48 protein-coding genes and 4 pseudogenes (1 of these 52 running past the window's edge) are annotated in these 57,671 nt (G+C 36.9%); 36 read left to right on the top strand and 16 right to left on the bottom strand.

Annotated elements, in window-relative coordinates; translation table 11 throughout:
- Positions 1–232: the beginning of a UDP-N-acetylmuramoyl-tripeptide--D-alanyl-D-alanine ligase gene (locus BDR01S_RS15085; RefSeq protein ID WP_066254223.1), read on the bottom strand. Its footprint begins 911 nt before the window's first position; only the first 232 of its 1,143 coding nucleotides appear in the window; the start codon lies at positions 230–232; its stop codon lies beyond the left edge, outside the window.
- 53 nt (positions 233–285) lie between these two features.
- Here BDR01S_RS15085 and BDR01S_RS15080 point away from each other — a divergent pair, with 53 nt between their 5' ends.
- Positions 286–657 carry a cupin domain-containing protein gene (locus BDR01S_RS15080; RefSeq protein WP_235846579.1) on the top strand — a complete coding sequence of 124 codons (372 nt, stop codon included), beginning with the start codon at positions 286–288 and terminating at the stop codon, positions 655–657.
- A gap of 251 nt (positions 658–908) precedes the next feature.
- On the opposite strand, the gene BDR01S_RS15075 is transcribed toward BDR01S_RS15080, so the two are convergent.
- Positions 909–1,781 carry a LysR family transcriptional regulator gene (locus BDR01S_RS15075; RefSeq protein ID WP_066254227.1) on the bottom strand — a complete coding sequence of 291 codons (873 nt, stop codon included), beginning with the start codon at positions 1,779–1,781 and terminating at the stop codon, positions 909–911.
- A 111-nt stretch (positions 1,782–1,892) separates the two neighbouring features.
- On the opposite strand from BDR01S_RS15075, the gene BDR01S_RS15070 reads away from it, so the two are divergent.
- The 4 genes and pseudogenes from BDR01S_RS15070 to BDR01S_RS26685 all read left to right on the top strand — a co-directional run.
- Complete coding sequence (locus BDR01S_RS15070) at positions 1,893–3,107, top strand: MFS transporter (protein ID WP_066254229.1); 1,215 nt, start codon at positions 1,893–1,895, stop codon at positions 3,105–3,107.
- A gap of 36 nt (positions 3,108–3,143) precedes the next feature.
- The gene (locus BDR01S_RS15065) at positions 3,144–3,569 is read left to right on the top strand and encodes a universal stress protein (protein ID WP_066254232.1); all 426 of its coding nucleotides are present in this window, start codon (positions 3,144–3,146) and stop codon (positions 3,567–3,569) included.
- Positions 3,570–3,666: 97 nt separating this feature from the next.
- Positions 3,667–4,563 carry an aldose 1-epimerase family protein gene (locus BDR01S_RS15060; RefSeq protein WP_235846578.1) on the top strand — a complete coding sequence of 299 codons (897 nt, stop codon included), beginning with the start codon at positions 3,667–3,669 and terminating at the stop codon, positions 4,561–4,563.
- Positions 4,564–4,670: 107 nt separating this feature from the next.
- Positions 4,671–4,769: pseudogene (locus tag BDR01S_RS26685) on the top strand (multicopper oxidase domain-containing protein); the annotation flags it as partial.
- Here BDR01S_RS26685 and BDR01S_RS15055 read toward each other — a convergent pair.
- Positions 4,764–5,822, bottom strand: coding sequence for a YeiH family protein (locus BDR01S_RS15055; RefSeq protein ID WP_235846577.1), 1,059 nt, complete (start codon positions 5,820–5,822; stop codon positions 4,764–4,766). The pseudogene BDR01S_RS26685 and the gene BDR01S_RS15055 sit on opposite strands and share 6 nt — an antisense overlap.
- 139 nt (positions 5,823–5,961) lie before the next feature.
- Here BDR01S_RS15055 and BDR01S_RS15050 point away from each other — a divergent pair, with 139 nt between their 5' ends.
- The 6 genes and pseudogenes from BDR01S_RS15050 to BDR01S_RS26285 all read left to right on the top strand — a co-directional run.
- Positions 5,962–6,855, top strand: coding sequence for a LysR family transcriptional regulator (locus tag BDR01S_RS15050; RefSeq protein ID WP_066254237.1), 894 nt, complete (start codon positions 5,962–5,964; stop codon positions 6,853–6,855).
- 393 nt (positions 6,856–7,248) lie between these two features.
- Entirely contained in the window at positions 7,249–9,990 is a 2,742-nt protein-coding gene (locus tag BDR01S_RS15045; protein ID WP_066254240.1) for an ATP-binding protein, read from the top strand.
- A gap of 54 nt (positions 9,991–10,044) precedes the next feature.
- On the top strand, positions 10,045–10,854 hold the full coding sequence (locus BDR01S_RS15040) for a CheR family methyltransferase (RefSeq protein WP_268874684.1): 810 nt from the start codon (positions 10,045–10,047) through the stop codon (positions 10,852–10,854).
- Positions 10,796–12,859 carry a PAS domain S-box protein gene (locus tag BDR01S_RS15035; RefSeq protein ID WP_066363225.1) on the top strand — a complete coding sequence of 688 codons (2,064 nt, stop codon included), beginning with the start codon at positions 10,796–10,798 and terminating at the stop codon, positions 12,857–12,859. The genes BDR01S_RS15040 and BDR01S_RS15035 overlap by 59 nt, the downstream gene beginning before the upstream one ends.
- A 37-nt stretch (positions 12,860–12,896) precedes the next feature.
- Complete coding sequence (locus BDR01S_RS15030) at positions 12,897–13,838, top strand: sugar ABC transporter substrate-binding protein (protein WP_066254246.1); 942 nt, start codon at positions 12,897–12,899, stop codon at positions 13,836–13,838.
- A gap of 146 nt (positions 13,839–13,984) precedes the next feature.
- Positions 13,985–14,080, top strand: a pseudogene (locus BDR01S_RS26285) (aldo/keto reductase); the annotation flags it as partial.
- 180 nt (positions 14,081–14,260) lie between these two features.
- On the opposite strand, the gene BDR01S_RS26745 reads toward BDR01S_RS26285, so the two are convergent.
- Positions 14,261–14,452: a hypothetical protein gene (locus BDR01S_RS26745; protein WP_157406182.1), complete on the bottom strand. Its 192-nt coding sequence runs from the start codon at positions 14,450–14,452 to the stop codon at positions 14,261–14,263.
- 636 nt (positions 14,453–15,088) lie between these two features.
- Here BDR01S_RS26745 and BDR01S_RS15025 point away from each other — a divergent pair.
- The 6 genes from BDR01S_RS15025 to BDR01S_RS15000 all read left to right on the top strand — a co-directional run bounded on the left by BDR01S_RS15025 (position 15,089) and on the right by BDR01S_RS15000 (position 23,165).
- Positions 15,089–15,691, top strand: a complete 603-nt coding sequence (locus BDR01S_RS15025; RefSeq protein ID WP_066254249.1) for a TetR/AcrR family transcriptional regulator — start codon at positions 15,089–15,091, stop codon at positions 15,689–15,691.
- Between the two features lie 393 nt (positions 15,692–16,084).
- Positions 16,085–16,975 carry a nitrilase-related carbon-nitrogen hydrolase gene (locus BDR01S_RS15020; protein ID WP_066254251.1) on the top strand — a complete coding sequence of 297 codons (891 nt, stop codon included), beginning with the start codon at positions 16,085–16,087 and terminating at the stop codon, positions 16,973–16,975.
- A gap of 121 nt (positions 16,976–17,096) precedes the next feature.
- Positions 17,097–18,479, top strand: a complete 1,383-nt coding sequence (gene hydA, locus BDR01S_RS15015; protein WP_066254253.1) for a dihydropyrimidinase — start codon at positions 17,097–17,099, stop codon at positions 18,477–18,479.
- Between the two features lie 263 nt (positions 18,480–18,742).
- Positions 18,743–20,242: an NCS1 family nucleobase:cation symporter-1 gene (locus BDR01S_RS15010; protein ID WP_066254255.1), complete on the top strand. Its 1,500-nt coding sequence runs from the start codon at positions 18,743–18,745 to the stop codon at positions 20,240–20,242.
- Between the two features lie 70 nt (positions 20,243–20,312).
- Complete coding sequence (locus tag BDR01S_RS15005; RefSeq protein WP_066254258.1) at positions 20,313–21,554, top strand: Zn-dependent hydrolase; 1,242 nt, start codon at positions 20,313–20,315, stop codon at positions 21,552–21,554.
- 264 nt (positions 21,555–21,818) lie between these two features.
- A complete protein-coding gene (locus BDR01S_RS15000; protein ID WP_066254262.1) occupies positions 21,819–23,165 on the top strand; it encodes an aspartate aminotransferase family protein in 1,347 nt (448 codons plus the stop codon).
- 264 nt (positions 23,166–23,429) lie between these two features.
- On the opposite strand, the gene BDR01S_RS26675 is transcribed toward BDR01S_RS15000, so the two are convergent.
- Both BDR01S_RS26675 and BDR01S_RS25795 read right to left on the bottom strand, forming a co-directional pair.
- Positions 23,430–23,483 carry a hypothetical protein gene (locus BDR01S_RS26675; RefSeq protein ID WP_082797442.1) on the bottom strand — a complete coding sequence of 18 codons (54 nt, stop codon included), beginning with the start codon at positions 23,481–23,483 and terminating at the stop codon, positions 23,430–23,432.
- Entirely contained in the window at positions 23,480–23,689 is a 210-nt protein-coding gene (locus BDR01S_RS25795; RefSeq protein ID WP_169801444.1) for a hypothetical protein, read from the bottom strand. Before BDR01S_RS25795 ends, BDR01S_RS26675 begins: the two co-directional genes overlap by 4 nt.
- 294 nt (positions 23,690–23,983) lie before the next feature.
- Between BDR01S_RS25795 and BDR01S_RS14990 the strand changes: the two are divergent.
- From BDR01S_RS14990 to BDR01S_RS14980, 3 genes and pseudogenes are all read left to right on the top strand, one after another.
- Positions 23,984–25,016, top strand: a pseudogene (locus tag BDR01S_RS14990) (DnaD domain protein).
- Positions 25,013–26,275, top strand: a pseudogene (locus BDR01S_RS14985) (replicative DNA helicase). The pseudogenes BDR01S_RS14990 and BDR01S_RS14985 overlap by 4 nt, the downstream one beginning before the upstream one ends.
- Before the next feature lie 60 nt (positions 26,276–26,335).
- The gene (locus BDR01S_RS14980; protein ID WP_066254268.1) at positions 26,336–26,653 is read left to right on the top strand and encodes a hypothetical protein; all 318 of its coding nucleotides are present in this window, start codon (positions 26,336–26,338) and stop codon (positions 26,651–26,653) included.
- Positions 26,654–26,774: 121 nt separating this feature from the next.
- Here the strand turns inward: BDR01S_RS14980 and BDR01S_RS14975 are convergent, their stop codons facing one another.
- Positions 26,775–28,520: a DUF262 domain-containing protein gene (locus BDR01S_RS14975; protein ID WP_066254270.1), complete on the bottom strand. Its 1,746-nt coding sequence runs from the start codon at positions 28,518–28,520 to the stop codon at positions 26,775–26,777.
- Positions 28,521–29,243: 723 nt separating this feature from the next.
- Here BDR01S_RS14975 and BDR01S_RS14970 point away from each other — a divergent pair.
- The 5 genes from BDR01S_RS14970 to BDR01S_RS14950 all read left to right on the top strand — a co-directional run bounded on the left by BDR01S_RS14970 (position 29,244) and on the right by BDR01S_RS14950 (position 35,859).
- Positions 29,244–29,570, top strand: a complete 327-nt coding sequence (locus tag BDR01S_RS14970) for a nucleoside triphosphate pyrophosphohydrolase (RefSeq protein WP_066254274.1) — start codon at positions 29,244–29,246, stop codon at positions 29,568–29,570.
- Entirely contained in the window at positions 29,563–31,992 is a 2,430-nt protein-coding gene (locus BDR01S_RS14965; protein WP_066254276.1) for a DEAD/DEAH box helicase family protein, read from the top strand. Before BDR01S_RS14970 ends, BDR01S_RS14965 begins: the two co-directional genes overlap by 8 nt.
- A 343-nt stretch (positions 31,993–32,335) precedes the next feature.
- Positions 32,336–34,252: a hypothetical protein gene (locus BDR01S_RS14960; RefSeq protein ID WP_066254279.1), complete on the top strand. Its 1,917-nt coding sequence runs from the start codon at positions 32,336–32,338 to the stop codon at positions 34,250–34,252.
- A 1-nt stretch (position 34,253) separates the two neighbouring features.
- Positions 34,254–35,105, top strand: coding sequence for a hypothetical protein (locus BDR01S_RS14955; protein ID WP_066254282.1), 852 nt, complete (start codon positions 34,254–34,256; stop codon positions 35,103–35,105).
- Positions 35,095–35,859: a hypothetical protein gene (locus BDR01S_RS14950; RefSeq protein ID WP_066254285.1), complete on the top strand. Its 765-nt coding sequence runs from the start codon at positions 35,095–35,097 to the stop codon at positions 35,857–35,859. The genes BDR01S_RS14955 and BDR01S_RS14950 overlap by 11 nt, the downstream gene beginning before the upstream one ends.
- A gap of 666 nt (positions 35,860–36,525) precedes the next feature.
- On the opposite strand, the gene BDR01S_RS14945 is transcribed toward BDR01S_RS14950, so the two are convergent.
- Together BDR01S_RS14945 and BDR01S_RS14940 are read right to left on the bottom strand one after the other, a co-directional pair.
- A complete protein-coding gene (locus BDR01S_RS14945) occupies positions 36,526–37,062 on the bottom strand; it encodes a LysM peptidoglycan-binding domain-containing protein (protein ID WP_066363221.1) in 537 nt (178 codons plus the stop codon).
- A gap of 9 nt (positions 37,063–37,071) precedes the next feature.
- Complete coding sequence (locus BDR01S_RS14940) at positions 37,072–38,370, bottom strand: FlgD immunoglobulin-like domain containing protein (protein WP_066254290.1); 1,299 nt, start codon at positions 38,368–38,370, stop codon at positions 37,072–37,074.
- Positions 38,371–38,703: 333 nt separating this feature from the next.
- On the opposite strand from BDR01S_RS14940, the gene BDR01S_RS14935 reads away from it, so the two are divergent.
- Positions 38,704–39,945: a multidrug effflux MFS transporter gene (locus BDR01S_RS14935; RefSeq protein ID WP_066259987.1), complete on the top strand. Its 1,242-nt coding sequence runs from the start codon at positions 38,704–38,706 to the stop codon at positions 39,943–39,945.
- A gap of 691 nt (positions 39,946–40,636) precedes the next feature.
- On the opposite strand, the gene BDR01S_RS14930 is transcribed toward BDR01S_RS14935, so the two are convergent.
- The gene (locus BDR01S_RS14930; protein WP_066254293.1) at positions 40,637–41,533 is read right to left on the bottom strand and encodes an RCC1 domain-containing protein; all 897 of its coding nucleotides are present in this window, start codon (positions 41,531–41,533) and stop codon (positions 40,637–40,639) included.
- A 611-nt stretch (positions 41,534–42,144) separates the two neighbouring features.
- On the opposite strand from BDR01S_RS14930, the gene BDR01S_RS14925 reads away from it, so the two are divergent.
- The 5 genes from BDR01S_RS14925 to BDR01S_RS26280 all read left to right on the top strand — a co-directional run bounded on the left by BDR01S_RS14925 (position 42,145) and on the right by BDR01S_RS26280 (position 45,397).
- Positions 42,145–42,594, top strand: coding sequence for a hypothetical protein (locus tag BDR01S_RS14925; protein ID WP_066254296.1), 450 nt, complete (start codon positions 42,145–42,147; stop codon positions 42,592–42,594).
- Positions 42,595–42,872: 278 nt separating this feature from the next.
- Positions 42,873–43,046 (top strand): hypothetical protein, encoded by a 174-nt coding sequence (locus BDR01S_RS25375; protein ID WP_157406181.1) that lies wholly within the window; start codon positions 42,873–42,875, stop codon positions 43,044–43,046.
- A gap of 26 nt (positions 43,047–43,072) precedes the next feature.
- Positions 43,073–43,525: a DMT family transporter gene (locus BDR01S_RS14920; RefSeq protein ID WP_235846576.1), complete on the top strand. Its 453-nt coding sequence runs from the start codon at positions 43,073–43,075 to the stop codon at positions 43,523–43,525.
- Between the two features lie 280 nt (positions 43,526–43,805).
- The gene (locus tag BDR01S_RS14915) at positions 43,806–44,915 is read left to right on the top strand and encodes an FtsZ/tubulin family protein (protein WP_066254297.1); all 1,110 of its coding nucleotides are present in this window, start codon (positions 43,806–43,808) and stop codon (positions 44,913–44,915) included.
- Positions 44,916–45,304: 389 nt separating this feature from the next.
- Entirely contained in the window at positions 45,305–45,397 is a 93-nt protein-coding gene (locus tag BDR01S_RS26280; protein ID WP_235846575.1) for a putative holin-like toxin, read from the top strand.
- A 5-nt stretch (positions 45,398–45,402) separates the two neighbouring features.
- On the opposite strand, the gene BDR01S_RS26510 is transcribed toward BDR01S_RS26280, so the two are convergent.
- The 4 genes from BDR01S_RS26510 to BDR01S_RS14900 form a co-directional block, all read right to left on the bottom strand.
- Positions 45,403–45,531, bottom strand: a complete 129-nt coding sequence (locus BDR01S_RS26510; protein ID WP_268874683.1) for a hypothetical protein — start codon at positions 45,529–45,531, stop codon at positions 45,403–45,405.
- 288 nt (positions 45,532–45,819) lie between these two features.
- Positions 45,820–46,620: a CPBP family intramembrane glutamic endopeptidase gene (locus BDR01S_RS14910; RefSeq protein WP_066254299.1), complete on the bottom strand. Its 801-nt coding sequence runs from the start codon at positions 46,618–46,620 to the stop codon at positions 45,820–45,822.
- Between the two features lie 62 nt (positions 46,621–46,682).
- Complete coding sequence (locus BDR01S_RS14905; protein ID WP_066254303.1) at positions 46,683–47,825, bottom strand: winged helix-turn-helix domain-containing protein; 1,143 nt, start codon at positions 47,823–47,825, stop codon at positions 46,683–46,685.
- 564 nt (positions 47,826–48,389) lie between these two features.
- A complete protein-coding gene (locus tag BDR01S_RS14900; protein ID WP_066254305.1) occupies positions 48,390–50,429 on the bottom strand; it encodes a sigma-54 interaction domain-containing protein in 2,040 nt (679 codons plus the stop codon).
- Positions 50,430–50,606: 177 nt separating this feature from the next.
- On the opposite strand from BDR01S_RS14900, the gene BDR01S_RS14895 reads away from it, so the two are divergent.
- The 3 genes from BDR01S_RS14895 to BDR01S_RS14885 are packed head-to-tail and all read left to right on the top strand — an operon-like array spanning position 50,607 to position 54,618.
- Complete coding sequence (locus tag BDR01S_RS14895) at positions 50,607–52,025, top strand: YfcC family protein (RefSeq protein ID WP_066254308.1); 1,419 nt, start codon at positions 50,607–50,609, stop codon at positions 52,023–52,025.
- A gap of 43 nt (positions 52,026–52,068) precedes the next feature.
- Positions 52,069–53,241 (top strand): beta-aspartyl-peptidase, encoded by a 1,173-nt coding sequence (gene iadA, locus BDR01S_RS14890; protein WP_066254309.1) that lies wholly within the window; start codon positions 52,069–52,071, stop codon positions 53,239–53,241.
- A 60-nt stretch (positions 53,242–53,301) separates the two neighbouring features.
- A complete protein-coding gene (locus BDR01S_RS14885) occupies positions 53,302–54,618 on the top strand; it encodes a cyanophycinase (RefSeq protein ID WP_066254312.1) in 1,317 nt (438 codons plus the stop codon).
- A gap of 238 nt (positions 54,619–54,856) precedes the next feature.
- Here the strand turns inward: BDR01S_RS14885 and BDR01S_RS14880 are convergent, their stop codons facing one another.
- Entirely contained in the window at positions 54,857–55,726 is an 870-nt protein-coding gene (locus BDR01S_RS14880) for a nuclease-related domain-containing protein (RefSeq protein ID WP_066254315.1), read from the bottom strand.
- A gap of 35 nt (positions 55,727–55,761) precedes the next feature.
- Positions 55,762–56,202 carry a hypothetical protein gene (locus BDR01S_RS14875; protein WP_335582578.1) on the bottom strand — a complete coding sequence of 147 codons (441 nt, stop codon included), beginning with the start codon at positions 56,200–56,202 and terminating at the stop codon, positions 55,762–55,764.
- Between the two features lie 335 nt (positions 56,203–56,537).
- Here BDR01S_RS14875 and BDR01S_RS14870 point away from each other — a divergent pair, with 335 nt between their 5' ends.
- Together BDR01S_RS14870 and BDR01S_RS14865 are read left to right on the top strand one after the other, a co-directional pair.
- Positions 56,538–57,068, top strand: a complete 531-nt coding sequence (locus BDR01S_RS14870; protein ID WP_066254320.1) for a cupin domain-containing protein — start codon at positions 56,538–56,540, stop codon at positions 57,066–57,068.
- 72 nt (positions 57,069–57,140) lie between these two features.
- A complete protein-coding gene (locus tag BDR01S_RS14865; protein ID WP_066254323.1) occupies positions 57,141–57,353 on the top strand; it encodes a hypothetical protein in 213 nt (70 codons plus the stop codon).
- The last annotated feature ends 318 nt before the right edge of the window (positions 57,354–57,671 follow it).

Raw genomic sequence — 57,671 nt, 5'->3', positions numbered from 1 at the left:
GTTTTTTGATCTCTCCTGGATACTGCAATCCGTATTCTAACACAATCGCTTCATGGTCAGGCGTAATAGCATTAGCATAATGCTTCGTAAAGATGGAAAGGTTTAGATTCTGTATGCTTTTAAAAATTTCCATCCGTGTTTTTAAAATACTGGCAATCAGCTCTTTGGTAGTGGTTTTACCTGCGCTTCCTGTAATAGCTATAATTGGCCGGTTCTTATTTGTTTCATCCATTATTATGCCCCCTTTCTTTTTGGATTGGATTCCTAGCTATTAACCAGAAATGCTTGTACCATTTTATGCAGGGGAAATATATTGGTGACGGATTAACAGAACTTAATAGTTCTTTCGAATTGGCGCAGATTAAGGGAAAAGGAATGATTGCTGTTATGAATATGAATGAAGTGCATAACTGGGTGTCCAAGGTAGGACTTGCTCGTCATCCAGAAGGAGGGTACTACAAAAGTACGTTTGAGTCCGATGAACAAATCACTGACAAGGAACTATCCGTGAACTTTGAGGGCCAGCGCAGGCTTTTTAATAGCATTTTCTTTCTATTAACTTCAGAGTATGTTTCCCATTTTCACCTGCTCAAATATGAAATTAGCTTACAAGCAACTTCCAGACTAAGTTCTATCAATGGAAGAATCGAAAATTAGTGATGCATTGGAATGCTATCTTTGAATGTGAACAAAAGGAAGAGTATCAAAAAGTTTGTAATGGATTGTACGGTTGTTAGAGGATCTCAAAAATCGTCCACCGATTGAACAATTGTAAGTGCTTACGATTGTTCGTTTTGTGGACGATTGTTCGTTTAGTTATTGTAAAAATTGACGCCCTTTGACCAGTACGTCACATAATAAAAGAATCCATATTCATTTGTTTGCGCAGTTAGTCCGGCACCATATTTCTATTCAAATAGTTCTTTCGTGATTTGAATAAATAATTGGACGACACGAGAAGCATCCTTTATGGAAGGTAAGCCTAAGGCAATATGTCTGTGAAGGTTTGTTTCTAATGGCCGGATGTTTGATTTCGGAAAAGAAAGATTTTTCAATGAGAGCTCAGGCAGGATAAGCACCCCTAATCCTTCTTTAATCATAGCTAATGATGTATTTAGATTAGATGTATTATATTTCTCATTTACCGTCATTTTTTGTTTCCTCATGTGGTCGATAATAGGTGCCTCATATCCGGCAGTTGAAATAACAAAAGGTTCGTTTTCCAAATCCGAAAGACAAACAGATGGATTCTTTAGCAAGGGATGACGATCAGGCAGCATCACAAGATAGCGATCCTTTACAAGAGGTATCGTATCTAAATGATCGCACGGTAGAACGACAAAGCCAATATCAATTTCCCGAGATGTTAACCATTCCTTGATTTCCTCTTGTGACCCCTCCTTAAAAGTCAGCGACACATTTGGTCGTTTTTGTTGAAAGGTACGAATAATCTTTGGTAAAAAATGAGCAGTTACACTTGGGAAAGTGGCAATCCGAATGGTTCCGGTGATGTATCCTTTTTCCAGAGAGACCTCCTGTTCAATTTTTTCAAGACTATTCAGGATATTCCTTATTTGGTATAGGACTCGTTTCCCTATGTCCGTTACAATTAAATCTTTCCCCCGCTCCCGTACTAATAATGTAACGGCTAGCTCTGATTCTAAAGTAGCAATCGCATGGCTGACAGCTGGCTGCGACATATGCAAGGATTGTGCAGCTTTTGTAAAACTTCCTTCATCAATGACCTTTACAAATATTTCAAATTGATTAATCGTTGGCATAACTAATTACTTATCCCCTTTATAAATAACATTCATTTTATTTATCAATAGCGGTATTGTAACATAAAACCTATGTTCATCTTAAATAAATTGAAAAAAGGGGTTTAAATAATGAAAGAAAAGTTATGGACAAAAGATTATATCGGTATTTTAGTAACAAATTTCTTTCTCATGTTAACATTTTATTTATTAATGGTAACTATTTCCGTATTTGCTGTTAATAAATTTGGTGCAACTGAAAGTCAAGCAGGATTGGCTTCCAGTATATTTGTGATTGGAGCGCTTGTGGGGAGAATCATTGGCGGTAAATATCTTGATCGATTGGGGAGAAAAAAACTTCTCATAACAGGGATTATCATTATGGTGATTTCAGCTATTTTCTATTTTGGAGTAGATAGTTTTGGAATGCTCATCGCGAACCGGTTGTTCCATGGCTTTGCATTTGGACTTGCTGGTACTGTTTTAGGAACAGTTGTAGCGCAAGTAATTCCAAAAGGCAGAGGTGGAGAGGGAATAGGATACTTTGCTTTAAGTATGACATTGGCAACGGCCATTGGACCTTTTATTGGTATATTTATACAACAACGTTTTCAATTTAACATGATATTTGCTTTTTGTTTAATCTGTATTGTGATCAGTTTAGTTTTATCATTTATAATAAAAGTGAAAGAAATTACCTTAACAGAAGAGCAAAAGGCGGAATTAAAAGGGTTTAAAGTATCGAATTTTATTGAGAAAAAATCTGTGCCGATTACACTTGTTGCAACGGTTACTGCTTTCTGCTATTCCGGAATTTTATCATTTCTTTCGTTCTTTGCGATTGAGAATCAGATCACATCAGCTGCCAGTTTCTTCTTTGTCGTTTATGCGGCTGCGGTCCTCGTAACAAGACCCTATTCTGGTCGTATGTTTGATCGGAAGGGACCAAATTTCATCATGTATCCGGCGATTATTTCATTATTCATTGGCCTATTTGTTCTTAGTCAATCACATGTAAGTATTATTTTATTGATTGCTGGTGCACTAGTCGGTTTTGGATATGGAACTTATATGTCTAGCGCTCAGACTGTTGCCATCCAATCTGCACCTGCTCATCGTGTTGGATTAGCAACTTCGACATTTTTCATTCTGACGGATATCGGATTAGGAATGGGGCCTTTTATCCAAGGATTTTTTGTTCCTTCGATAGGATACGATGGATTATACATCGTTCTTGGTATAATCGTCGTCCTTTGTTTACCATTACACTATTTCTTGCATGGAAAAAAGGTTGCATCGTCAAAATTAACTGTTTCGTCCGTAGAAGTAAATTCTTCTACAAAATAATAAAAACTATCTTTTTTGTAAAATGGAGAGGATCTTATGTTCAATCGAATTCTTGTGGCAATTGATGGTTCTAAAATGAGTGAAAAAGCATTAAAGTCGGCATTCAATTTTGCTAAGGAAAGATATTCTAAAATTGGCTTGATCCATGTAGATAAAAATATCAATATTAGTAATGGGATGCCGATTGCAACGATTGATAAGGTCTATTCGGAACAGAGAAATAAAAGCATGGATTTATTAGATCGCGCGGTTTCTTTTGCAGAACAAGAAGGGATCGAAATAGAAACACATTATGTGATGGGAGAACCGGCCATTCAAATTGTCAAAAAGGCAGAGGAAGGCAATTATCAGCTCATCATCATGGGGAGCAGGGGGTTAGGAAATATTAAAGGGTTAATGCTTGGAAGTGTTAGTCAGAAAGTTTCCCAGCTATCGCATTGTCCTGTATTGATCATCAAGTAATAGAAAAAACATCCTGCGCTTGATTTGATAATTATGGCACGATCATCATGATTGTAGAGATTTTAGGGATAATAAAAGGTAACAATGCGTATCAGAAATGAGGGAAATTAAAATTATGATGGACATTGAAAATGATTGGTTGAAGGTTGAAATCAGTAACAAAGGCGCAGAAGTACGTAAAGTAATGCATAAGAAAAATGGATTAGATTATATGTGGACTGGGGACAAGACCTACTGGGGTCGCGTTTCTCCGGTCTTATTTCCGATTGTTGGGCGTTTAAAGGAAGACCGATATCAACTCGACGGCAAGACCTACGAGATGTCGCAACATGGCTTTTTGCGTGACGTTGTATTTGAGGTAGAAGAGCAGACAACATCAGACATTTCGTTTAGTTACGAGTCTAGCGGACGCTTCCTTCATGTTTATCCTTATGATTTTAAAGTGATTATTCGTTATAGCCTCAATGAGGACTCAATCGTTGTTCAATGGGAAGTCGTAAATTCAAACAAAGAAGAGATGTATTTTTCAATTGGTGCCCATCCTGCATTTAGGCTACCGCTAGTAGAAAACGAAACCATTGAGGATTACAGTTTACACTTTATTCCTGCAGCAAATAAGACTTTGATGCAATATGAGCTTAAGAATTCTCTTATTCATGAAAAAGGGATGGCTAATGAACTATCAACGATTCAACTCACTAGCTCTCTATTTGCTCAAGATGCTATTGTTTATAGCAATATTGATCAAATTACACTGGCATCAAATAAGTCTAATCATGGTGTAGAAGTAATCTTCGAAGACTTTCCGTTTGTTGGAATTTGGTCGAAATATATGGACACAAATGGCAAGATGGCTCCGTTTGTTTGCATTGAACCATGGTACGGAATTGCTGATACATATCATACAACAGGAAATTTGAAGGGGAAATTTGGAATCAATATCCTGAAACCAAGAGAATCATTCCAGGCTGAGTACAAAATGAAGTTTAAATGAATTTAAACCATAATTTGGCTCTACATGAACATGAACATCATATACGCCATAATCTTTCATTATGACTTTTAAAAATTACAATACTAGTTGCTGCTGGTGAAACCTGAGTTGTCTTATTTAAAGCCAATAATCCTGGTATATGGCCTTTTCATTGTCATATTGCGCGATTGAATAATCTATCACCTTGTCAATATGTGCATTTATAGTGTAAAAAACGTAATGATTGATAATAGTATAGACGTTATTAACATAGCGATAAATGGACGTAGTGCTTTTGAACACAATTCTTGCAGGTTTACATTTAACCCTAGCCCGACCATAGCCATTGTTAACAGTAAGGTCGTTAAATTGGATGTATCATTCAAGATAGTTGGTGGAACATTAATTAATTTTCCCAGAACATAACTTCCGATTAGGCTCATAATCAAAAATCCAATTAAAAACCAAGGAAACTCAATTTTCATATCGGATTGGATTCTCCCTGTACGTTTCATCCAATACATAAGGATAAAACTTAGGGGAACGAGAAGGAAAACTCGCCCTAATTTTGCTAAAAGTGCAATTGCTAAAGCCTCCTGTCCTGCCGGTGCCGCGGCTAAAGCAACGTGGGCAATTTCATGCAAGCTTATTCCAGTCCATATACCATAATGGTTTTTCGTTAAATGCAAAAATGGTTTTAAAAGAATATAGCCCATTGAAAATAATGTACCAACAAGGGCGATGATTCCTGCTCCTATTGCGGTATCCTCTTCTTTTACCTTCAGTATTGGTGAAACTGCGGCAATAGCTGCTGCACCGCATACTCCCGTACCGATTCCCAGTAGTAGGGACAAAGAAAAATCAGCTTTAATTTTTTGGGCTAGCCATATCGTTAAAAAGATGGAAAAGATAATGGTTCCAATATCACGAACAAGTAATCCCATTCCTTGGTGGAAGACGACATCAATATTTAATTTTAAACCGTATAAGATAATTGCATATCGTAATAGTTTTTTAGCTGAAAATTGGATACCCGAACGGATTTTTTCCGGATAACCAAAAATTTGACGATATATCACAGCAATAATGATTGCACTAGCTAATGGTCCTACGTGATTAATTCCCGGAACTTTCGCTAAACCAAATCCTAGGATAGCAATGATAAAAGTAAAGAAAATACCAGCAAACCATAATGGAGCAGAAGATAGAAATGCGTGTTTGAATTTTATTTGACGAGTTTCTATTTTACTTTCGATTGGTTTAACCATTTCATTTTGCATTTTGCTTCACTCCCTTTATTTTTACAAGATTATCATACGTTTGTTTTTATCATAAGAAAAATAAATTATAATGATAATAATGATAAGTAAACACATATAATTAAAACGCAGTTGCAGTTAAAAAAAAGGAAGTGAAATAATGGATCAGCAGCTACTCGTTTTTGTCACTGTTGCTGATAAGCAAAATTTTTCCAGAGCGGCAGAAGCCTTACACATGACTCAGCCAGCCGTAAGCCAATATATTCAACTACTTGAACGTACTGTTGGGACAAAACTCTTAAATCGGAGCAATAAGTATGTCCGCTTAAATAAAGCTGGGGAAATTGTTTATCATCATGCAAAAGAGATTCTAGGGCTATACACGAAAATGCAAAATTTGGTAGATGATCTAACGAATACAGCAACCGGAGGTCTATCAATTGGGGCAAGTTATACTTTTGGCGAGTATGTTCTACCACACATCATTGCAAGGCTACGAGAACAATACCCCTTAATTAAACCAACCATAACAATTGGCAATACGCATGAGATTGAAGAACTGGTGAATAGCAACCAAATTGATTTAGGAATTGTGGAAGGGGAAATAAAAAGTAAAAAGCTTAATATTGAGGCTATTGCGGAGGATTTCATGTATATCATTGTCTCTGCAAAACATCCTTCAGTAAAGCAGAAGGATTTGACACTAACAGCTTTACAAGAAGAGACATGGATTGTAAGGGAACAGGGGTCAGGTACAAGGGAAGCAACGGAGGGAATGTTTGAGAAATTTCAATTCAATCCCAAGGATATAATGGAGTTCGGGAGTACACAGATTATTAAGGAATCAGTTGAAGCGGGACTGGGTGTATCACTTCTATCACACTGGGTTATTCACAAAGAATTGAAACTTCAAAAGCTGCATACCTTAAAGATCAAGGGATTTCCTATTTTTCGTAAGTTCTTACTTGTTACTCCATCCACAAAATTTCAAACAAAAGCATCAGAAATCTTTATTAATCTTTTAAGAGATCAAGAAGGATACGATATAATTTAATAAAAATACCTTATATATTTTGAAGATACAAACAAAGGTACTGAGGAACTCATCTCTGTACTTTTTATATTTTGAGAGAATATAATCTACACTATAGCATCATTTATGGACGGTAAGCCTAAGGCAATATGTCTGTGAAGGTTTGTTTCTCACTGTTATCTTTAAATCAAGTAATATTTAAAAACGTTAAACACTCACAAATGTTGATATATCAATATTTGTGAGTGTTTTATTTTACGGGGAACAGTTGCTTGTTTAATTCTTCAAAGAATATCATATAGACGATTCTATGGAATTTAAAGTATGATGAAAGAATGAGAAAATTTTTACTAGTTTATTTAATGAAGGAATCTACCATTATGATCCATTGGATAAAGCAAATGAGGAGGATTTATGAAATTTCGAACGAAGCTCTATACGAGCATAGGATCATTACTTTTGTTCATTACGATTATCGTTATGATATTAATGAACATGCTGGAACAATCGACAGTAAAAATGAACGTTATAATTAATGATTTAAATGAGAGAATCGAAATTGCTTCCACGATGAAAGAAGAGACTTCAACCATAACAAAAGAATTAAATATCATGTTGAAAGAACGTGGAAAGGCAATCCATTCAGACTCGTTGAATGCATGGGAAAATTCAAATTCAAATTTACAAATGGCGATGGAATCACTGGAGAAAAAGGACACCCAAGAAAAATCTCAGGAACTCATTAGTAAATTAAAACTCTTACATGAATCATACCGAAATATGGGTGAGCAAGCGGTGACGGAGAGGAAAATCAATCCTAACGCTGAACTTACGGCAACCTTTTGGACTGAATCTGAAACTTTAAGTCAAAGAATGTTTCAAATGACAGAACTGCTTCATGGCTTACAAGAACAAGCGATGAAGAATGAACTGTTACGTTCAAAGGATACTTATAATTGGGCAGTTGAAAATATTTATATTTACCTTGTAATCGGCTTAATCCTTGGTATAGGTTTTGCCATATGGATTATAAAAAGCACCAGCAACAACCTTAACAAAGTAACAGAAGTGATGAAACAGGCAACGGCCAGTGATTTTGATACATTGCCGCGTATTGAGATTACCACAAAAGGGGAACTAAGTGAAATCGCTGTGGCCTTTAATAAAATGGCTAATGCACTTGAGAAACATAGCAGTATCGAGAAACAATTAAAAGAAGAAGCAGAAGAGCTGAGCTGGCTGAATACAAAAATTGCTGAAATTGCCACCTTGTATCCAATAGTGGAAAATGTGGAAATGCTGGCCAGTATGCTAATCACAAAGCTAGTACCTATGGTAGGAGCGAGCCACGGCGTCTTTTATTTAAAGGAAGTGGAAAAAAGTGACCACTATTTAACAAGAATGTCTTCCTTTGCCTCAAATGATTTCGAGCAGGAACGAAAGCAATTTCGTTTAGGGGAGGGATTAATTGGGCAATGTGCACTTTTAAAGCGTCCCATCCATTTAAACCAAATTCCCGACGATTATCTAAAAATCAGTTCAGGTCTGGGAGAAGCTTCTCCTAAGGCGATTATGATTTTACCAGTATTATTTGAAGACCAAGTTGTGGCGGTGATTGAAATTGCCTCTTTTGAGACGTTAACCCCATTACAAATAAAGCTGCTTGAAGAAGTGAATAACAATTTAGGGATTAAGATCAATAGTATTATCAACCACATGAAGGTAGAAAAGCTATTGCAAGAATCACAAGCCCTGACAGAAGAACTGCAAGCGCAATCAGAGGAACTCCAAATGCAGCAGGAGGAGTTAAGGACGACAAATGAAAAACTAGAGGAACAGTATGAAGCTTCTAAACAGAGGAACTTTGAAATACAGGAGGTCAGTGCAGCGCTTGAAGAAAAAGCACAGCAGCTCGAGATTAGTTCTCGATATAAATCTGAGTTTCTAGCAAATATGTCCCATGAACTAAGAACGCCTTTGAATAGTTTGCTCATTCTGGCACAAATCCTCTCTGAAAATGGAGAAGGGAATCTGACCGCTAAGCAACAGGAATACATGAAAACCATTTACACGTCCGGTAATGATTTATTGAACTTAATTAATGACATATTAGATTTGGCAAAAGTAGAGTCTGGAAAACTAGATGTGATTTCAACAGAAGTCAACCTAAATGAGGTAAGTGATTTTATTTATCATCAATTCTCACCGATCGCCAATCAGAAGAATGTTCATTTTACAATCGAAAAGGAAAGCCAATTGCCAACGACTTTCATAACCGATGAACAACGATTACAGCAAATTTTAAAAAATCTCCTTTCCAATGCGTTTAAATTCACGGAAAGTGGCAGGGTCTCCTTACAAATTCGCCAAGTCATGAAAAACATGGGGGAAGAACATCAGGTCGAACGGATGCTTGCTTTTTCCGTCATTGATACCGGTATTGGCATTGAAAATGAAAAACAAGAGACGATTTTTGATGCTTTCAGGCAAGCAGATGGTACGACTAGCCGGAAATATGGCGGTACGGGATTAGGTCTATCGATTTGTCGGGAAATTGCTCATTTATTGGGCGGGTTTATTGAAGTTTCAAGTGAAATCGGAAAGGGTAGTACATTTACATTATATTTGCCATTCGGTCAAATCAAAAACAAAATAGGACAACGATCTACGGCTCGAACGGAAGCAGCGGTCAGTTTGGAAGCGAACTATTTGGTAGATACGAATGATCAAGTTTTCAAGGAAGAGCCAATGCTCAAACATGGGAAATCGATCCTGAAAAATAAGAAAGTTCTTATCGTTGATGATGATATCCGAAATGTATATGCGTTAACGATTGCGCTTGAAAATCATGATATGGACATCCTAGTGGCAGAAAACGGAAGGGAAGCCTTGGAAGTTTTAAAGGACCATCCGAATACCGACCTGATTTTAATGGATATTATGATGCCGGAGATGGATGGGTTTGAGGCAATCCAACATATTCGTAAGATAAGAATCTTTGAAACTATACCAATCATTGCCCTAACAGCAAAGGCGATGAAACACAGCAAAGAAGAATGCCTGGAGGCAGGAGCATCCGATTATATTAGCAAGCCGATTAACTTAGAACAGCTATTCTCATTGATGCAAGTTTGGCTGTTTACGAAGGAGGGCTAGAAAATCGCACAGGTAAAATCGCATGAATCTTGTAATCTAGTACAGGATGAAGAAATCGAGAGGATTGAAATCGATTTATTACTTGAGGCTATGTTTCGATATTATGGCTATGATTTTAGAAACTATGCCTCTCCTTTCATCCAAAGAAGGATTAACCATCGCATTCAGATTGAGAGACTATCAAGTATATCGGCCCTGCAGGAAAAAATCCTTCGTGACCCTGGTGTGATGGCGAGTGTCCTTTCTGACTTTTCCATCAATGTTACCGAGATGTTCCGGGATCCACCTTTTTTTAAGAGTATTCGGACAAAAGTGATCCCTTTACTAAAAGATAACCCTTCGATTAAGATTTGGCATGTTGGATGTTCTTCAGGTGAGGAAGTGTATTCAATGGCAATCCTCCTTCATGAAGAAGGGCTTTATGATAAAACAAGAATTTATGCCACCGATATTAATAAGAATATTCTTGAAAAAGCAAAACAAGGTACCTTTCCGTTAGCTGGGATGAAGCTCTATACCAAAAACTATATGGAAGCAGGAGGAAAACAGGCCTTTTCTGAATATTATAAAGCCATGGACGATAAGGTTTGTTTCCACCCATTTCTTCAGAAAAATATAGTTTTTGCCCAGCATAATGTGGTCTCAGACCATTCTTTTAACGAGTTTGATATGATTATCTGCCGAAATGTTCTCATCTATTTTAATAAGATCCTTCAAAATGATGTTCATCAATTAATATACGAAAGCCTAAGCACCTCAGGTTTTCTTGGCTTAGGAAAAAGAGAGGGGGTTAAATTTACACGTTATGAAGACTGTTACGGAGAATTTGATGGGACCGAAAGAATCTATCGAAAAGTTAAATAATAAACTTCCTCAAAAGGTGAATATTTTAATGGTGGATGATCATCCAGAAAACCTGCTGGCATTAGCAGCTGTACTCACTTCACCAAGCTATAATCTAATTAGTGCCCATTCAGGAAAAGAAGCGTTAAAATGCATGCTTCAACATGATTTTGCAGTAATATTACTAGACGTTCAAATGCCTGGACTAAATGGCTTTGATACGGCCAAGCTTATAAAGGCAAGAGAAAAAACAAAAAACATCCCGATTATTTTTATCACAGCGATTAATCAAGAAATGGAACATGTTCATCAAGGATACTCCGTAGGTGCGATCGATTATATTTTTAAACCCTTTCATCCGGAAACATTGAAAAAGAAGATTGAACAGTTTGTAAAAATCCATCAAAATCATCAAGAAAATATCATTCAGACGGATCTAGGACGTTTGCTTGAGCTGAATAAAGTCAACAAAGAGCTGGATAGAACCACCCTAAATTTACGTCGGACCGAGGCATTATCAAAAGCCATAAGTGAAACGATAACCGATACCATTGTGACGTTTGATAATCAAGGTTCGATTCTTTCTGTGAATCCTGCCGCAAAGTGCATGTTTGGGTACCAGGAAAAGGAATTAGTCGAAAAGCATGTTCTGAAGCTTTTTCCTAAATGGGAGGATGAAGTGTTAAGTGATTCTTCCTCATTCCTTTCAACCATTAGACAATCGGTAGGAAAGATTATTGAAGTAGTTGCTTGTCATAAGAATAAAAGCTGCTTCTATGCGGATCTGTTAATTGCATCAACCATCATTGAGGAGGAACAGATTTTTGTTTGTACCATACGTGATGTAACACAAAGAAAGCAAATGGAAGAAGTGAAAAAACAGAGATTTCATGATTTGGAACATATCGTCGAAAAGCGGACGATCGAGTTGATCAAGTCAAACGAGAAACTGCAAACAGAAATTGAAGAACGAAAAAAAATTGCCGACCATCTGTTCCACACCCAAGAGAGGTTTCGAAAAATCTTTGACTCCAGCCCTTGCTTAATGGCGATTTTATCTCAGAAGGATCTATCTTTTATTGAAGTCAATGCTAGCTGGACAAAATATATAGGTTTTAGCTGTGATGAATTGATCCATCAAAAAATAGATAGTAAGAATTTTATTGATGAAGTAACGGAGACGTTTATTGATCTAAATCAAACGATAAGAAACAAGAAAATCAAATATGGGACGAAAAACGAGGAAATTCGATCAGGTTTATTATCTACTGAGTTGATTGATATCCATTCCGAACCATGTATGCTGGTTGTATTAACCGATATTACTGACAGGGTACACCTAGAGAATGAAATGTATCGACTGGACCGCTTAAATTTAATCGGCGAGATGGCAGCGGGTATTGCCCATGAGATCAGAAACCCGATGACAACCGTTCAAGGATTTTTACAACTATCAAGGAATAATGTCGATAATTTATCTCCAGATATCATCGATTTAATGCTGGAGGAATTGAACAGGGCCAACTCTATTATCACCGAATTTTTGAATCTAGCTAAAAATAAAATTAGTGTCAAAAAGCAGCAAAACTTGAACGCCATTATTGAAGCTTTATCTCCTTTGATTCAAGCGGAAGCATTTCGTTCAAATAAACAACTTAAGCTTGAATTAGGAGAATGTCCTGACATCTCCCTGGACGAAAAAGAAATTCGCCAATTCATCTTGAATATGGCCTTAAATGGGCTGGATGCGATGACTTCTAATGGAAATTTGACGATTAAAACCTATAAGGACAAGGAGACAGTGGTTCTCCAAATAAAAGATGAAGGCCAGGGAATCAGCCCAGAAATATTATCAAAAATAGGGACACCTTTCTTTACCACAAAGGAAACAGGAACAGGTTTGGGGTTAGCCATTTGTTACAGTGTAGCCAAACGGCATGATGCTCAAATTGACATTGAAACGGGTGAGAAAGGGACGACCTTCTCTGCTCGATTTCAGCTCATTCCCAGCTTAATCAACGCGTAGGTTTATTCTTCAACACAGAGGGAGGGGGAAGGATTTCGTGTGGAAGAAAAGGAAAATTAATTTGGTTATTGGTGCAGTCATATCTGTCGTTGTTCTAGGTTTTATTTCCGTAACCTTTGCTGTAAAAAAGCCGACTGTGGTCGTTGTGTTAAAAAAAGGAGACTCCCAATATTGGGAAATCATGAAAGCTGGAATGGAAAAAGGGTTTAAAGACTTTGGCATCGATGGAAAGGTGATTGTTCCTAATGATTCAACCACGAAAAAACAGTCACAATTATTAATAAAGACGTACAAAGAAAAGCCAGATGTGATCATTACGGCACCGATCAATTCATCTGTAAGCCCAACATTAGAAACGTTTACGGATGTTCCGATTTTACTGGTAGATACCGATCTTCCAATTAAGAACAAAACAGCGTATATCGGAACCAATAATCTCGATTTAGGTAAAAAAGCAGGAGCCTTTTTAGCCTCGCAGCTACAACCAGGTAATAAGATTGCTATTCTCGGAGGAGATTTGACTTTCCCCGTTTTTAGGGAGCGGATTAGTGGTGCTACCATTTCTTTAAAAAATGCAGGAATCAAAATCGCCTTTATTAAAACAGGTCTACCGGATGATCCCCAAACGATTCAACATGAGATAATTAAGCTTATGCATGACCAGCCTGATATTAAGGGTATCGTGACCACACATGACACGATCGCGATAGCGGTAATTAAGGAGTTAGAGGAACAAGGACTCTTGATCCCTGTGATTGGGCCAGATGGTCTTACCGATATGGTTGAGTTCATTGCAAATGAAACCCTTCCTGGTACCATGGCTCAAAATCCTTATGATATGGGATATTTAAGCGTTGAAACCGCCATGAAAGTGGCAAAGGGACAAAATGTCGATAAATTCGTGGACAGTGGTGTAGATATTATCATCAAAGAGAATGCCCATGATAGATTAGATTTTTATAAGAAAATAGTGGAGTAAGTACCTATTGGAATTTACTAAAAAATTTTCTTAATAAGAGAATGAAAAAGCCAATGATTGTGTTAGAATCATTGGCTTTTCGCGTCGTCGATCCTATGTAAGTGCTTTTTCAGTATGTAAACTATTTTTTGAATTAAGTTGGGAAACCAAGTATAAACCAAATCGAATTACGCTCATTTTTCAATCAAGCAACACAAAGAAAATGGCATGAAGAAAATAACATTGCAACGAAATCCTGGAGTCAATAATGTTTTAATACAACTAGAAACATATAATCTAGACTTTGAATAGATGGAAATAACTAGGGAAGTTGGATCATTTATTTAAGGGTAAAACACGAGTCTTTATTAGTTGATTTTATACAGTCAAGGAAACAAGGAAACAAGGAAACATTTGTTCTCTTTTGGGTAAAAATGATATAATTAAAGTGCAATAGAATAAGATTTCTCAAGGGTGGTCAGCACATTCCCAGCAGAAAGGGGGTGATGCTGAATGACAGTATTTGAAGCTATAATGATTTCGATTGCATTTGCAAGCCTAGTCGTAGCAATTCTGTCATTTAACCATAAAAAATAATCCACCCTTGAGTTTAGCGACCGGGGTGGATTACTCATTCAATGCTAATCCCCTTGATGGGAATCTGCTATTGCATTGACCGAACATGTCCCAACATGTTTGGTCTTTTTTATTCTATGCCATATTAATATAATTATAACCTATAAACTAAAAAAAGAAAATGATGAACAAAAGCTCCGTGTTCGTGTTTTGGAGTCAGTCCCCAATGCTGTATTGCTTGACAAAACTGGGGATCAGAATCATTAGTATGAAAAAAGCATCGCTCAATTTATAACGTGACCCTTTATTATGCTAGAGGGCAGACCCCCATTGAGCTAAGCGATATAGAAAAAAGTGCCAGGCACCTTCCAAACTTTTGGTAGTACCTGGTACTTTTTTCCATTATCCATGGTAAACAAAAGGAAATGGGAAGAACCGCATATACTCTTTTCTTGCTTGTGGTGAATATATTCTGCACAAATTCTTTTCAAAACCTCTACTTTTATTTTGCAATAAACAAATGCCGGAGATAGACAAATAATCTAACCTGCGACACAGAAGTTTTTAAAATATGTAAGGGTGGCATTCGGAAAATATTGAATAGGGCAAAAAAATTTTACGAGGGGCAGTTCTTAATTTGATTTTAGTCAACTATAAATATATTAAAACGAACAATCGTTCAGAGAGGAACGAATATGACTAAAGAACTTTTCGATTCAAATACCAAAGGCAAAATTGTAGATACGGCGATTGACCTATTCTATAAGAATGGTTACCATGCAACCGGGATGAGGGAAATTGCAAAACATCTAGGAATTACGGTCTCTAATCTTTATAACTATTTTACAGGCAAATCAGAATTACTATTTTTTATAATGGAGCACGTAATGCGGAAACTTATCGATGGGGTACAAATGGAAATTGAGTCTCGCGAAGATCCTTTGGCGCAATTAAGGTCAGCTATTCACTTCCACATCTTTTTTCATGGTAATCATCAAAAAGCAGCATGGGTAACTGATAATGAATTACGAGGACTCGAGGGTGAAATGTTTCAACATATTTTGGGATTACGTGATCAATACGAATCGATATATGTAAAAATTTTAGAAAATGCAATAAGTAATGACCAGATTGAACCATTAAACACAAAATTAATTGCATATGCCATACTTAATATGTGTACGGGAGTGACGTATTGGTATCGAGCTGATAGGCCTTTAACACTTCAGAATATAACGGATAAATATTTTTTACTTTTAATAAACGGGCTAGGACTGAGAAATAAAGAGAATTGCTAAAAAGAAGATTTCTATGATTCAGGATTGAATGATTACGACCTGAATGGAGAGATGCAATTGGGGTGGACATTGTATTGGAACGAGGACCTTGAAACGATGCCAAGAGATAAATTTGAAACCTTAGAAGCAAAGTGCTTAAGGAGGTGTTTGGATGTTTTAAAAGTTTAATTTCATTCTATCTATGAATTCAAAGCAGGAGGGCAATTAACTTTGAACTAAAGGGCACAAGAAACATTCGGATTAAAAAGAAAGTAAGAAGATTAAAGTGTATACTTATATATCTGAATATTTAATTTATTTATATTAAGTTTCCTCTTTTGTGCTAATTGTGGTTACCTAATGCAACTTACAGTGGTTAGATGAAGAATGCAATTGAAAGGAAGAGTGAATAGGATGGATAAAGTAAAAATAGGACTAATTCAAGCAACTCACGATGTAGATGGTAGCGAAGATATTAAAAGTCATAAAGAGTGGGCAATTGCCAAGCATATAAAACTGATACGTGAGGCGCAAAAAGCTGGTGCAAAAATGATTTGCTTGCAAGAAATTTTCAATGGCCCTTATTTTTGTGCTGAACAAAATCAAAAATGGTATGATGCAGCCGAAGAAGTGCCAAATGGCCCGACTACAAAATTGTTTCAAGACTTGGCAAAGGAGCTTGAGGTAGTCATTGTGCTACCCGTTTATGAACGAGATGGGATATCGAATTATTATAACACAGCAGCAGTCATTGACGCGGATGGGTCATACTTAGGAAAATATCGAAAAACACATATTCCGCATGTGACATTGGATGATAAAGGGAAAGGTATGTTTGAAAAATACTATTTTAAGCCTGGTAATCTCGGATATCCAGTATTTAATACAGCGTTTGGTAAAGTAGGAGTCTATATTTGTTATGATCGCCATTTCCCTGAAGGGGCAAGAATACTAGGGTTAAAGGGAGCAGAAATTGTATTTAATCCATCCGCCACAATAACTGGATTATCCGATCATCTATGGAAACTTGAACAGCCGGCTCATGCAGTGGCAAATGGTTATTATATTGGGGCAATAAACCGTGTAGGAGTGGAAGGGCCTTGGAATATAGGCGAATTTTATGGTCAATCTTATTTGGCAGACCCAAGAGGTAATATTATTGCCATTGGGAGCCGTAATAACGATGAGATTGTTATTGGGGAAATGGATAGAAGAGTGATAAGAGAAGTGCGTAACATATGGCAATTCTACCGTGACCGACGGCCAGAATTGTATAGTGAGATTGAAAGTCTATTTCATAATTAATTAGATATCAGAGCTAATAGTTTAGTTCTTGGTATCTAAATTGGTTCTATGATTGCTAATTCGGTTTTAAGCTACTAGATTTGTTAAAATCTATTCACTTTTTTATTGAAGGGGAATGACAATGAAGAAAATTATAAAAAATGGAACAGTTGTAACAGCCGAAGATATTTATAGAGCCGATATTCTAATTGAAAACGGAAAGATTAAAACAATAGGTAATGAATTAAATGAAAACAATGCTGAAATAATTAATGCTAAAGGTTGTTATGTATTTCCAGGTGGAATCGACCCTCACACCCATTTGGATATGCCTTTCGCTGGTACGTTTACTAAGGATGATTTTGAAACTGGAACGATTGCCGCAGCTTATGGCGGCACGACGACCATCATCGATTTTTGTATCACCGAGAAAGGAAAATCTCTCAATAGTGCTATTCAAGAATGGCATCGAAAAGCAGATGAAAAGGCTGTTATTGATTTTGGTTTCCATCTAATGATTGGTGAAGTAAATGATGATGTCTTAAAGGAATTACCTACTGTAATAAATGAAGAGGGCATCTCATCGTTTAAAATATTTATGGCGTACAAAAATACATTACAAGCAGATGATGAAACGTTATTCCGTACACTAGTTGAAGCTAGAAAACACGGTGCGCTTGTTATGGTACACGCGGAAAATGGGGATGTCATCGATTATCTTGTTAACGAGGCAATAAAAGAGGGACGTACAGACCCAATCTATCATGCCTTAACTCGGCCTCCTGAAGTAGAAGGAGAAGCAACAGGTAGAGCCGCAAAACTTACCGCCATTGCTAATTCCCAATTATATGTAGTTCATGTTACTTGTAAGGAAGCGGTTGAAGAAATTGCCAAAGCACGGAATGGTGGCTTCAGAGTGTGGGGTGAAACTTGTCCTCAGTACTTAGTTCTTGATGAATCCTATCTGGAAAAACCGGACTTCGAAGGAGCAAAATATGTTTGGTCCCCACCATTGAGGAAAAAGCATCATCAAGAGTCTTTATGGAATGCATTAAAAAACGGCCAGTTACAAACCATCGGCTCAGATCATGCTCCTTTTGACTTTAAGGGACAAAAGGATCGGGGGATAGGCGATTTTACAAAAATCCCCAATGGTGGACCTTCAATTGAAGATCGGTTTAGTGTTTTATTTTCAGAAGGTGTTAAAAAAGGTCGGATTACTCTTAATGAATTTGTTAGCTTGGTATCTACAAATGCCGCAAAGCTTTTTGGAATGTTCCCGAATAAAGGAACGATTGCACCTGGAAGCGATGCAGACATTGTTATCTTTGACCCGAATTCTGAACGTATAATTTCCGCTAGCACTCATCATATGAATGTTGATTATAATTCACTTGAGGGGATGAAGCTGGTTGGTGAGCCTATTTCGGTTCTTTCACGTGGCGAATATGTTATCCGTGATAAACAGTTTGTAGGTAAACCCGGTAATGGTAGGTATATAAAACGGAGTCGCTTTCAAGTTTAAGTCTATGATCCACAAGCCATCACTACTATTTCAATTCAAACATCTCCTAAAACATTTTGCACTCTACACAGCCCCACTACAATAACACATCTACTATTGTCTAAAGAGCGATAAATTTAGTTCCCCTTGATTGAAAGCGGATTCAAAGAAACGAAAAGCGGTGCAAAGTGAATGGTGAAAAGTCCGACCCGTGTGAATAGTTCACTTTGCCGCTGTTTATACGAAAATCCCGTTTACTATTTTATGAAATAGGAGTGATTAAGATGGCAACTACACAAATTGTTGAGGGTGACGTGATAGTTCTTACCGACCAGGCAGTTCAAGTAGCCAGTAGTAACCAGTCCATGTGGAACGATGACTTGCGGCCATGCACGAAAGAAGAACATTCCTGGTCTGGTACGAAATTCGCTTTATTGTGGATAAGTATGACTATATGCTTGCCTATCTATTCGGCGGCCAGTGGGATGATCGCACTAGGCATGAACTGGTGGGAAGCGGTTCTCACCGTTTTTCTTGGTAGTTGCATTGTATTGGTTCCAATCTTACTTATGTCACATGCTGGAACTAAGTTCGGAATTCCTTATCCGGTGTTTGCTCGTTTATGGTTTGGGACTAAAGGAGCCCATATTCCAGCAATGGCACGAGCCATTATTGGCGCAGGCTGGTTCGGGATTAATTCCTGGTTCGGCGGCCAGGCCTTAGACACGATTCTTGGGAGAGTGATCCACTCGTGGAGTTCTATGGGCGCTCATCTCATTATATCTTTTGTTATTTTTTGGTTGATAAACGTGCTGATTGCGATGCGTGGACCACAAGCCATCGGCAAATTGACCGCATATAGCGCTCCAGTATTTGTTGTAGGGTTCCTAGCACTATTGATTTGGGCAGCCTCAAATGCCGGTGGTTTTGCACACATGCTGTCAGCCCCTGCAAAAATCCACGGTGCTCAGTTCTGGAAGATTTTTTATCCGTCTGTCATCGGTGTAATCGCTCTATGGGCAACTATGGCATTGAACATCCCAGACTATACACGCTATGCCAAAACCCAAAAAGGGCAAACACTCGGTCAAGTTTTCTCCATGCCGTTGATCATGGCCATTTTCTCATTCGTAGGAATTGCGGTGACATCCGCAACCGTAATTATATATGGGCAAGCGTTATGGAATCCAATTGATTTGATTGTGAAGTTTCCAACGCCTATTGTCATTATCGCCGGTACCATTGTCATTCTTTCATCCGTCACCATAAATGTCAGTGCTAATGTAATGGCTCCGGCTCGTGCCTTTGAAAATCTTTGGCCACGCAGGATTACTTTTGCGGTCGGCGCAGTAATTACGGGCCTTCTTGCACTGTTTATGCAACCTTGGTATGTCTTGGCCAACTTTAGTAACTACATTTTTAACTGGCTTGGAATCCTAGGGATTTTGCTTGGACCTTTTGATGGAATAGCCATCGCCGACTATTGGCTTGTACGATCCTGTAAATTGGACCTTCTCCAGCTCTATACGGTGAATGGGCGATACGATTACGCAAATGGTTTCAATGTAAGAGCAATTTATGCATTATTGATTGGTTGGTTAATTGTAATTATGGGCTTAATTGTACCTGATCTTCATTTCTTATGGAGCGGTGGGTGGTTGTTCGGTTTGTTGGGAGGGTTCTTTGGCTACTGGCTACTGATGAAAGGTGAAAAATCAATTTTATCAGACGAGGAATATTCCCAGATTACCAAACAAATTGACCAAGAAACCGGAATATCCTAAATCGTCCTTTCCACAAATTCCTGTTTTTAAAAAATAAACAAAGCATTGTTAACTCTGAGGAGTGTTAAATATGAAAACTATGAAAATATTAGTTAACGGAGAACGGCTGAGGAATACGCTGGAAGAGTTTGCAAATTTTGGCAGGACGGAAAATAACGGAGTAACCCGATTGGCATTAACGGAGGAAGATCGTAAAGCAAGAGATTACTTCTGTTCTTGCTGTGAAAAAATAGGAATGTCCGTAAAAGTGGATGACATGGGGACTATTTATGCCACTCTTGAAGGGGTTGAAAACAACACACGTCCTATTGTAATGGGCTCACATTTGGATACCGTGAAAAAAGGGGGGCGATTTGATGGAGTTCTAGGTGTCGTTGCTGGTTTAGAAGTAGCTCGAACACTGGTGGAATATGGAATTAAACCTAAAATTCCTATCGTGGTTGCTAATTTTACAAACGAAGAAGGAGCCAGGTTTGAACCTTCTATAATGGCATCGGGAGTTCTTAGCAGGAAATTTAAAAAATCTGTCATGATGAATAAAACAGATACTGACGGCGTCACTTTTGAAGAAGCTCTGACCACTATTGGGTATGTAGGTGATATAAAAAACCGCCTAACGGAAGCCAAGGCTTATTTAGAACTACATGTGGAACAGGGTCCTGTTCTGGAAACAGAATCTCTCTCTATTGGTGTCGTTGAATGTGTAGTGGGTATGGTTTGTTATGAAATCGAAGTAACAGGGGAATCTGACCATGCAGGTGGTGCGCCGATGCATATGAGAAAGGACGCACTGTTTTCAACGATTAATTTAATCACAGAATTACGTGAAAAATTGAGTGGACTTGATCATGAGTTGGTATACACGATTGGGCGTATGAATGTACATCCAAACTTGCACGCGGTTGTCCCAAATAAAGTGGTCTTTTCAATTGATGCAAGGCATAAGGACCCTGAATTCGTTAGACAAGTGGAGGAAATTATACAGGGACTTACACACTCCCATGGTAAAGAAAATTGTCAAGTGAAATGTACAAAAATATGGGACCGAGATACGGTTTGGTTCGATAAAGAAGTTTGTGATTCGGTAGAACAATCTGTAAAAAAATTAGGGTATCGGTATAAGCGAATGGTTAGCGGTGCAGGTCACGACGCGCAGTTCCTTGCGAGTTATATTCCTTCTGCTATGGTATTTGCTCCAAGTATCAACGGTAAAAGCCATGCCGAGAATGAGCTAACAACTTGGGAAGATTGTGAAAAAGGGGCAAACGTATTATTAGAAACGGTCTTATTAATGGCGACAAAAAAAGAGTAGAGAAAATTTTGAAAAACTTGTTCTGGTGTGTTGAACCTCTTTGATTTTCCAAGTCTGCACTCTCGTTTTATTTGAACGAACGTTCATAAAGGCAAAATCAAAACTTGAAACGATCATTCAGCTGTGCTCGATAAACTGAAATATGGTTATTTAAGGCAATCACTGTAGTGACTGAACATCGGTACGAATTCCAAAAAAGGAGCAGTCTAACCAAAGTTCTCGTCGGTTGGCACCTATTAAATAGCATTGCCGGAGGGGAGAGAAATGGAGATCAATACAATTTATAATGAAAGTACGCTATGTTTCGTAAATAAGACACCCCGTTCAAAAGAGTCCTATGAAATAGCAAAAAGATTTATGCCAGGAGGAGATACAAGGACGATAGCCTTTTTTAAACCATACCCATTAACAATTAAACGAGCTGAAGGGGCCTATCTGTTCGATGTAGACGGAAATCGTTACATTGACTTGCTGAATAATTATACATCAATGATCCATGGGCATGCTCATCCCTTTATTATGGAAAAGGTTCAGTCTATCCTTTCGTTTGGAACAGCTTATGCAGCTGTGATTCCCGAACAATTGGAGCTAGCAAAAATTTTATGTGAACGGATTCCAAGTGTAGAGAAAGTCCGCTTCTGCAATTCAGGAACAGAAGCTACAATGTTTGCCATTCGAGCAGCACGGGCATTTACAAGAAAAACGTCTATCATCAAAATGGAAGGAGGATACCATGGAACGCATGATTTGGTGGAATATTCTGTAAAGCCCCCTTTTTCCAATCATTCTAATCAGGAGCGTTGGAAACCTATCCCTGATTGTGCGGGCCTATCTTCTAACGTTGCTCGTGATGTCTATATTGCGCCATTTAATGACGCAAATGCCGTTGAAGAAATTTTAAAGAAAAAACAGGATGAGATTGCAGCTATTCTGGTGGAGCCTGTAATGGGAGTCGGAGGAGTGATACCGCCTAAGCAAGATTATTTAAATCAACTGCGTAAATTGGCAGACCAATATCAAGTCCTTCTTATTTTTGATGAAGTACAAACTTTACGGTTGAATACTGGAGGAGCACAAAAAAAATTCGGTGTAGTCCCCGATTTAACAGCAATGGCAAAAATCATAGGAGGTGGATACCCAATAGGTGCATTCGGCGGCAGAGAGGACATAATGGCTGAATTTAATCCTTATAAGACCTCTTTTTTACCTCATGGTGGGACATTTAATGGCAATAAAATTTCCATGACTGCAGGAATCGCGGCAATGGAATTATTAAATGATGAAGCAATACAAAGATTAGAATACCTTTCCTGGAATTTAGAGACCAAAATGAAAGCGGCAATTAAAATGTTTCAGGCCCCAATATCTATTACAAGAGAAGGATCTATGATGAATATTCATTTCACCAGTAAACCGCCTACTAACTATGCTGAGACCTTAAATCAGCCTAAAGATTTGATAAAAATCATTCATATAAAACTATTAAATAATGGAGTCTTTATTGCTCCTCGGGGTATGATGAACCTTTCTACAGTAACGTCAGAAAACGATATAGAAGTGACTGCAAAGGCTTTCGAAAAAGTTCTCGAGGAAATGTCCGGTTTATTTTAACAATTTTCTAACGGTCTAAGTCAGGAATAAAACAGAAAAACCCTTGCCACCGCAAGGGTTTTGTAGCGTCCTGGAGAGGATTCAACCCCCGACCTACAGTTTAGAAAGTAAGCGTCAAATAGCCCCACCTTCATGCGGATGGGGGCTCGTAGTATTATTTAGATAACTTGTTAAAGACTATGCAATTAACAGGAATTGTCGTAAACGCCGAGTTATCTTTAAAGGCACCGTAATATCACTGGAAGGGCAATGAAACTTGCCTCGTTATAATCGACGGTAATAAAGCCAGAAGCCATGGTCCCAATAGAGAATTTTCAATTTGTCCCGTTGTTTGTTACAGAAAACAAAAGATTAGAAGAAAACGGATCTAGGTCAAACTCTTCTTTTACTAGAACAGCTAACCATCGATAGCTTTCCTTAAAACCGTGCAAGAAAAAAGTGCCAAGCACCTTCCGAATTTTTGGTTGGTGCCGGGCACTTTTTTTCCTAACTGCAAGAAAAGTAGCAATCCGGAGATACCACAAAAAAGGGTAAAAAATAACCAAAATTGCAAAAACCGCCTTCAAAAATCAAATTTGAAGGTGTTTTTTGACGTTTACCCTCAAATTTGAAATTTGGCGATTCGCTTTACCCTGCCAAACTCGATATCTTAGAAGTCAAGAGGAGGCGGGCTTTCACCTAATTCCCGTGCAAAGGACAAGGTGATGAAAAGGTGTCATAAAGTATTCACATTCTTATGAAAAACATATGACCTTTTTCTTCTTTTATTTCTATATCAAGTATGAAGGAATTTATTAGAAGAAAGGCAGTGGTGGAAGATGGCAAAGTTTAGAATGGTCCGTACTGATTTTTGGACGAATCCGATTGTTTGTGAAGAGATGACTCCGGAGGACAAATTTTTCAGTTTTTATCTTCATACGAATCTACATACGACTCAAATTTGGAATCTATAAGATTACCAAAAAACAAATGGCTTTTGATTTGGGTTATTCGATTGAAAGTGTTCACTCGTTAATCGAACGATTCATCGTGCATCACAAGCTGATACGATACAATCCTGAAATGAGAGAACTCGCGATTCAAGACTGGGGGAAATATAACCTCGATAAAGGTGGGAAACCGTTCATGGATTGTATTTCTTCCGAGTTAAAAGATGTCGAGGATCTCTCACTGATTCAATATGTTTCGAAGGCGATTCAAAAACAGGAAATTCGCAGTCTATTTGAATCATTTTGTAAACAAGAAGAGCTGGTTGTCGTCAAGGAGGTTAGCGGCCAAGATGAAAATGATACATATTTAGAACCTAAATGTAGAGAGCATGACGATGCGTTGACGCGTCGTTATACGATAGGTGGACAAAAAGAAGAAGAAGAAAAAGAAAAAGAAAAAGAAAAACAACAACAAGAAAAAGAAAAAGAAAAAGAAAAACAACAACAAGAAGCTTTTAATCCAAAGATAGAGAAAAATCCAGATACAGAAAATAATCAAAAAGTAGTAGATGTAAAAGAGATTATTGAGTTTTGGGACAACAATGGATTTGGCCTTTCGAACATGAATGCAAAAGAGCAGCTGTTAGCTTGGTTAGTTGATTCTAGCTTTTTACAGCCGAAAGAGGTGATCTTAAAAGCGATGAATATAGCCTGTGCCAATAACAAGCGAAGGCTGAGCTATGTGATGGGGATACTGAAGAACTGGAAAAATGAATCTTTACTGACCGTAGCAGAAATTGATTCCCATCATGAGAGCCAAAATTCCGTACCAATGCATAGGCGGTCAACCGAATCGTTTCCTACCGGAAGAGCGATTCCAGGTCGTTTTAAACTTGACCTTACGGCAGGTGAAGAGGAATGAGTATCGCAGAAAAGGCATTTTTAGGAAGCATGATGAAGGCTGAGTATTTACTCCACGATACCGTCATTCAACCGGAACAGCTAGAAAGTACAAGACATCAAGAAATCATGCGACGGATGCTGGAATTAAATCAAGCTGGTAAGAATATCGATTTGATCACATTTACAACCTTACCCGACCTCGAATCATTAGGTGGAATGTCTTACTTATCGGCGCTGTTATCGTTCGCTGATCTAGAGAGATTTGACGGGATGGAGAAGCTGATTCTTGATCTGTGGAAGGAACGGGAAAAGAGAAGTATTCTAACGATTGCAGCCATGAATGATTGGGAGATTGCGAAAGTCATTACTGAACTAGATAAGATTAACCAACTGAAGATGGACGATCATACATCCTTACAACAAGCATTGGTAGATATCTATGAGGCACCCTGGGAAGATCGAATCTCGCTGAAAAGCGCAACAACGGGTATCAATCAGCTCGACGAAATAACGGGAGGCTTTCAGTGTGGGGAGGTGACGATTCTAGCAGCGAGACCATCGATGGGAAAAACCGACGTGATGCTTCATTTTGCCAAAATGGCGGGTTGGGCCGGGTTTCTGCCACTTGTCTTTTCCTTAGAGATGCCTGAAAAGCTGATTACCTCGCGATTAATGGCTTCAACAGGGGGCTTTAACCGTGCAAAAATGCGGGATCCAAAAAGAATGCTGAATGAAAACCAAAAGAATAAATGGTCGGATGTAATTGGTAATCTCTCAGAAACCCATATGCAAATTTTTGATGGGGCGGGACAAACGATTGCCGAAATGAGAGCAAAAACAAGAAAGCTAATGAGTCAATTTCCATACAAGAAACCAATCCTTTTTATCGATTACTTAACCCTGATTCAATCGGGTCAAGCTTATGGAGGGAATTCCCATTTACAAGTAACGGAAATTTCCAAATCGCTTAAAACGTTGGCGAAGGATTTTGATTGACCTGTCATTTGCTTGGCGCAGCTCAATCGATCGGTGGAATCAAGAGCCAATAAACGGCCGATGATGTCTGATATTCGGGAATCGGGCAGTGTGGAACAAGACGCCGATGTCATTTTGTTCTTATATCGTGAAGCCTATTACGACAAGGACACGGACAATCATTACCTTGAAATCATTGTCTCGAAAAACAGAAATGGTCCCGTAGGAAGCATCCCTGTCAATTACAACGAGTATACAGGAAGGATTGAGGATCAGAAGGAATCGAGTCCTACCGTTGTATAACGTTGCATCAACACATGATAAAGAAGCCTAAGTACGATAAAAAAATCGAGGTGTGATTACATGGTTGTTAAAGATCTTTACCTAGATTGTTTCCGTTATGAAGAATCATTCATGGCCCATTACATTTACCATTTACTAGCGGAGAAGAAAATTTCAATAGATGACGATGTATCCAAATTAGATTCCGTACAAGCAGACCATCACAAAGTAAGGGAATTGATGCAAAACAATATATTAGGCATATATAAAGTTGGCATCTACTCACTGAAGATGAGCCAGAAGGATTTTGTTTTTATTTTTCCTTGCAGCAAGCAAGAACAAATTGATTCAAAAAGATTAGTTAATCATTCTAAATTAACTGATGGGTTGTATCATTAATTCCTTTACTGGTTCTTTCAAAGATATTTAATTAATTCCTATTAATTTATCTATTGACAAATGTGTTAATCATCAGAGTAAAAAGGTTGTAGAAACATCTACAACCTTAAGAAATTTTGTTTCATTCAAACCAAACATATTCAGCTAATCTAGTTAATGCTTTAGATCTTCTAGTAATTTCATTTTTATCCCATTTACTTTCAGGGGGTTGATAATCATACATTTTTACCGCTTTATCATGTTTAGTATTCTTTGTTCCAGTTTCAATTTTAACACCGATAGATCGTGTAAATGCAGACTGGTTTTTATAAACAAGTATTTTTTCCTCGAAGGATTTGTTCTTTAATGAACTATTGTCTGATTTTGATAATAATGTTAAATTCCCAATATTAGATACGAGACTTTTATATTCAGATCCCTCTTCCTTAATGAAAGCCCATTGTTCGCTTTTCTCTTCCGGTAGAATATGTTCAATTGTTAAGCCTGAATAATCTGCTTGATCAAATGATGAAGCTAATTTGGATAAGATATACATCACCTTTTTCTTATCAGATCCTTTTAACTTATACTGTTCAAGTGATTTTAAAGCTAATTCTTTTTTGTCATCAATTAATTTTTGTAGCTCTGTGAGAGCATTTTTGTAATGATCATCTCTTGCCCTGGAGGACCTGAGTTCTTTTGCAATATATGGAAATTTCTTTTCTAATTCATTAAATCGTGATGCAGAGATTACGTAACTAAATATTAAAGTTTCAAGCTTCTCATAAATTTCTTGCTCTAGTGTATCATCTAACTTGTTAGTAGCTAGAGCAATAACAAAAGACTGTTTTACACCAAGCTGCAAACATGCTGATACTGCGTTACTTAGGTTGCCATCTAATGCTTTTATATAAGTAGCAGCTGCATCTTGAATTTCTATTACAAACTCAAGAATACCTTGATATTTGCTTAAATCATATAGTTTAGGGTTTTTAGGATTTTTTGTTTCTTCGACTTGATCTTCAAACCAATCATACAATCCTTTTTTCTGTACAAGAAACCCTTTTGACATTAAAAAATGTTTTAAAAAGGTTGTAGTTGATACTCTTGGTTTACCTTTCTCGTCAGTTAATTTGTTTATGAAATCATCCCATCGAGTTCCAATAGAATGATATTGTTCATCAGTAAGGTTTCTTAGGAGCATATTTTTTAGTAAATCTTCAGGTTGTAATTTTGCTCCTCTATCATTTAGGGTCTCAAATATACGAAAAGCCATATTTATACTCCCAGATACCATTGAAACAATATATACATTACTAGTTAAATAGACCATAAAATCAGCCAACGGAAACCCATTATCTGGATTTAGTAAATCTATAAATTTTTCAACCGCTTTTAATAAATTTGTTTGCGATGTTGTGTAAGTCCTATATTTATTATCTAGGTTATATTCTAGTATTTGCTTATAGAAATCATTATCCATGTTGTGATGAGTTAGTCTATATTTATGGATAAGTTTTCCTTGAGGACCAGGAAAGCTTGTTTTTAAAAATCTACTATAATAATCCCCAAGATCAGTAAATCCTGTTCTTTTAAAATGAAAAATTGAAGCAGCAATTAATAAGGTAATCGAAGTTATACGTTGTTGACCGTCAATTACCATTCTTAATTTCGGTTCATCTTCAGAAAAAACCATACTCCCAATAAAATACGCCTGATCTGGGTCTTCATCCATACTATCCCTAATATCTGAAATAAAATCTTGTATATTTTCTTCTCCCCATACGTAATTTCTTTGCATGATTGGAATCTTATAAAAATGATGACCATCTAATAAAGAACTAATATGCACTAGTCCATCAGAACTAAATTGTTTATTTATACTCATAGAAATCTCCTATCTATCTAATTCATGGTTTAATTTTAGTAGATATTTTTTCTATGATCAAGCTTCTAATTATTAGAATGGAGATTTATCGATATTTACATCTACTTAATAACAATTTTAAAAATATTCTAAGTTCAGTCTACATCATCGTGACTACATCCAAACCAACACGAAAATGTGCTTTAAGAAAAAGTAAGTAATAAATATGTCCCTGTCAGTGCTTATTTATTAAAAAGTAAAAGCATTACTCCAAGTCTTGACAGAAAAGCTTGGAAGGTGAAATGAAGAAATTATTTAAAGTATGGCTGTAGACCAGTAAGGTCAACTTTTAAAGCGTGTTCTTGGATATTATTTAATTAGTGTGGGTGAAGGTATTTTCCTAATTGTTCTATCATCTTTACGTAATGTGGATTGTAGTGAATAATTTATCTTCTTTCTTAATGAAGGAATGACAAAGCATGTTGGTATAGTGATTTTTACAGAGTTACAACAATATTTCAAACAACCATGATGGGGGCTCTACTTTACTTGTACCTACAACACTCCGTGCAATCATCCGATGGAGTAGCAACTTAAAGCAAGAAAATCGCTGAATTCCTAATTAGAATATTATCAAAAAAAATTGAGGTTTGAAGTAACCCAAGTTCTTAATTATTAAAGTTCCCAATCTATTCCATGATTAGATATAATAAAAGTATTATTTCAATATTGGAGGTACCTAAAATGCCTGTGTACAACAAACTAGTCCGAGATCGAATACCAGAAATAATCGATAGTACAGGAAAAAGGTTTTCCATTTGTACTTTAAACAATGAACAATACATAAAAGAACTTAAAAACAAGAGCCGTGAAGAGCTTGAAGAATATATAAATGCAGGAAATGATAAAGATGCGATTGAGGAGCTAGCTGATTTATTGGAGATCATCCATGCTTTATCTGAGTGTCATGGAGCATCTTATAATGAGGTAGAAGAAGTCCGACAAAAAAAAGCGGAAAAGCGCGGCGGCTTTAAGAAAAAAATCTTCTTAGTTGAGGTTGAAGATGAGTAAGATTCAACTTATTACCAAAGACCTTGGTAATCATTTACTAGAAAAGCTAGAAGGTGCAAACACCATTTGTATTCTAGCTTCTTTTGTTATGAAGTCAGGTGTGGAATACATAAGAGAAGCATTAAAAAAAACTGCTGAAAATGATGCCGAAATTAAGATCTGTACTGGGGATTACTTATTCATTACTCAACCAGAGGCCTTGGAAGAATTATTATCTATTGATGATAGTATAAAGATTAGAATTTGGAAGAGTAATGGTGTTTCTTTTCATCCAAAAGCATACTTATTCCAATCCAATGAACATGATGTTTTGTTTATTGGTTCTTCTAACCTATCAAAATCGGCTTTAAATAATGGTGTGGAATGGAATCTTTTGGTTAGTGATGAGCAGCAAGTTTTTGATGATGCGCAAACAGAGTTTCTAAAAATTTTCTATGCCGATCAAACCGTGCCTTTAAATCAAGAAACGTTAGAAGAATATCGAAAACGCTATGAGAAATACCAACGTAAACATCCGAATTTAGTTCAAAAATGGTCGGAGCTTGAAGAATTAGATTTAATGCTGCCAGTGGAGAAGGAGATTGCTGTTCAGCCAGAGGTAATTTTTGATCCTTCAGTTGGATATGGGGAAATACAACCAAGATTTGCTCAGGTCGAGGCCTTGGAGGAGTTAAACAAAACTCTTGATGAAGAGTATAATAAGGCTCTTGTTGTGATGGCCACGGGGTTAGGGAAAACCTATTTGGCTGGATTTTTTGGACAAAAATTTAATAGAATCCTGTTTATTGCTCACCGTGAAGAAATTCTTCATCAGGCTAGAGACTCTTTTAGGAAAATAATGCCTGAAAAACAACTTGGAATCTATAATGGAAAGACAAAAGATGGCCAGGCTGATGCCATCTTTGCCTCTATCTATACATTAAGTCTAAAAAGGCATTTGGAGATCTTTAAGCCAGATGAGTTTGATTTAATCATCATTGATGAGTTTCACCATGCTGCAGCTGATTCCTACCAAAGGGTTCTTGATTATTTTCAACCACGATTTCTCCTTGGAATTACTGCGACACCTGATCGTAATGATAACAAGGATGTTTATGCAATTTGTGATGGAAATGTAGCTTTTCGTTTAGACTTCCTGGATGCCATTAATCGGAAATGGTTATCGCCGTTTCAATATTTTGGTGTATATGATGATACAGATTATAGTCAACTAACTTGGCTTGGTAACCGCTATGATGAGGAAGAATTACTTCAAGCCCAGTTAAGAGAAGATTTAGCTCTTAAAGTGCTTCATGCTTGGGAGAAGAATAAACAGACGAGGACATTAGGCTTTTGCTCATCTATTAGACAGGCTGACTTCTTGTCAAATTACTTTAATCATCATGGTTATCGAACTGTTAGTCTTCATTGGCAACAAATGCATGTGAGCCGAAATGAAGCTATTTCACAACTATCCAAAGGTGAAATTGATATTATTTTTACTGTGGACCTGTTTAATGAAGGGGTTGATATCCCTGCCGTCGATACGCTTTTATTCGTTAGACCCACTGAATCATTAACCGTTTTTACCCAACAAATAGGACGAGGACTCCGTTTATATCCAGGTAAAGAATCGTGTATCATTATTGACTTAATTGGAAATTATCGTAATGCGGATATAAAGTTAAGTCTATTCGATACCCAACCAAATGACAGAAAAACTAGAACAATTGAACCTACACTGCCATTGTACTGTGAAATAAATTTGGATATAAATGTGATTAACCTTCTCAAAGAAATGTCACGAAAACGACAGCCTCGTAGAGAGAAGTTATTCAATGATTACATGGATTTAAAAAGAGACCTTGGAAGAAGGCCATCGTATTTGGAATTACATTTAAAGGGTGCGTCCGACTCTCCTCAATATAAACAGGAATTTAGTTCGTACTTTGGATTTCTTAAATGGGCAGAAGAATTAACGGATGAGGAGATGGAAATATACAACCGGTACGAAAATTGGTTTGTTGAAGTTGAAAAAACGGGAATGGCAAAAAGTTATAAAATGGTGATCTTATTGGCGATGCTGGAGCGGGGTGCCTCGAATTGGTATCTTCCCATTTCATCAAGAGATGCTGCACCATACTTTCATTATTACCTGATGGAGAAAGAACATCGCAAAAGGATTGATTTTTCCGATAAAGGCGCTAGAAAATTGTGGGAGTATGATGAAAAAGGCGTTAGCAAACTGATTACTACCATGCCAATGACAAAATGGAGTGGCAGCTCAAAAGGATTAATTACATTTGAGAATGATATTTTTAAGCTGGATTTTGAAGTACTAAAAGAGCATGAAAAAGTTCTATTCAACTGGACAAAAGAAATATGTGAATACCGCCTTCATTATCATTTTGAGAGGAAGGCAAAAACTCCCCTTCATCATTAATGATGAAGGACTTTTTTTATTTTGGGAAAATGGTCCTTTATAATTATCTTAAGTATTATCAAATATATAAAAAAACATGTTTAAATTGAATTAATCATTATATTTATGAAATTTATAATAATTGCATATTTAAAGAAAACTTAATGTGAATTCTTAGTGGTTATAATTGGTATATTAGTATATATTTTATATTAGGTACAAATATACATGGCCGCACTTTCAATACATATATGATTAAAGTTGTTAATAACTTTATTATTTATATAGGATCAAATGACCCATAATGAATTATTAATTGTTAAACCAATAATTAAATTATTACAGATAAATAGAGGAGATGGCTATGAGTCTATCAGAAAATCAACAATTATGGCAATTTTCGCCAATTCCGAACATCGAGGAATCGAATTTCAATAAGTATTTGGAAAGATTTTATAATATGGGAACTTCAGGATTAACCCGAGAAAATGCACAAAACTCCTTAGACGGCAGGTTACTTGAAAACAATGATCCTGTCATTTTAACGATAAAAACAGGGACTATCTCAAAAGATGATATTCCTGGAATTGAAGAAGTAAAAAATAGAATATCTTGCTTTCATGGACGCAACAGTTATACAAAAGAAACGATAGATCATATGCGAAATAAAATGAACCAAGAAGAAGTTGCTTATATATCATTCGAAGATTCAAATACCAGGGGGCTTAAGGGAGCAAAGAATGGCCAAAGTGAGTCAAAAGAAGATACTTGGGCCATTTATGCTTACAATAAAGGTGTCCACTCAGAAGAAGAAAATAAAGCTTTTGAAAATTCAAGAGGCGGTTCACATGGCGTTGGTAAAATTGCTTCAAACGCAGCTTCGGATCTTCATATTATGTACTTTGCTAATTGCGATGAGGATGGGAACCAACATCTTGGCGGTACAGCACAGCTGTTAGAACATAAATATAACGATCAATGTTATCGTTCAACAGGATACTTTGCAGATTTACAAACAATTGAGGGGAACAAAACAAAGTTTTATCCATTTGAAAATAAGTTTCATGAAGTATTTCAAAAAAATAACAGAGGATTAAAAATCATTATTCCTTTCTTAAGAGAGCAATACAACGATGAAAAAGAAATTATTAAAAGTATATGCGATAGTTTTTTCATTTCTATTCTTGAAAAGAAATTGGAAGTTATCGTCAATGATAAAAAAATAGATAGCAAAACAATTAAAGATTTTGTTTCAAATAAGGATTACTATATTCAAGATATTGCTGAAATGAAGAATGAGTTTACACCACTATATATCAATACTTATCTAAACGAGGAACCAGTTCCACTGAAAATATCAGATGGCATAAATGATTACAATTTCAGCTTATATTTTCGCTACGACTCAGCAATTCCAAAAGGGAGAGTAGCCATCGTAAGAACTATCGGGATGAAAATTGAAGATAAAAAAATTAAAAATAATGTCAATAAGCCCTTTAATGCTGTATTAGTAGCGGGGTCATACGAAGATGGCTATTTAAAATCTCTCGAAAATGAATCTCATACAGAGTTAGCTTTTGAACATATAAAAGATCAGCGATTACAAAAAAATGCGAAAAAGTTCATTAATAATTTATCTAAAGAAATTTCAAAAATCATCGAGGAATCTATTAAAAAGAATAATCCTACTGATGGTTTGATGAATACGAAGGATATTCTCTACGTAGTCGAAAACCAATTTAAGAAGGATCTCACAGAGGCAATGGGAACAGTGAAGATTAGTAAGGATAAATCTATCGTGAAAGTTACCACAGATGCTCCAAAAAAGAAGAAGAAAAATAAAAAGAAATCATCCGATAACCCAGTTAAACCTCGTAACCCTGTGAAGAGAGTTAAGCCAAAGGTTGACATCGGCGAAACAAATGGAACTGAAGAAAAGTTAGATAAGTATAGTGCTCATCCAGACATCGTAGAAAGATTAATAGTTGGAGATAATGAGTTTGTGATCTTTGACTTTACCGGTAGCAAAGAAATTAGCAAAGAGAAATTATGTAATATTTCATTTTCAGTTATTGATGGTATGGGAGTAGAATATCCCGATGAATTTAAAATTAATGATAATTACAGTAGTGTCATTGATAATACCACTGGAGACCAATGCAAAATTGAAAATAACTTAATTAAGGATATTGAAATAAAACAAGGAGTAGCGCAGCTACAACTAGAGTTGAAAAATAATTTCAATAGAGCATTGAAATTTGTTTACTATGTAGAGGTGTAAAATGATTTACAAAAAGGATGCCAATTTTCCATACCCATTATTAACAAACACATCTACTAGCTATGAAAGTAGTAATTTTATTTTAGATGTGAATTTACACGAGAATTCATATAATTACAGATTTGAAATCAGTTACGAAATCGATTCACAATTTGTAAACAAATTAATTGAAAATGAACAAGCACAGCTCGTTTTAGTCATTCAATCAAAAGATAATAAGTTTTTTTACATTAAACCAGAAGATAAATATATAGAAATACAAAAATCGCGAATATCTATAAGTAATCGTACAACAATTCAATTGCATCTCCAATCAAAAGCTGAAATCAATTTTAAAGATAACGATGATTTAAGTTATTTTTACTCCCAATTTAAGGAGGATATTGTTGTACTTAGAAACTCAATCTTGGGCTTTTCAAATGTGGTCATTTTTGAAGGGAGCAGTACAAAACCTTTAGAATTGTTTGAGAAAAAGGTTAACCCCGATATTAAGTCCGATATCAAAATCGAATTAGGTAGTGAAACAATTATTATTCATTATAAAAATGAGCAACTACAATTTAACGATTCTCCAATGAGTAATACATTAAATAATCCATATATTTATATGGGACTTCAAAAAGCATTATACAGATTCATTGTGAACAATAGCGATGATGGAGAACAAGTGGATTTAGAACAAATTGATGCACCGACAGATAATCTTGATTTGAAGTTTTACAATCTAATGAAGAAAAAGATGATTAATGAATTGAGTATTGACAATATCGATGAAGTAATTTACTCCATTTCAGATAAAATCCTAGAGAAATATGCGGGTGCTGTTAGGGGGCTAAGTTTAAATGGAAATTAAGCTGCTAAAGAAGGGTTATAAAAATAATGAGCAGTTTTACAAAGATTTTTTAGAGGATCAGGTTAAAAATAAAGAAGAATACTTTTCAGATGAGGTTGCATTCATTGATGTGACTCCTGATTTCCCGATTTATATTGCCCAAGGGAGTGAAAGTACAAAAAGTGAGTTATTTCATCAAGCTTTCGATGCCATCTCGGATTCTTATTTACATACAAATAGGGATATTCATTTTGACGAATTATTCTGGCACTCATTACTAGCAGTTTATAAGAGAGACTACTTGCTTGAGCAGTATCCTCAAATAAACGATGGGCTCAATCATTTCAATAATATTGTTCTAAAAGATTTCAATTGGGAAAATTATATTTATAAGTGTGTATTAGGTGCTCAATATATAAATGATGCCATTTCCGATGTTAGCGAAAGAAAAAGATACTATTCACTAATTATTGATAACCTAGATGTATTTAACTATATAATCAAATATGAAATTTTTAGAAATGATAAATTTTTGATAAACATTTTAGACATTATTGATGAACTAAAACTCTCAAAAGTATTGAAATCTAAGATAACTGGTCGGGATGATTTGGGGAAAGACGAACGTGTAGGGAGAAGGGTCATTTTTGAATTTAACAAAAGTTACCCAATTATCATGTCTCCTATGCTTGAAAAGGACGATTTAAAAGAATTATTTTTACAATATCTAGTTTATTATTATCAAGATACTAAACAACTACAATTAATTGAGTGAAACTAATAGAATCTTTAGAGTAAGGGATTCAAGTTTTTGTTCAGCAAAACACCTAATCTGCTAAGAAGTAATCGATTGGTTAACTCATAGACAAATGCGGCATTTATTTAATAAAATTACAAAGTGAAAAGGAAACTATATTAACACCGAGACTTAAAAGAACTGACCGAGATAGGGCAGCTCTAATTTTTTTTAGATATATTAATCTTTCAAACTGTAACAGAATTGAATCCTTCTTAAACGTTATGTTTTGTCTGCATTACCTTTTGTTTCTTCTTAACAGCCTCTGGATCGGTAATGAAAAAATAGGTAATCCTATTAATAGAATATGGCTCATTAAACCAAATGCCTTTATTAATGGCGGACCAGTTGTAACGGGCCGAACCAGTATGTTTCTTAAAGAATCTAGCGGTCTGTTGAATAGAAGGGCATTCTTTTAAAAGTTCTTCCCCTTTATAAATATTTACCGGTATTTCCGTTTTATTTTGTAATGTTGTGTTTTAACATGAATGTTTTTGAAGAATGGGATCTATTACACAAGAACAGAAAAGATGGTTTATCGAATCAAAACAGAGGAGACGCAAAAGCAAAATCTGTATTAGCGAAAAAAACTTATTGGGAATGAAAAAGGTAAGCGGGATCGAAACGTTCGCTTACCATTTACTATTACTGTTTTGATGGAATGATTAGCTTTTGGCCAATGTAAAGGTATGCAGTTGGTTGCAGTTTATTGGCATCGACAATTGCTTGGGTGGTTACGGCGAATTTTTGAGCAATCTTCCAAAGCGAATCACCGGAAACAACTACATAAGTGGTTTGCGTAGGCTGTTCAGGCTGCGCCACACTCGGAATAATCAGCTTTTGGCCAACATAAAGGTACGCAGATGGATTCAGTTTATTGGCATCGACAATTGCTTGGGTGGTTACGCCGAATTTTTGAGCAATTTTCCAAAGCGTATCACCGGATACAACAGAATAAGTGGTGGCCGCTTGCTGTTCAGGTTGAGCTGCAGATGCAGGGACTTTTAATTTTTGTCCTACATATAGATATTTGTTTGGATCAAGGTTGTTTAAGGTAACAATTTCAGAGCTGGTCGTGTTGAACTTGGATGCAATCTTCCATAAGGTATCGCCACTAACGACTATATAATCAGTCGTTTGCTTTGCCTGAGACGGTTCAGTGACAAGTTCAACATCACTCACACTGATTGTTCATGTGACCCCTTCTTTAACAAGAACGGTGTATTTTCCATTCTCTATCGCTTCCGACATAAGCGGGAAAGTGTCTCCTTTTATAGCAGTATATCCTTGCCCTGCAGGATCAACGCTCATTTTTGCTGTTTCGCTGATGACGCGTACTCTTTTTTCAGGTTGCATCGGTTTGATTTCGTACATGTTTTGCACTTTCACAGCGCTTGGAAACGTAATATAGCCGCTATTTGGGCCTTCTACCACATTAAGCTTGATATAGTAGCTTCCGTTTGGTACTTTTCCACCCATGATGTCAGAGCCATCCCATTCAAACGTGTGAGTACCAGCTTCAAATGTTTGTTCACTTACTACAAAAGCGGCATGGGCCCCGGCAGCATTTGCGATATAAATGGATAATTTCGCAGGTACTGCAAGTGTAAATTGTCCAGTGACCTTATCGTTTATTCCATCGCCATCAGGAGTAAATGATGGCGATTGGAAGGAAGCATCTGTAACAATTTCTTTTAATCTTGATACCGGTATATAATAATCAGCATCTTTGATTGTAATCGTGCCAGATCGCCAGATTAACGGTGTTGTGGAGGGATAGTTATAGGCTGTTTCGATTGTTTTAAAAACAATCTCATAACTACCGTCCATTACAATCCTTCCTGTTGTATCTGTGCCATTCCAGCTTACAGTATGGCTTCCAGGAGATAGGGTTTCCTTGCTGCCGGTATATATTTCATCTCCGTTTAGATTACGGATTGTCAGCTGAACTTCAGCCGGACGGTTTAAGTTGAACAGAATTTGGACCGATTTTGTTTGTGTTTGTCCGTATTTAGGTGAAAACACTGCTGGATTTGGAGAAACGCCATCAATCAATGGCTTGGGACTTGATTCCGAGACAACTGTGAGCTCCCCGAGCGGATATCCTTGCATTTGATTGAATTCCTGGTCCGTTAAATATCCCTTGATTTGATATATACCTGCGGAAAGAGGTGCTTTTTTCGTATCATCCCAGGGTACCCAATCCACTTTGTGTACGGTTTTATAGGCTATAGTCGATAAATTAATTTTTGTTTGTACACCATTCCCCACGATAAGAAGATACCCGCGTGTTGGCACGCTGGTTTGCAACTCAATTGTTGTGTAGCCAGGAACTCTGCTGCCTTGGTAGGCAACGGTAGAAGCAGAAAGTTTAAATGAAGTAACCTCAATCATTCTAGACGCAGGCCGGTACCCGCCAAATCCCATTCTGTAACCTCCGAACCCCATACCGGGATAACCTCCGTTTCCCATTCCGAATAATCTTTGCATGTTTAACTCCTCCTCGGATTGTTTCGTAATTAGTTTATGTGTCCATTTTGAAGAAGGCATAGATACTTGCCTATATATAAATGGGCCTTTTTAAATAGCGCACAGTTTTCGTTTATATTTTTAACTGATTGTATAGGAAAAAGGTGTGGGGGGGACGGATCAGATCCGTCCCCCTGTTTCGATTTCACCTAGGGTCGAAAGTTGAAAACGTTTCCACGGAAATTAATTGTTTACCATTGAGCAAGGCTCAGGTTATAATGAAATTTATTATTTTGGAAATCGAAATAAATGCAACGAACAAAAAATACTTCTTTTATAGAAAGGCGATGGACATTGAATAAACCTAGTGGAAAAAAACGAATACAGCTGGCAATACTCCTTGGATCACTGGGACTGTTAGGACCTTTTACAATCGATACGTATTTACCTTCTTTTCCAACGATTGTAAAGGATTTTCATACGACGGCATCACTTGTACAAATTAGTTTAACCTCTTGTTTATTAGGATTGGGATTAGGGCAATTGGTTATTGGTCCTTTAAGTGATGTAAAAGGCCGCCGACAACCCTTGTTGATCTTTATAATCTTGTACTTACTCGCTTCTATAACATGTGCCTTGGCGCCCAATATCTATTTCCTTATCATCGCTCGTTTTGTCCAGGGCTTTGCTGCTGCCGGCGGACTTGTGATCTCTAGAGCAATTGTTCGAGACCTCTATAGTGGGAGGGAACTGACCAAGTTCTTTACGATGATGGTATTAGTGGGTAACCTCGGGCCGATTGTTGCACCGGTTGCTGGTGGGGGGATTCTTGCTTTTACCAATTGGCATGGAGTTTTTATTGCTTTAGCCTGTGTGGGTGCGGTGTTACTTTTCACTGTTGCTTTAAAATTAGAAGAAACTCTGCCAACAGAAAACCGTGTACCAAGCAATTTACCACAAATTATCAACAACTTTGGTTCTTTATTCCGAGATCGACAGTTCATGGGGTACGCACTAGCGTCAGGATTTACTGCTGCAGGAATCTTTGCCTATGTATCTGGGGTTCCATTTGTCTATCAGAATATTTACGAAGTCACACCGCTACAATTTAGTTTATTATTTGGGACCAATGGATTAGCATTAATTATTGGAAGTCAATTGGTCGGCCGCTTTGCAGACACAATTTCGGAGCGGACTTTCTTAAAAATCGGTTTAGCCATCGCTAATTTAGCAGGTGCCGGTTTACTCATCGCTCTACTATTAAACGCACCACTTTTCGCAGTAGTGATTCCAATTTTCTTATTTATAACTTCCATCAGTATTATCGGAACCACGTCTTTTACTTTAGCGATTGAAACGCAAGGGCATATTGCGGGCAGTGCTTCAGCCCTTTTAGGATTATTGCCATTTTTACTTGGCTCATTAAGTGCTCCACTTGTGGGGATAGCAGGGGCGTATACAGGCGTTCCGATGGGCGCTATCATTTTAGGCTCAAGTTTTCTGGCTTTCCTTTCCTATTTTGTCTTGGTACGCAAAGCAACGCTTGGGATACAACTATCCAATGACCAGTGCATAGTAAAGAAACCCAGTATCTAAGTATATAAATTTAATCGAGAATACATGTTGAATGGAACTTTAAAGAGCTGCTCTAGTCCAGGCAGCTCTAATTATTTTGGGCAAATTTTTTCAATCTCCAAACAGAAAAAGCCCCGCAGATGGAAGGTTCCCGCAACGCATCTAAATGAGATTCACTGGTTTTTTTATCAAAGAAGTCTTATCCTTAATTGAGTAACTAGTGATACTTAAAATAAGCGGAGTTTTTCCGGTTAGACTGCAGAATAGGGCTCGATTCGGGGGAAATAAGCGGAGTTTTTCCGGTTAAGCAAAGCAAAATTACCCACTTTCATGTTTTTTGAACCAATAGTCGGAATTCTTCCGTCTAATTAGGCTATTTTCAGTGCTATTTTCTAATTAAGGGGAATTTTTCCGCTTATTTATCAAACTCGCTTTAGCGTCTAATGAACTCGTAAGTAAATCCGTAATAAAATTGAATGGTTGGTCCCGGATCACAGGTGTAGTCGTATTACTCATTGCGTTATATTTAAGGAGGATAGTAAATGGTTTTGAGTTAGTGAATTAAAGCTCGTTGAAAGAAAATCATTGGAAATGAATCCCTGAATCCAAACGTGTGATTAAGGGATCACGCGCCCATTAATGGAATATCCTTATTTCTGAAGCAATTATTATTAACTTGTTCAGTGATTCTCTGACTTGATGTTATTAAAAACTAATTACCGGGCAGTTTGATGCCGCGCCAGCCGCTTACATCGCATTGGCCATATTCATTATCACCCACAGCCACCACCGTGCCGTCCGATTTAAGCCCAACGGTATGGGCACAACCCGCAGCGACCGCTACAATATCGCGCCAGCCACTTACATTGCATTGGCCATGCTTATTCAAACCCACAGCCGCCACAGTTCCGTCTGATTTAAGGCCGATGGTATGATAACTACCTACCGCTATCGCCACAATATCATGCCAGTCGCTTACATCGCATTGGTCATGTTTGTTCAAACCCACAGCCACCACCGTGCCATCTGATTTAAGCCCAACGGTATGAAGGTAACCTGCCGTAACCGCCACAATGTCGTGCCAGCTGCTTACATTGCATTGGCCATACCGATTAATTCCCACACTCGTCACCGTGCCGTCCGATTTAAGCCCAACGGTATGCCAGTCACCCGCAGCGACCGCCAGCATTTCACGCCAGCCACCTATATCGCATTCGCCGTAAGTATTGCGACCCACAGCTACCACCGTGCCATCCGTTTTAAGCCCAATGGAACGACGCCATCCAGCCGCAACCGCTACAATATAGCACCAGTCTTTTACATCACATTGGCCATGCTTATTCAAACCCACAGCCGCCACCGTACCGTCCGATTTAAGACCGATGGTATGAGCATTACCCGTGTTTGTCGCCATATGAACATTACCAGCCGCGACCGCCACAATATTGTGCCAGCCGCTTACATCACATTGGCCATATTTATTATCACCCACAGCCGTCACCGTGCCGTCCGATTTAAGCCCAACGGTATGACGACGACCTGCCGCTATGGTATCTTTAGACCACCGTTTCAAATTTAACACCGCCTTTTTCGGTGAAATGTATTCCATGTTTTACCTCCTTGAATATAAGCAAGCCTATGGTTACCTGAAAAGTATATGAAGCTTTACGGTTGCTCGTCAAATATAAGCAAGGTATGGTTATGTGATAAAGGAACCATAACTAACTGTCTTTTAGTATATTCCATTATCTTGCCCGATTGTAGAAGACCGGTCTTATGAAAGCTGGTCTATTTTTATCATACAACATGCCATGATAATCAATTGCAAGTTATAAGTCCTTGTTGTATCCATCTTTTTCTATGCCCATAAGACATTGCAGTCCATAATGATATTGGTGTCACAAATGTTTCATTATTTTGACATTTTTCTTCCTACTTTGTTGAAAGAATTAATGTTAGATTAATAGAGGCTGGAAAATAAATCAAGTAGTAGCAGAATTCAATTGAAAAGGGGGGTATAATAGATGAAATAGAATATGTTATGAATAAGAACAGATTTGCAACTTGGAGTTTTTTTATGCCTACCCACTTTCTATAAAAATCATCGCAAACTCTTCAATTTCTACCATCCTTTTGTCTTAAGATTTTCCTTCCTTTTCCTTTCTTAAATCATTACCTTATTAATTTATGTTAAATAATCAAAAAGTTGGAGGTTTTGTCATGGAAGAAACATTAAATATTATTCTTTCAGAACTACAAAATTTGGATAAAGGCCAACAAGATATAATGGTAATTCAGAAGGATCTATTAAGTCGTACAGAAAATTTAGAAAAGGGTCAGAAAAAGTTGTTATCCAGTACAAAAAATATAAATAAAGGTCATGATGTATTAATTTCTGGTCAGCAGCAATTAAAGATTCGGATAGAAAATTTAGAAAAAAATAGAGATTTATTGTCTTTGGGGCAAAATGAAATAAAGGAATTAGTGAAACAAACGACTGCTTACATGGCTGGAAGGCTTTCGATATCAGAAAGAATTATTTTGGAAATTGAGTTGCTAAATGAGAAGGATCGGCAAGAAGTGTTAAATAATATCAATGAAAAGATTTTTTTGAGGAAGAACAATACCTGTTGGGATAATGGGGAAGATGATATGTATAATGATTTCTAATGGAAAAAAGAAATTAATAAGTCACATACAACTACTTTCATGATTGAAAATTTCACCTATATTATACAAGATATGAAAACATTAGTATTTGATGCTATAGATGACCAATACCTCAAGTTTCTGTTCAAATTTCATGTAAGGAACATAGTTCAATTCATCTTTTATAATACCCTTATTATTTAATCTCTTCATTATTCCTCTACAGAACGGAAATTCCCATACATTTTTAGATATTATATTTAAACGGATCGAATATATTTTACGCTGAGGTGTTAAAAATGGACAAATTATTTAATAAAGAATTTGAATTAAGTGGAAGTGATAAAGAAAAGTGGGATCTTCATATATTACTGATCAAATTATTCGAAAAAGGAGTGGAAATTGAAGAAATAGCAAAAATTGCTGGTTTATCTGAAGAAGAAATGGATGAACACTTTTCTAGACTATATTAAGTAGTGATCAATAAGGTGGTATGAGGATGTACATGTTTTTTTATTTACTATTAGCCATAATCGGCGGGACTTTAATAGGAACACAAGCAGGAATAAATGGTGTGTTAGGAAAAAGGATTGGCGTGATCGAAGGTAGTTTTGTTTCGTTTTTTATCGGAACCATCATTCTTTTATTACTTGCTATATTTCTAGGTAAAGGAGATTTAATAAAAGTAACAAGCGTTCCGAAATGGCAGCTATTTGGAGGAGTGCTTGGAGCCGGATATGTAACGATTATGGTTGCGGTAGTACCAAGAATTGGAGTGGCATCCGCGATTACTGCTGTAATTGTTGGACAGTTGTTAATAAGTGTGACACTTGATCACTTTGGGATCTTCATCAAACAACCGATCCCAATTGATTGGTACCGCATCACAGGTTTAATCTTATTACTTATCTCATTGCTTTTGATATTTAAGGGGAAGAGCAAATGGTTTTGAGTTAGAGAATTTAAACTTCGTGAAAGAGAAACATTAGAAATAACCCCTGAGATCCATTCATGATGATCAGGGGTTATTTATTTTGATTAACTAAATTTACGATATAAAATCCCCCAAGAACCGAACCCTTGGTCTTCTGAAAAACATTTTTTAGTCATAATCTACCCTTCAAAAAATAAAATTGTTATAAGGTATAAATTTATCCCAAATTTGCATTTTATTAAAAAATCTTTTAACCGCATTTATGGGTATTATTTCAGCATGATAAGGGGGTTTTCAGGTGGAATCGGTTGGAATCTTGGGCGTAGGTCAAGCAGGTGGAAATATAGCGGAGATAGCCTCATCCTTGGGTTTTCAAACAGCTCTGATTAACACAAATAAACGTGATGGTATAGTAAACACTAGGGTGGAAAAGAAGTATTTTGTCCCGGGTTATAATGGTGCAGGACAGAATAGATCCTTAGGATTACAAGCAGTTCAAGAACACCATCGAGAAATGATTGATTTTGTAACCACCTCCTTTAAGAACCTAAAGCTGTTATTGGTGGCTTTTTCAACAGACGGTGGTACAGGATCTGGGATGAGTCCTCTTTTAATAGATTTGTTAATTGACCAATTACCTGGCATTAAAGTTGGTGCTATCGCCATCATCCCTGAACGAAACGTATTAGCGGGAAATCGAATCAATACGTCAGAGTGTATCGAAGAGCTTTCAAAAATAGAAGCGATTTCTTCTGTTTTCTTGGTAGATAATGATCAGATGCGCAAAATGAAGCCGCAATCAAGCAAACACGAGATCTACCTCTCTGCTAATCATCAAACGATGGAGGCCATTTGTCATCTCCTAAAAACAACAAAAAAGAGTTCTATTTACGGTAACTTCGATGAAACCGATCTTATGAATATTCTTGGAACAAGAGGTGTAACCCTCATTTCTTCAACTGCTATTACTGACGCAAAAACCACAGCGGATGTCTCGGCAAAAGTACAAATCTCTTGGGCTAACTCCATATTCTGTCCTGTTGAATCACAAGGTGTCATTCGGGCAGGGCTCATATATGAAGGACCAGAAAATATTTCAAAGCTCATTAATGTACCTTCCATTTATGAAAGGGTGGGGGAACCGCTACAATTATTTGAAGGGACATATATCTCAGAAACTGACCCCACTATTACAACCATTCTTGCAGGGCTGCCTTTCCCAACTCGACGACTGCTTTCCCTTGAACAATCTTTAGAAAAGAACAAAGAACGATTGAAGAACCTTGTTAAAAAAGAGCACACCCAAAAATATGAATCGACAGTAAGCTGGGCATCCGACTTAAAAGTTAAAAAAACAGAGAAACAGTCGGTATCCATATCATCCAAACTAACGAAATATAAGAAGTAATGGGGTCTTATTCAGTTTCAAAATGAAAGATGAGTAAAAGGAAACACATCGGAATGATCCATCCGATGCTTATATCAAACAGTTAGAGACGCGCCATCAAACGCACTTGATCGTTTTAACGAAATTCCAAATGAAAAAAATATTTTAATCAGTACAATAAGTATTTTCACCCAATAAATAGCTTAAACATTTGAATGCCAAATCTACACAAAATCGTCATTAAACCTTGATGTAGCGACAAAAAAGGCATGCGTCAATTCCCATGCCTTTTTGTATGTCAATTTTCCTATATGCACCTTTTAAGTGAACTCTTTAAACACCAACATTGGTGTTTTTTTTCTTGAATCTTTTCGATTCATAAATATTTGTAGGAAAGCGGGTGATGCTGATTGACAGTTTTTGAAACACTAATGTTCACGATTGCTTTTGCCAGTCTAATGGTTGCTGTACTGTCATTTAAACAAAAATGGCGGGTTTCCTAGCTTATTTAACCAAACGTTTGAATGGTATAGCCTAGTGGAAAGATCGGCAAATAGGCACGATTTAGTGAATCATTAGGCACCGATTTAAGAAGCTTGACTTTTCTCACCGACTCCACTTTCACTTTAGTCATCATGTCCCATATACACCCGAAATTAAATAGGATGGTGGAACTGTTATAAATGTGATTTCGGATTAAATACGGTGAACCGTATCATAAGTAAATGAGGTTTTTACATAATAATAGATTATGCGTTTTGATGTTATTATGAACAAAAATAGCCTCTCACCTGTATAAGCCCTGACTATGTTTCTTTAAAAGAACTTTGATCAGGGCTCCTACGTGAAGATAATTATAATTAGGATTGATTTTTGTCTATATTCACCCATATTAGGATGACTTTTCTTTACCCAGTTTTTACAATTAGTAAATTATTAGTAGAAAAAACCCGGTAAGTAATGCCCAAGTCATGGTATAGATTGTTTTATCGGAAGCCTTTGGTGGTGTTTCAAATGTTAAAAAGGAGTAGTTATTTGCAATATTCCAAATGAGCACATTTGAAACATTTCTGCTATAATGCAGAATCACAACTAACCAAATCGAATGGCTTTCCCAATACACAAAGAATAATACAATACCGCATATAAACCAATCAATGGTTTGAAATAAACTGACTTTATTACTCATGAAGTGCCAAACAGTAAAAATAGTGGCAGATAATATCATAGCTGTCATCATACTATATTCATGAAACGCAAAGGCAAGATATCCGCGAAACATAATTTCTTCTTGTAAAGCAGCAATGAAAAGGACAAAAAAGGAAAGTAATAAAGAAGGGTACTCCGTTTTACTCCTTTTAAACGCTGTTAAAGATAAATGAAAATTTGCTTTACCCTTGTACCTAATCAGAACAAATAACAAAGATAGTGAAAGGGTAAAGAAAAACAACAGTAAACTTGATGAAAATTGAAACCAAGAAAAATGAAAGCCAAGAGAAAGAAAACTTTTCCGTTCAACAAAGTTCATGAAAAGAAAAACCACAAAAATGAATGATAAATTCCCAGCTAATGCAATTGACATAAATTTAACGCCGATTCGTTGGCTAAAGTCCTTTATATCAATCCTAGCAAGCCTTATGGCAAATACAGTAATGATTGTTATAAGGAAGGCGGAAGAGAATACGAAAACAACCCTTAAAACCACATCTAATAAGTTCCACTCCATTTTACTTCACTCCATATCATGTTTTGTTAATTCCATAATAGAAGTGAATTGTCAGACGATTATCAGAGGAATGAATGTAATTGATTTTTTAGTGAATTTTTTAAAAGGTCACCATCAAACTTTCTAAATACATTGATCCTGAGGTTTTTATAGTGACTACATAGTTCATTTTTTTCTCCTGCATACTGCCTTAGTAAGTGATATACATGCGTAATCGAGTAAAATAATTGAAGTTCAAATTTTGTTGACTTCATAATCTCGATCCCTTTATTAATGGATTGTTTCCCTGCATCATATTCTTTATTTTTTAGCTGAAAAATTCCCTTGGCTATTTCGAAGTGACTTCGTTCTCTTAAATAAGGTTTATCTTTCAAAAGGTTTTCAATCACCAAAAGCTTTTCCTTTGCTTTCTCCAGTGATTGATGCAAAAGTACATATACTTGGGTAAGGGATACAACGATATGAAACGTATCAAGCTGATGCTTTGAGACCATTTCTAAAGCCCAGTCTATATGCTGGGATGCTTTTTCAATTTGATTATCCCAAATCAAGAAAAAAACCAGGTCTAAACCTTGTAATTCCCATTTTTGGGCTGTTTCCAGATTGTTTTTTTGCAGCATCTTTTCAATTCCATTGCACCCTATTGCGGGGTCATCCTCTAATAGGCTATAAAGCACAATCATAAAATAGGCACGGTTCCAATAAGGAATCTTTTCATCAAGGAGGACTTTCCAATTTCCTTTGATAATTTCCATGTACATTAAATAAAAAGGACTGAGATTTACACCTAGTACTTTTTGTTGGTCTGCAACGACCTGCATAGACTCTCCTTGGCCAAATAAATGATATTTAGAAATGATTTGGCTGAATTGGCTATTAAAATCTTTATCTTCGATTGAAGGTGGAATAAATCCCTTTTCATTTAAATAGGTAAGGCGATAACCGACCCCTCGAACAGTCTCAATTAAAATAAATTGATTCCATATTTTAAGCTTTTTTCGTAGTCGATAAATATGGTCATCAACTGTACGATCTACAGGAGCTTCAAGCGGCCAAACTGCATCCAATAATGCCTCTCTTGAAAGTCCTTGATTGGGGTGTGTATGCAGAAATTGGAGTAAACTAAATTCCTTTGGTAAAAGTGTAACGGTCTTTCCATGAAAAGAAACTTGAAGATTGCTAGGATGAAAATGAAGCTGAGCCATTAGCATCCTCCTATTGGGTATTTTAGTTATATATATTACATTAACAGGAAATTTTCTTATTTACTATCATAACTCGTAACCTTTTTAGCCTCATTTTGTGTTGTTACGGTGAACCGTATGACAAGTAATTGAGGTTTTTGTATTTTTTATAAAAAAGCAGCGTAAAAAATTTGGGGGTAATCATATAGTTTTAGGAAAGAGGTAAATTGGACCCGATAGTATCATCATATATTTGCAGTTGGTTGTCAGCATTGATCTTTCTTGAAAAAATCAGGTGCATATTTTCGTGTTAGTAAACTGGTCTGACTGGGAAGAATATGGGCATTAGTAGAATTGGTAATGCCACTAACTGTTATAACATTTTATGTGCTGGCTTTTCTTTTGTAAAAAGACTTAAAGAAACACACTTAGAATGGGACGAGGGGACAGGCACCTTGTCCCAATTGAGTAGCATACGGTTTACCGTTTTGCTGTGAAAATAAAGTTTTCGTTTTTGACTTTGCGTTTTACCGTTTTGCACCTCATACATGAACCTGTTAAGATTGCCACGTATTTGAGCAAAAATTAATGTGCATGTAATTTAAGTAAGTGTAAATACTCTGCCCCGTTTAAGGTGATTTTTGTACCGGCTCTCCCCCTGCTTTTCGAGATGAAACCATGGATTTCCAGAGTATCCAATCGTCGTCGAACTTGTTGTGGCGATAGAAAATGCCCGGTTTCCTTGCTAGCCATTGAAATAAATTGACGACTGGCGGGCTTGCCGTTATCATTACAGTTCTTGATGGCCTCTAACATAAATAGATATTCATGTATCTCTAATAAACTCTCAGGAATTGGAAAGTCTTGTTCATTAGAAGGACTGTAACTTTGAAAGCGGTCCTGTGGAATGTCTTTCCATTCGATTGTATTTCCGTCGCAAATGGTGAGCATATAGTCAATGGTACTTTTTAATTCACGAACATTGCCTAACCATTCCTGCTTTTGAAGCTGTTCTGTCAGGTCTTGTCCGACTTTTACCCATTTCCCGCTTTTGGTAATAAAGTGTTTTACTAGTAAGGGGATATCCGCCTTCCGTGCTCGAAGTGGCGGAATAGAAAGGGTAAGAACATTCAAACGGTAAAACAAATCAGACCGGAACGTGCCTTCTTGGGATTTCAGTTGAATATTTTTATTCGTGGCCGCGATAACCCGGACATTTATCGGAATTACTTTTCTCCCGCCAATTCTGCGCAATTCTTTTTCCTGAAGAACCCTTAATAAATGGGATTGGACGGTTAGACTAATATCACCAATTTCATCTAAAAAAATTGTTCCATTATCGGCTAATTCAAATAAGCCTTTTTTTCCACCTTTTTGTGCTCCTGTAAAGGTCCCCTCCTCGTAGCCAAATAATTCACTTTCAAGCAAATTTTCCGTTAAAGCACTGCAATTTATCGCGATAAATGGTCCGTTTTTTCTCATTGAATGAAGATGGATGGAATGTGCGAATAATTCTTTTCCCGTACCTGTTTCGCCTTGAATTAAGATAGGATGCTCGGAAAGAGCAAGTTTTTTGGCAATTTGTTTGCTTTCATTGAGTAAAGGGTGTTCACCAACAATATCATCAAAGTCATACTTTGGGTAAAATCCCTTGTTTCTTAGTTCCCGCTGGGCCATTTTTTCGACTTCAAACGCCTGATTAATGCTTTTAAATGTCGCTACGATTGTATTTTCTGTTTCCATTTGATGACGGAAAATAACAAGATCCACACCGTTTATCGTAAAAAATTTACTTTCTTCATTACTAGTAAGGATAAAATCGATAATTCCTTGTTGGACGATAACCTCTTTTAACTGTTTATTAATGGCATCTATTACAGGAAAATGAAATAGAGCCTCTAAACGGCGGTTAAAAACGGTGACCTTCTGCTGTTGATTAATGGCTAAAATGCCGTCATCGACAGTATCGACAACATTTTGAATATGTTGATTCACCTGTTTTGCGTTTTGTTCCGCATGTGATAGTTTCCGTTGCAAATCTATAATGTTACGGATATACCTTTCTGAAATCAATGACGAGACTTTTTCGCCCAAACAGAAGTATTCGACTACTTTTATAATAGTTGCCATATCAAACAAGCGAACGCCAATATCGATAACCTTTTTAATCGACGGAGGACAAAGATGGGGCTCGCCAGGAGATATAGCGATATCGATATTTTTATAAAAAATCTGTTCCTTCTTAAACGGGATGAACTGTAAGTGATCAATACCTAGCTGGTAAAGAGATTCTATTAGTTCAACCGTAGCAAAATCATCATCATTAACTACAAGAACGTCGGAATTTATCGGAATTTTTAAAAGCTGATCAATAAATTGGTGATGGACTGTTCGTTTTCCGACCATTATATCTTTGCTAGTTATTTTACACAGGTCATGTGCCTCTTGTCTCGTAACCTCTGATGAAAACAGGATAAAATCAACATTCAATTGTGTTGGCATTACTTCTTCTGTTGCAAAACTATCAATGTGGACGTAATCTCCTAATAATTGCTGCAGTTGCTCATGCAAGACTTGTTTAGTTTGGGCACTTCCAGTGATTAAGGTAATGGATTGGTTAATCATTAGCCCTCCTTTTTGAATGATATTGGTTTTATTATATCACCAGAAAGAACCAATAAAGGACAAAAAATATAAATTATTTTTTAAAAATTTAGAATTAACCAATTCCTTTATCTTGGCATAGAAATTGCATGTTTATTATATGAATTGATTAATAAATCGAAATAAGGAGAGGGTATGATGAGTCAATTGGGTAAAACGGTGGAACCGATTACACCAAAAAGGAAGCCATTCCAAATGAATGTATTTGCGTTATTATTCGGTGTTGTAGTAGCGGCAATGATATTAACCTATATTTTGCCGGCAGGGGAATACAATCGTGTAGAGGTTGATGGACGGACGGTCGTAGATGCGAATTCTTTCAAGTGGACTGATTCCTCACCGGTAAATCCATTTGATATGATGAAGGCCCTTCATACAGGGATGGTTGAAGCTGGCGGTATTATATTCTTTGTCTTAATTATCGGTGGCTTTTTCGGTGTATTAAGTGCGACGGGAACGGTTGATGTATTAATCTCAACCATGGCAAGAAAATTAGCGAAACGTGAAAAACTATTAATACCTATTATGATGCTGTTCTTTGCTGCTGGGGGATCGTTAATGGGAATGGCGGAAGAGGGACTAGCCTATATTCCGCTATTAATTCCGCTTGCGTTGGCCCTTGGTTTTGATACGATTACGGGCATGGCAATTGTGTTGCTTGGCGCTGCCGCTGGTTTTACAACGGCCGTTATGAATCCATTTACAGTAGGGATTGCTCAGGGGATTGCTGAACTGCCTCTATTCTCAGGGATAGGGCTGCGCCTTATCTTGTTTGTGGTTGTTTACCTCGTGTCTGTCCTATTCGTTTATCGTTATGCGATGAAAGTGAAACGAAATCCTGAGTTAGGTTTCTACGGAAATTACAACAGGGATCATGCGGACAAGCTGCTTCAATCGAATGTCAATCTTACAACAAAGCACAAGCTCATTCTTGGAGCCTTTCTATTAAACTACGTTGTTCTAGCTTTTGGTGTTATTAAATTTGAATGGTACCTTTCAGAAATTGCGGCCTTATTTATTATTTTAACGATTGTTGTCGGGATTGTTGGAAAACTTTCTGTTGACAACCTCGTGAAAAATTTTACAAGTGGCTCAAGCGCATTAATTAGCGGTGCACTAATTATTGGCGTTTCTCGAGCGACACTAGTTGTATTAAACCAAGGACATATTGTCGATCCGATGTTGCACGGCGTGTCTGAAGCCATTAAACATGTTCCAGGAACGATTAGTGTGATTGGGATGTATGGCTTCCAAACGGTTATCCATTTTATCTTAGCATCTGGAAGCGGTCACGCGATGTTAACGATGCCGATTATGGCACCGCTCGCAGATTTGGTGGATATTACTAGACAAACAGCGGTGTTATCTTTCTCATTTGCTGATGGAATTGGAAATATTATTTTCCCAACTGCAGGTACATTAATGGCCGCTTTAGCGATTGCCGGAATCCCTTGGACGAAATGGGCGAAATGGGTTCTTCCGCTAGTCATCATTCAATTTGTCATCGGATTAATTGCGGTTGTTATCGCTCATGCGATTCATTACGGGCCATTTTAAGGGTAAAAAACATCTGTTGCGTAACGAAGGAGGAGAATGGAAGTTGCTTACTTTGATTAAAGATGGGGAAGTGTATGCCCCACATTATTTAGGGAAGAAAGATATTTTACTAGTCGATAGCAAAATTGGCTATATAAGCGAGTTGATTGAAAATCCGGAGAATTTTGTCCCGATTACAGTGATTGATGCATCGAATCAAGTGGTTGTACCAGGATTTATTGATGCCCATGTTCATATCATTGGGGGAGGCGGGGAAGGCGGATTCAAGACACGTACGCCGGAATTGACGTTAACTAATTTAACCACTGCAGGCATTACTACGGTTGTTGGCCTCCTCGGAACAGATGGTACGACACGTCGAATGGAAAGCTTGCTCGCTAAAGCGCGGGGATTAGAAGAAGAGGGCGTAACGAGTTATATTCATTCAGGTTCGTACCAGCTGCCGGTAAATACGTTAACGGACAAAATTGAGAAGGATATTATTTTTATTGATAAAATAATTGGCGTTGGGGAAATAGCTATTTCCGACCATCGGTCATCGGAACCAACGTTTGATGAAATTGCAAAAGTTGCCACAGCCGCACGAAATGGCGGAATCTTATCGGGCAAAGCGGGTGTATTAGAAATTCATGTCGGGGATGGGGAAGAAAAGCTTTCTTTGCTTGAGGAATTGGTTAGTAAGACCAATATTCCAATTTCTCATTTTCATCCCACCCATATTAACCGAACGGAAGAATTATTTAGGGCCGGGATCCAATATGCCAAAAATGGCGGATATGTGGATTTAACGACGAGTACGATCCCGCAGTTTTTAGAAGAAGGGGAAGTGAAGTGCAGCAGAGGATTGAAGATCATGCTGAATGAAGGGGTTCCGATTGAGAATATTACATTTTCTTCTGATGGACAAGGAAGCCTGCCGTCTTTTAACCGGATGGGAGAGTTAACAGGACTCCAAGTCGGAAAGGTTTCTTCATTATTTAATGAGACAAGAGATGCAGTTCTAAATGAAGGGATTCCATTAGAACTGGCATTACAAGTCATTACATTAAACCCTGCTCATGTGCTAAAGCTGGCACACAAAGGTCGGATCCAGGAAGGAACAGACGCTGACATTGTTTTACTAGATAAAGAGACATTAGAAATTAATACAGTTATCGCCAAAGGAAAAGTAATGGTTAAAAATAAAGTGCCGATTGTGAAAGGTACATTTGAATAAGAGCAATCGATTCTAAAGGAAGATTATGCTTACATTTTTGCCGAAATTGGAGGGATTAAGTTGAGAAAGTTACCGATTATTTTTGTCCTTGTTTTAACGATGTTTTCCATTACCATGTATTCATTTCAGGCCGGGGCGACTGAGAATAAGAATAATTTAGCCAAGGCAGCCGGTTCCGGTTCTCTAGTTATTGTAGGAGGCGCCTTAAGTTCAGATAATGAGGCGGTATATAATAAATACTTAACACTTGCCCAACAATATAAAGACAAATCATTAGAGGATGTAAAGATTGCGATTATTCCGGCTGCCAGCGCGGCACCTATTGAAAGTGCTGATTCTTATAAAGACGATTTCGTCCGCTACGGCGTACCTGAAAAAAATATCTATACGGCCCCAATAGCATTAATGGATGACCCTTCGACAAAAGACGTGGACGAATCTACATGGAAGAATAATGGAAACAATATTGAAATAGCAAAAAAAATAGAAGAGGTTGATGCGATTTGGTTTGTCGGCGGTGATCAATTACGTCATATTAAAACGCTAGTGTCTGCAGACGGGAAGGATACAGTTGTGTTACAAGCCATTAGAAAAATATATGATAACGGAGCAGTCCTTGGTGGGTCAAGTGCGGGTGCTGCGGTTATGAGTAATCCTATGATTGCTTCAGGAACGAGCGTAGGGGCATTAAATGAAGGGGTTCACGTTCTAAAGAACTTTGATCAGGATACGGGTGACGATCAACTTTTTCTTACGACCGGTTTAGGGTTTTTCACACATGGGATAGTCGACCAGCATTTTCTAGAACGTGGCCGTTTTGGCCGATTGCTTGTCGCGTCACAATACAATAAAACACGTTATGGCTTTGGTGTGGATGAAAATTCTGCTATGGTTTATACAGCAAAAGACAATAGTATTGAAATTGTTGGGGCAAGTGGTTTATTAATAGTAGATTTACAGGGGGCGTCAACACCAAAAGGGAAACGCTTTGCGATGAACAATGTAACGATGCACTATTTGGAAAAAGGGGACCGTTTTAATTTAAATGACGGGACGTTCATGCTTAATAAGCTGCACAAAACGACAAAAGGGATTGAATATTACAGCAAAAATCCAATTGCAAAGGATATTTTTGGCCCGCAAGTATTAAAAAAGGTATTAACTGAAGATTTAATAGATAATGAGGCAGCAAAAGCGAAGGCCCTTTGGTTTGGCATGGAGGATGAGAAAAAAGGAACCGGATTCCGTTTTACTTTTAGAAAAACAGATAAAACAGAAGGGTTTTGGGGGAAAATTGATAAGGTTGGATCTTACTCTGCCTTAAATGTTCAGATGGATGTTGAACCAATTTCGATTAAAATTTCAATAGATAAATAGCATAGTTCCGTACATTTTCTATTCTGTTTCATAACCTTTCAATGGGAAAACTCCTTTGTAGAAGACTTGTTTGTTTTAGTGAACATAACAAGGTCTATAACTTCTACAATAGGAGTTTTTTTAAGTTCAATAAATACTTTTTAATACATTTTTATTTTATTTTTCAACTTGTGCAAGGGCAGTGGGGATGACACCCATTTATGTTCCGTCACGGGATGACTCTTAAATTCTTGGGAAATTAAATATAATGAGCATTTTCGATTATATGCTTTATAGTATTAAGCTGAAAAGCACCATATATTCTATTTTTGGATGTGAGTTCATTGATAAAAAACTGTTGTAACTGCTCTTTATTCGTCACCCGTTTTACGAGGCTGTTATCCGACCAATCGTGAACCTCTTTTTCATTGTCATTAAAGAATAGCAGGGGGGTGATCCATGTTGTAATATCTTTACCTTCTAAATAATTTGATAGGATAATGGCTGACTGTTGAATCTGGCAAATTGGATTTTCATACGTATTTACAGTTAATGCTCCCAACTCATCTCTATTAAATACAATCGATTCCTCTTTTTCACTGTCTACTAACTCTGCTAAAAAAGAAAATTTGTGGCTGCCCATTCTTGATAATCCCAATACGATGTGGCCTGTCCAGTCTTTTGTTTCTATTATATATATACCAGTTGATAAAAGTAGCAAGTGATCGATCTGTCGGGTTTTTCCGTTTCCTTCTGGTATAAAAATGTTCGGCATAATAATCATTTCATCTGGTGGAATGATTTTTTTTGAAAGTAAATCTGCTTTAAAATTTTCTAGTATCTGATGAGTGATGATTTCCCCTTGGTTTCGATAATTTTTTCGTATCTCTTCATTTTCGATGATCAGTTTTTCTATTTCACGTTGGTACGAATCGTTCATAAGCATAACCTTCTCATCAAATTGAGTGGCTGCCGATTCCATCGAAGCCTTTTGTATTTCTTTCAGGGCTTCTAACTCTTGGTGATAGTTATTTCTCAATTCTTTATGTTTTGTCTTTTCCTTTTTTACTACATAAGCTAACCAAGTGACAGAAGCAGCAAGTAAAGTGGAAATAATTAACCAGATCATTTATTTTCTCCTTAACTATCAGTTCATATATTTGTTTAATAGCTTTTTAGTAGCATTTTATCTAATTCACGGACATTATCATAGGAATCTACTAATTTTTCTGGTACCAAGGTTCGGCCATAATCCCAGGCATTGGATTCTATTTTAGCTAGAAGCTGTGCTTTCTTTTCATCCTCAAAATACTTCAAAACCCTTAAATCATGTTTGTTGTTCTTAAATGCTAAATAATAACCGAGCTGATGATATAGAATTATTTTAACACAATCTTCATCAGTCTCTTTAATTTTAAAGTTAATATTAGCAATATATCCATTAATTTGTAAATAGTTAAATTTAATTGTATTAGTCGATATATTAAAACTCATAGGTGCAAGTAGATTATTGTTGATTTCATAATCAATATATAATTGGTGTTCTTGTAATGTATGTTCAATTATTTTTTCAATATCCCTAATATAAAGCATAGTATCGGACACGACCTTTCAAAATCTGCTACTTTTATTTTTATAAATTAATAGGGGAAAGTAAATCCTTCTATTTTCCTATCACATAGGCGTGAATTACCTATTTGAAATCCCTCTACATTATCGGTTGATTTTATTAGTATATCAATTCCAGCAGTATTCTAATATTATTACGCAATCACTTGATGGACAATCTAGTACTTTCAGCAACAGCCACTTCATAGAATTATTATACTTCTCGTCTTTTCATTCATTTTATACACATTAAGGTCGCCATATGTATAAGTACATTCCCATGATGTAGTGCATACGATAATTTGTATAAATCTGTGAAGGGATTGAATTAGATGTACTATCAGCCTTGGATGTATCCATACCCATATCAACAAAATATAAATTTTGCTAATGCCCCAATGTATAATAATTATATAAGACAGCCTTATAATTGGAATAATAATGAGGGCGCAAGAATTAAGGTAAAAGATCATGGCAGGAAACCATTTGTAGTCAATATTAATGAGGCTTCGAGGCGCAACAATACCTACCGTACTGCTTTGTGGACAGGAAATCATTTGCAAGTTACATTAATGAGTCTTAATGTTGGTGAAGACATCGGTTTAGAAATCCACCCTCACATTGACCAATTCTTACGAATTGAACAAGGTCAAGGGGTTGTGCAAATGGGTAAGAGGAAAGATCATTTAAACTTTGTTCAAAACGTTTATGATGATTTTGCCATTATGATACCTGCTGGCACCTGGCATAATGTAACCAATACAGGTAATACCCCTTTAAAACTTTATTCAATCTATGCTCCTCCCCAACATCCAGCGGGAACGGTACATTTAACAAAAGCAGAGGCTTTAGCGGCTGAATAATAATGGCTTACTTTCTGTACGTAACAAAAAAAGACCTAACTTTTGATCATATATTAATATGAGGTGATTGAAATGAATGAACATCTTCAACAAATATTTGATTTACATTATTTGAAAATTGGTGGGATAGTCAATGGTGGCGTTATGCAAATTGGTTGTGGAGCTGGTAAAGCTCAGCGAGTCGCTCCTGTTGGATATACTTCAATTGGACCAACATTAGTTCCTCTATCAGGTCCTATGGAATTCGCTGTCCCATTACAAGCAGCAGCACGTCCGAAATTATAAGATTTGCCCATGTTTAATTACATCTTTTAGTAAAAGACCTCTCCTAATGTATGACTTCCTGTGGAAGTCATTTTTTAATTATTGGCTGTGTTAAAAGTGTAATTTGATTTCCGCTCCAATCAACATAGCTACAAAATCAACAATGCCTATTAACAGAGCCTAAATAAAAAGTTTATCCTTCCAGAAGGAACTTTTTAGGCATATTTTATTGTAGTCCAACGGTATATGATTGAGCTAATTGTATACCTCCAATAAGAAGGAGGAAATCGGAATTTTCCTCTTATTACATTGTTCAAAGTAATGCAAAAACATCTAAAA

The sequence above is a fragment of the Neobacillus drentensis NBRC 102427 genome (assembly GCF_001591445.1).
Classification (GTDB): Bacteria; Bacillota; Bacilli; order Bacillales; family Cytobacillaceae; genus Neobacillus; species Neobacillus drentensis.
The sequence above is the reverse complement of the archived record's forward strand: the minus strand, read 5'-3'. Positions and strand labels throughout refer to the sequence as shown.

Bases quoted from the DNA above. Each gene is read 5' to 3' on its own strand.
- BDR01S_RS15075 (WP_066254227.1), bottom strand. From the start codon at position 1,781: ATGCCAACGATTAATCAATTTGAAATATTTGTAAAGGTCATTGATGAA.
- BDR01S_RS15070 (WP_066254229.1), top strand. From the start codon at position 1,893: ATGAAAGAAAAGTTATGGACAAAAGATTATATCGGTATTTTAGTAACA.
- BDR01S_RS15065 (WP_066254232.1), top strand. From the start codon at position 3,144: ATGTTCAATCGAATTCTTGTGGCAATTGATGGTTCTAAAATGAGTGAA.
- BDR01S_RS15060 (WP_235846578.1), top strand. From the start codon at position 3,667: ATGAGGGAAATTAAAATTATGATGGACATTGAAAATGATTGGTTGAAG.
- BDR01S_RS15055 (WP_235846577.1), bottom strand. From the start codon at position 5,822: ATGCAAAATGAAATGGTTAAACCAATCGAAAGTAAAATAGAAACTCGT.
- BDR01S_RS15050 (WP_066254237.1), top strand. From the start codon at position 5,962: ATGGATCAGCAGCTACTCGTTTTTGTCACTGTTGCTGATAAGCAAAAT.
- BDR01S_RS15045 (WP_066254240.1), top strand. From the start codon at position 7,249: ATGAAATTTCGAACGAAGCTCTATACGAGCATAGGATCATTACTTTTG.
- BDR01S_RS15035 (WP_066363225.1), top strand. From the start codon at position 10,796: ATGAAGACTGTTACGGAGAATTTGATGGGACCGAAAGAATCTATCGAA.
- BDR01S_RS26745 (WP_157406182.1), bottom strand. From the start codon at position 14,452: ATGAGTAATCCACCCCGGTCGCTAAACTCAAGGGTGGATTATTTTTTA.
- BDR01S_RS15025 (WP_066254249.1), top strand. From the start codon at position 15,089: ATGACTAAAGAACTTTTCGATTCAAATACCAAAGGCAAAATTGTAGAT.
- BDR01S_RS15020 (WP_066254251.1), top strand. From the start codon at position 16,085: ATGGATAAAGTAAAAATAGGACTAATTCAAGCAACTCACGATGTAGAT.
- hydA (WP_066254253.1), top strand. From the start codon at position 17,097: ATGAAGAAAATTATAAAAAATGGAACAGTTGTAACAGCCGAAGATATT.
- BDR01S_RS15010 (WP_066254255.1), top strand. From the start codon at position 18,743: ATGGCAACTACACAAATTGTTGAGGGTGACGTGATAGTTCTTACCGAC.
- BDR01S_RS15005 (WP_066254258.1), top strand. From the start codon at position 20,313: ATGAAAACTATGAAAATATTAGTTAACGGAGAACGGCTGAGGAATACG.
- BDR01S_RS15000 (WP_066254262.1), top strand. From the start codon at position 21,819: ATGGAGATCAATACAATTTATAATGAAAGTACGCTATGTTTCGTAAAT.
- BDR01S_RS14980 (WP_066254268.1), top strand. From the start codon at position 26,336: ATGGTTGTTAAAGATCTTTACCTAGATTGTTTCCGTTATGAAGAATCA.
- BDR01S_RS14975 (WP_066254270.1), bottom strand. From the start codon at position 28,520: ATGAGTATAAATAAACAATTTAGTTCTGATGGACTAGTGCATATTAGT.
- BDR01S_RS14970 (WP_066254274.1), top strand. From the start codon at position 29,244: ATGCCTGTGTACAACAAACTAGTCCGAGATCGAATACCAGAAATAATC.
- BDR01S_RS14965 (WP_066254276.1), top strand. From the start codon at position 29,563: ATGAGTAAGATTCAACTTATTACCAAAGACCTTGGTAATCATTTACTA.
- BDR01S_RS14960 (WP_066254279.1), top strand. From the start codon at position 32,336: ATGAGTCTATCAGAAAATCAACAATTATGGCAATTTTCGCCAATTCCG.
- BDR01S_RS14955 (WP_066254282.1), top strand. From the start codon at position 34,254: ATGATTTACAAAAAGGATGCCAATTTTCCATACCCATTATTAACAAAC.
- BDR01S_RS14950 (WP_066254285.1), top strand. From the start codon at position 35,095: ATGGAAATTAAGCTGCTAAAGAAGGGTTATAAAAATAATGAGCAGTTT.
- BDR01S_RS14940 (WP_066254290.1), bottom strand. From the start codon at position 38,370: ATGCAAAGATTATTCGGAATGGGAAACGGAGGTTATCCCGGTATGGGG.
- BDR01S_RS14930 (WP_066254293.1), bottom strand. From the start codon at position 41,533: ATGGAATACATTTCACCGAAAAAGGCGGTGTTAAATTTGAAACGGTGG.
- BDR01S_RS14925 (WP_066254296.1), top strand. From the start codon at position 42,145: ATGGAAGAAACATTAAATATTATTCTTTCAGAACTACAAAATTTGGAT.
- BDR01S_RS25375 (WP_157406181.1), top strand. From the start codon at position 42,873: ATGGACAAATTATTTAATAAAGAATTTGAATTAAGTGGAAGTGATAAA.
- BDR01S_RS14920 (WP_235846576.1), top strand. From the start codon at position 43,073: ATGTACATGTTTTTTTATTTACTATTAGCCATAATCGGCGGGACTTTA.
- BDR01S_RS26510 (WP_268874683.1), bottom strand. From the start codon at position 45,531: ATGATGACTAAAGTGAAAGTGGAGTCGGTGAGAAAAGTCAAGCTTCTT.
- BDR01S_RS14910 (WP_066254299.1), bottom strand. From the start codon at position 46,620: ATGGAGTGGAACTTATTAGATGTGGTTTTAAGGGTTGTTTTCGTATTC.
- BDR01S_RS14905 (WP_066254303.1), bottom strand. From the start codon at position 47,825: ATGGCTCAGCTTCATTTTCATCCTAGCAATCTTCAAGTTTCTTTTCAT.
- BDR01S_RS14900 (WP_066254305.1), bottom strand. From the start codon at position 50,429: ATGATTAACCAATCCATTACCTTAATCACTGGAAGTGCCCAAACTAAA.
- BDR01S_RS14895 (WP_066254308.1), top strand. From the start codon at position 50,607: ATGAGTCAATTGGGTAAAACGGTGGAACCGATTACACCAAAAAGGAAG.
- BDR01S_RS14880 (WP_066254315.1), bottom strand. From the start codon at position 55,726: ATGATCTGGTTAATTATTTCCACTTTACTTGCTGCTTCTGTCACTTGG.
- BDR01S_RS14870 (WP_066254320.1), top strand. From the start codon at position 56,538: ATGTACTATCAGCCTTGGATGTATCCATACCCATATCAACAAAATATA.
- BDR01S_RS14865 (WP_066254323.1), top strand. From the start codon at position 57,141: ATGAATGAACATCTTCAACAAATATTTGATTTACATTATTTGAAAATT.